This window comes from Roseovarius atlanticus (genome assembly GCF_001441615.1).
In the GTDB taxonomy this organism is placed as follows: Bacteria; Pseudomonadota; Alphaproteobacteria; order Rhodobacterales; family Rhodobacteraceae; genus Roseovarius; species Roseovarius atlanticus.
This window is the reverse complement of record NZ_LAXJ01000016.1, coordinates 1-57,073: the sequence shown is the minus strand read 5'-3', so window position 1 is coordinate 57,073 and position 57,073 is coordinate 1. Positions and strand designations below refer to the sequence as shown.

The window sequence follows — 57,073 nt, the reverse complement described above, 5'->3', positions numbered from 1 at the left end:
AAGCGGCGCTTGCTTCATCGCCAGACAGCCGCGTAGCCTAAACCATGAAAGAGCCAGAGCCTCCGCTAACCGTCAGGCCAACGTGTTCCAAATCATCTGACGACGGACATGTGATCGTCCGAGACCTTACAGGTAGGTTCAGCAACCTTTCGGCAAGAACTCGCCGGGCGCACCGGCGAAACCAGAAAATCCGCCATTTGTTCCGTCCGAAGCCGTATTCTATCTTGAGTAGAGCCGATTTTTTTTGAATGCCCTCTGATTGTTATTCTCTTTATGGCTTCGGCTCCTCCTAAGTTTCTGTAACATATATATTTTCGAACATAGCGGGTGTTTTTATGACGCGATATTCAGTCTCTGGGCAGGTTTTGGACTCATCCGGCGCGCCGGCGCCCGAAGGTACATCGATTGTTCTTTACCGGCGCGAGTTACGCCGGCGAAGAGTTTTGGCTTCGGACGCGATCGATGAGTTCGGTGAGTTCACGTTGGCGTATGAGGTGCCGGCGGACCGGCCGCCGCATCTGGAACTTCGGGCGTTCGATCAGGGCAGAGGGCTGAAAGCGGTTTCCGAGACATACTTTTGCCCTCCGGAAAATCTTGCTGATGTGACGTTGCAGTTGTTACCAGCAGCCCGGCGAACCGAGGCGAAAAGCGAATTTGAGCTTTTGCGGGCGGCCTTGGCGCGGGCGGTGGGAACCTCGCGTGTCCGCAAGCTCAGCGACGAAGAAAAACAGTTTGCGGCCCGGGCGCTTTGCCGTGTGCAGCGGTTTGACGCGGAAGACGAACTGGCGTTGATATCGCGCCTTGCCGCCGCGGAGCAGTGGGAGCTTGATACAGGTATCGGACTGGCAGCCGCATACGGGCTACTTTCGTACTGCACGGATCCTTCCGGATTCGACCTATTCGCTCTCACCGCGGACGACATCGCACGCTTGCTTCGACAAGCCATTGCAGACAACATTGTTCCTGCGGATGTAAAAAGTGCCGAGACCATCGCGGCGCTGCTGTCTTCGAGACGGCCGGCGGAGGACCGACGACCGGCGCAGCGCGTCCGTCTGCAAATTCTCGATGATCGCAACGGTCGTCCAATTGCGAATTCCGCGCTTTCGTTGTCGGACGAGCGCGCCGCGATTGCTCTGACCGGTTTGCGGACGGATCGTGCCGGGCGGGTGGCGTTCATGTTGGCCTTTGACCAGGGCGCTTCGCGAAGTTTGAACCTCGCCCTGTTTGACCTGACTGGACAGCAGATAGCGGATGCATCTGTCTCTCTTGCGCCAGATCAAAGCGAAATTGAGGTTCGCGTAGCGCTGTCACCGGAGGCCCGACCGGGCGACATCGGTCTGAGCGACATCTCCGACGATCCGGCCGTGACACTGTTGGCAGACCGCGGAATTCGCACCGTCGCTGAGATATTGCGCGCTGACGGTGGGGTCGAAGGGGTAGATCCCGACGATTTCACGCGCGTGCATCGAACCGCACGGTGGCATGCGGCCGGTATTGAACCCGGTATCGCCAGAGCGCTGGAAGAGACCGGGTTCGACGGACCGCTTGGTATCGCCCGTATCGATCGGGCGCGGTTTCTCGAGATTGTCGGCGACGGTCTGGGCGGGTCAGAGCGCGCCGCCGCGTTTCACGCGGGCGCTCGGATCTACGAAGCGCATGTGGCCCGCCTCGTCGGCGATGCGTGGCTCACTTTTGGCGAAGAGAACGACGAGGGGGATGACGAAGATGTCGACGGGGCACCCGAAGCAGCCGATTTCGAGGATATCTTCAACGATATCGCGGAATGCGGATGCAGCGATTGCAATTCGGCGCTGAGCCCTGGTGCTTATCTGGCGCACCTTCTGGACTGGATGACCGTCAATGTCGTGTCCGCCGGAGTGCCAATCACGCTGGACCAATTGGAAGAGGGATTTCACCAACCTTTCAGCGATCTGACGACCGAATGCGACGGCGTAAATGAAAAGTTTCGTCATATACGTCTGGCGATCGAAGTCCTTTGGTCGTTTACCGGCGGAGCTGCGAACCCTGGTGAAACTGTCTTCAATGGGCGCTATGCCGACTACAGACGAACTGTCTATGCTGCGCTCTTGTCTGCCTACAGTGTCACGCTCAGCGATTTGTTGGTAGCGCAGGCGCTCGATCCGTCGCTTGACGGCTTGCGCAATCAGCTGGCCCAGCGGCTTAAAGTGGCAGTGGGCGATCTGCCTGAGATCGTTCTGGCAGACGCGCCTGACGAAGCATCACTGCAAGAGCTCTTTGGCCTGCGCCGCACCGACATTCCCCATACCGCCGATGTGCCAATGGCTCTGGTCTTGCGGTTGCAATTGGCAGAGATAGGGCGCCGATGGCTGGCCGAAGATGGTGACAACGACCCATGGGGGCCAGACCAAGTACGGCCGGCCATTGATCCTAGGATCATAGACGATACCGTAATCCGCTTGCCGCGGGACGCCACGAATCCCGTTTTTGTCCTTTACACTGAACGTCGCGACGCACTGGACGCAGAGCGCACCGCAATCACGACCTCTGCCGGCGCTGCTGGCCTACTGGGCGAGATCACTAACCGGCTGGGGCGGAGCCTCGCTGAGTTGCAGGCCCTGCGGGACACGCTGACCGGCGCCGTTCCTGCGAGCCCCGAAGCTTTGGCGGATGCGCAAGCGGAAACCCAGGACCAACTCCTGCTGGATGTGAGCGCCATTGTTCGCGCCGTCGAAATTGCAGAGATGCTGGATGCCGAGGGCGATCCGGCGCTGAGCGATCCGGAAATCCTGGAGGATGCCGCAAATATTCTCGTGGGCCGGCATGCGCGCAGCCTGTGGCCCGATTGGATCGCCGCCGAGATCGATGAGAACATCGGATTGTCCTCTGCGTTGTTCCACCAGCCCGACCTTCCCGACATGCCGCGGCCATCGCTGCTTGTCGCGAACGATCTGGTGTCGGGATGGCGCGCGGCCCTGCAGCGTCGCAGCGGGGATCCTGTGATCGACCCAGCCCACCTGACGCCCGCGGAAATCGTGCAGTTCCTGGAGCCCGGATACGAGCCCTTTGCGCACGAGATTAACCGTGATGCTGCCTTGGGTCTTCTCTCTTCGCGACAGGCATGGGCCGATGGACGCCGTTCTGCCTTTGCCATAGCACGCAGCGGTGCGGGCGGCGTCGCAGCGCAGTTTGAAGCGGTACTGGCGGAGTCGGTTGTGCCTGATCTGCAGGACCGCATCGATGCGCTCGTGGAACGTGAGGCTGCGGGTCACGATATCGAGCGGGCGATCCAGCAACTTGCCTTCGACCCGCCGGCGTTCCGCGCAGTTGTGGCGTTCGGGCATCGCGCGGCTGCGGGACTGCAGTTGCTGGCCGATCAGTGGGCTCTCATCGGCGCCATTCTGATCGACGTCGAAAAACGGCTGCGCGCGACGGAATGGCGGGCGGAGGAGCGCGATGGCGGGATTGCCTTGCATCCTCGGTTATTCAAACAGGTCGATCAGGGCCGTGTGCCGTTCGATGTCACTGGTCGCGCGGCCTTTGCGCGCCGATGGTCGCGCCGTTGGCGTGTCAGGGACGACGCGGTGAACGTGGCATTCGCCACGCTCGAACGTGTCGTTTCAGATGCCGAAGAGTTATCTTTGCACATCCTCCGGGATGCCCTGATCCGGCGCGGTCCGTTGACCGGACAGACCCTGGCCGAGCGGGCCTCGGACCTGGACACGCGTTTGCTTGTGGCCATGGATGCCGGTGGCTGCCAATGCACTACGCGGGTCGCCTTCGCGATCGAGACGCTGCAGCGGCTTCTGCGCGGTGTGCTCGACGGAACGCTGACCGATGCGCTCGACAATGTCGCCATCGATGCCGAGAACATTGTCGCTGCCAGGAGCCTACTCAGCTACCAGGAATGGCGTGCCGCCTTGTTCGCCTTCCTGTGGCCGGAGAACCTCACCAGCCGCGTGCTTCCCGGCGGGGCCTCGCACGGGCTCGAGCGTTTGGTCGCCAACATGCCGAACCAGCTTACCCCGCCGAAGGCCTGCGAACTGGCAACGGCCTATGCTGCGTATTTCGATGATATCAGCGGGCTCGAGGTGTCCGCCACTTGCCTTGCCCCGACCTTCCTGCCGCCAGATGACGCATGCGATCCGGGCGGTGCGACTGTGGTTGATCGGCTTTTCCTGTTTGGTCATGCGGATTCCGGCCTGGTTTACTGGGCCATGCTCGACCCTGCCGATGATGCCGGAGACACACGCACGACGTGGCGTCCGCTGGGCCGCCTGGGAAACGTCACGCGGCTCTTGGGCGCTACTCTGCATGGTGGGCAGGGCGAGGCTTCCATTGTCCTTCTTGCGGAAGACAGCAACGCTGGCGCCGCCACGCTGCTCCTGTGCCGCTTCGAGCTTGAGACCGGCAAATGGCGCGGCCCTCGCAACCTTTCCGTGCCGCAAGAGGCGCGGGAGAAAGGCTTCGACGCATCCGTTCTGAGGAAGTATGTCCCGGATGGCAGCGGTTTCGATCTGGCGCTCGCAAGCACGCCAACTCTTGTGGCGGTCCATACCGAAGGCGGTGGCCTCTACATCCGCCGCATGAAGCAGGATCTCAGGGGCTGGACGGATGAGTGGCGTCCCATTCAGGGCCCGTCGGCCAGCGGCCGGCTTCTCGATTTCGTCCAGATCCGAGACGATGAAGCCGCCTTGATCATCGGCGGCGACGGAGGAAACGATTTCCGAACCGTGTCGCTGGTCGAGCCCTTCCAGAACGACGACTTCGACCGGATTTCTATCGGCTCAGGGTTTGCGGAATTTGCCGGTGCGATCGGATGGCCGGACCGCAACGAGCTTATTTCCTTCGTGAACCCGCCTGGAGCGTCGCGGTACACGGTCGCGGACATCGCCGCGACGCGCGTTGGGATACCGGACGACGATCTGCGTTTCGAAGAGCTGTTCATTGAGAACATTGAAGAACGATTTCGCAACGAGCTTGGCGTAAGTCTCGATGACCCGCAATTGTTCAGTTTCTCAGGATTCCAGCCCTACCTGGTCGTGATCCCGCTCGCGAATGTGCCTCAGGGCAGCACGTCCAGCCTCAACCCGCTCAATTTTCCGAATACTGACGAGAAGTTCGGTGATCAGCTTCCGCATCCTGAACTCGCACCCTTCAATGGTACGCTCTACGAACTGCTGACCATGACGAGTTTCCAATTCAATGCGATCCACGAAGACTGGGTCGACAACGAAGCCGCCTACATCGCAGACGAGAATGAGCGAAACTTCTACCTGATTCAGTACAAGAACTTCGCAATCGATGTTTTCATCGAAGCATTGGACGAATTGACCCAGACCAACCCGTTTGCCAGCCCTGCCTATTGGTGGACGTTTCTCGACGATCAGGTTCGTCGCCTGACCGAAAACCGCCATGGCATCCGGTCGCTGATACGTCAGACCTTCCTCAACAGCATCTCCGAACCAATGATCGAGTTTGGTTGGGACCCAAATTTCGACGATGAGGAAGATGGCAGCGTCAAACCGATCCAGTTTGTACAGCGCACGTCGTCTGTCAGCGTGTCGGCTTCGTTTTCCGGAGGCATCCGAGAGCAAAGAATCGCAGGCACTTCCGGCTACGACCATTTGCCGGGTCTGGAGAACCGAAAGCCTGTCGCGCTTTGGAAGGAGTTCTTGCCCAACGATACCGGGAGTGGCGCTTTCTGGACGGTCGTGCGCCGCTCGGGCGGGGGCATCAGCGCTATCGGCGATCAGCGGATCACGCTCAACACGTCGGCCGAACCGCAGATCTTGCCACCCGAAGATCCAGGCGAATTACTCGACAGGCGGGATGGCAGCGAGAACCTTTACACCAAGAATGAAGACGGCCCGCCCTCGATCCAGGCGCTGCTGCGGGAGCGGTCTGTTCTTGTGCCGATCATGCTCGGAGACGCACTCTGCGCCGCGGGACACCACGCCGAAGCGCAAGAATGGTATCGCACCGTATACGACGAAGGTGCCGATGCTGGATCTCGGAAGATTTCCTACGGGCTGATCGAGGAGGAAGACAGGCCGCTTTCGTTCAACGCCATCGACACATGGTTGCGCGATCCCGACGACGTGCACGCGGTTGCGCTGACCCGCCGTGAAAGCGATACGCGCAGGGTTATGCTGAGTATCATCGCGTGTCTTGTCGCAGAGGCAGACGCCAACTTTGCACGCGATCTGCCCGAAACCATTTCGAAGGCACGCGACCTCTATCGCCGGGCGCTGGAGCTTTTGGCGCGATTGCGCGGCCTGACCGGTGTGGACCGTTGCGCCGATATCATCGGAAGGCTGCGGTTCGAACTGGAGGATCAGCCCGACCTGCCAATTGACGATTTCACGCTTGTCTTAGGCGAACTGCCGTCTCCTGGCATCGTGCGGGAAACGGTCGACGATCTGATCGCGATTGCGCGCGATCCATCTGTTCCACAGGGCGAAACGGTCGCGCGCATGCGTGAACGGCTTGGCGAAGTCCGGCCGCGCAGACCGCGACGGCGTCCTGTCTCTGCACGGATTGAAACGCGCGCACGCATCATGACGCGCGCAGAGTCGCGCCTGCTTGCGACGAACCACGACCGGGCGCTTCTCAGCCAAACGTTTCGGGTTGGCGAGCGAAGACGCGCCGATCTGATCGCGCGCATCGACTCAGCACGGGCGGAGCTTGATGTTGCTGGCACATGGCTGACGACGCGCGACCTCGATCCGCCGATTCTCGATCCGCGCGACCGCCGCACACCAGAAAGATCGACGATAGACACTAGGCTGTTGCGCGCCTACCACCTTCGTGCCGCATCGCCACTGGCGGCAATCAGTCTGGCCGGCCTGAGCTTGACAGACCGCGTCACCGGAACGGTCTTGAGCTTCTGCATTCCGCAAAATCCTGAATTGGAGGCGCTGCGGCGCCGGGCCGAGACGGCTCTGGATCGAATTCGCACGTGCCGCAACGTTGCCGGCTATGAACGTGTCTATGACCCATACGGCGGGCCGATCGGGATTGGCCGAACCGGACTTGCCCCAGGTGCGCCAGCGCAAGTCGACGTTCCACCTGTTCCCGTGCGCTATGGAACGCTTTTGCCGCAAGCGCGCATGCTTGCCAACGTCGCCGCACAGATCGAAGCGCGCTATCTCGCGGCGCTGGAAGGTGAAGACAGAGAGCGGCTGAATCTGTTGCAGGTCGAACAGAGTCTTCAGGTGGCTGAAGCCCGAGTGACGCGCAGCGCGCTGGCAGTCGGAGCGGGTGAGGCCAATGTCGAACTTGCGCGTCGCCAGCGTGAGCATGCGATCATTGGCGCGGAGCATTACAACGCGCTTATCGAGGCGGGGAATAACAAACACGAAGACAACGTGATCAAGAGTTATCTGAAGACGGGCGAATCGAACCCATTGAAACAGCTGTTCAAGTTTCTCGGGTCGCTCGGTAGCCTTGGCGCAAGCTTCACGGGCTTCACGAACCCCTTCTCCAGCATAACCGACCTCGTCAGCCTCACGCGTGAGTTGTCGGAGCTTGAATTGCCTGAAAATCCAATCGACGCAATCGACCAGATCGAGGATCCCGGCCCGGGCGGTGTGGCAAGCGGCGTGGATACTGCCGCCAAGGGGTTGGACAAGCTGATCACGTTCTTGCTGAAGGAAGAGGGCGGCGGCAAGAAGATCAATATCGCCGCGCTCGAAGGGTTCCGCGGGGATCTCAAGCGTCGGTCGGAAGACTGGAAGATCAAGCGTGATCTGGCACGGCAGGATATCGAGATCGGGACCCAAGAAATCCTGACGGAGCAGTTCGCATTGGAATTGGCCAGAGCCGATCAAGCCATAGCCGAGTTGGAGCTGAGCCACGCCGCCGATATCCTTACTTTCCTGCAGATGAAGAACCTGCCCGCCGAGGCGTATCGATGGATGGCCTCGATTCTGGGCGAGGCGTACCGGGATGTCCTGCAGCGCGCCACGGCCATAGGACAGCTTGCCGAGCAAGCGCTGGCCTTCGAACGCTTCGCCCTTCCGGCCGGCATCGTCGCGGGGGACTATTGGCAGGTCGATCTCAACAGCCAGCCGAATGGAGATATTGATGCGGACCTGCGCGGATTGACGGGGTCGGCACGACTTCTGCGTGATCTTTCGCGCCTGGAATTTTATGCGACATCGTCCCTCACCCAGCGGGTACCGATCAAGATGGAGCTTGATCTGGCGCTGCTGGATAGTGAGAGTTTCCAACGCTTCCGCGAAACCGGGGTGTTGGAATTTGACACGACACGTCAGGCGTTCCAGCAGCAGCTGCCTGGCTTTTACGCCGCATCGATCTCTACGGTCTCGATCGGTCTGCAGGCGCTGTCGCTTTCGGGTGAAGGTCTTTCGATGACGCTCGAATCCCGTGGCATGTCGCGAGTGGTAGTGAGACCGGAAACGGCAGCGAGTACTTTGGTCCGCGGCCTCCCCGAGACACGCTTTTTGACCGGCATGCCCGAGGGCGACAGGCTTTTGTCGATGATACCGCGGTCCGAAGGTGTCCGAGGCGCTTTCGAAGGCACGGGTTTCGAACAGTCCTGGCGACTGGTGGCGGATCGCGGGGCGAATGCCCTGTTTGATTTCGATGCTATTGCGGGCATGACCTTTCGCATAGAAGGCACCGCACTTCACAGCCCACTATACGCCGATCAGGTCAGCAACGCTTTGGGCCGCGACCGCACAGGTGATCTGATCCTGAGCTTACGTGGCGACTATCCAAGCGCGTGGCAGACGCTGGGGGCCGCAGCGGACGAGGGTGATCCCCTGAGCATTGCCGTCGCCCTTGCGCGCGGACTTTATCCTGTCAATCTGGATAAACTGTCGCTCGATCACCTTCTGATCGCCGTGGTTTCGACCGATGGTGAAGAAACGGTCTTCGACGCCATCCTCTTCACGCCTTCGTCTGGCGCAGTCACTGTCGGCGGGGCGGTCGAAACGGTCGAGGGCAGGATCAGCACGCGGAACAGCACAGGTGCGGCACTGAATGATCTTCTGGACGGCCCTGTGACCGGGAGCCTGCGCCTGACCTTTGCAGAAGCGACGCGCGATCGCCTTCTGGCGGGTCACATCCGGGACGTTTTGATCGTCCCGAGTTATTCCGGCGGGATCACCTGACCTCGTCTCTCTTTCGGGCGAAGCGGCTCTTGATGAAGCAATTAGTCTGGCGCGGCGCTTGTATTCGTGACCACGTGTTGCGTCGTGTTCGACGACATCCTGCAAGAAACCCTTCTCGCGACGTATCGACTGTTCGTCTCAAGATGATTTGGAACACGAGCGTTTGAACTCGGACACAGGGCTTGGCAAGCTGAGGTTTCAGGACCAAGGTCCTGCGCGGTTACCTCTTCGCGTTCTTGGAATATGGCTTTGGACGGTTGGCTGGGGGCCCCGCTGTGAGGCTTGCCGAGGCTGTTGTGTCATCGCGCGCAGGGCGGCGACACGTTTCTCTGTCGCGGGGTGGGTCGCAAAAAGATTGTCATGCTTGTGTGCGTGCAATGGGTTGATGATGAACATGTGCGCAGTTGCTGGATTGCGCTCAGCCGCCTCGTTGTCGATCCTGGCCGAGCCGACAGCGATCTTTTCAAGGGCCGAAGCAAGCCACATCGGTTGCCCGCAAATTTCAGCACCGGCCTTATCGGCCGCGTATTCCCGTGTCCGGCTGATCGCCATCTGCACCAAAGCTGCGGCGAGCGGTGCGAGGATCATCAAGAGAAGCGTGCCGAGTAGACCAAGACGCTCTCTCGATCCGCCGAAAAAGAGTGCGAAGTTGGCGAGCATTGAAATCGCACCTGCGAATGTTGCGGTGACGGTCATGATCGCAGTGTCATGGTTACGGATATGTGCCAGTTCGTGAGCAATCACGCCGGCCAGTTCCTCGCGGCTCAGGTTTTGGACGAGGCCCGATGTCACAGCCACCGCGGCGTTGGAGGGGTTTCTGCCCGTTGCGAAGGCATTGGGCTGTGGCGTGTCAATCAGGTAAAGCTCAGGCTCGGGTAGGCCTGCATTGCGCGCAAGTTCCATCGTCATGGCGTGTAGCCCAAGCCGATCATCCCGCGTGACTGGTTGCGCGTTGTGCATGCGCAGAACCATTTTGTCGGAGTTCCACCAAGTGAAAACGTTCATGCCTGTGGCAACAGCCAGCGCGATCAAAGCGCCGCCGGATCCACCGAGCAAGTAGCCCACGCCCATAAAGAGCGCGGTCATAGCCGCCATCAGAATTGCCGTTTTCGTGTAACCCATCTTAGCCTCCTGGAGCTCAGGCCTTGGCGTACACAAAATATGGGTGGGTTCCCGTCGGGTACAAGCAGGTGGCGCGTTCATCATGCAGTCGGTGTGAAAAAGTCCGGAGTGCAGAGACATTGAACGATCATGAGCCGCTGGAGGAGGCCATGCAGAACTTTAAACGTACATGCTGTTGCTGGCTGGATATGGCGGATGATTGTAATCAGTCAGATCAGGCTTCCAATTTGCTTCATTTCGAAAAGACCCAAAATCTCACCGGTCCTGCGATCTAGGTAAGTGTGGAAAGCTCACATCGAGCAAGTAAGCAGTTTAGCCATCGTTCGTCGATCCGCTCCAGGCGCTGACCAGATCGGTAGTTTCATGCAGGGCGATCAAGTAACGCTCCTGTCCCAATCTGGGAATTTCGCAAAGATCCGTATTCGGGGTACTGACGGCCAACTTGAAGGCTGGGTTTTGAAGCACTGCATCCAGACCGGCCCGGACGATTAACCGGCACATTGCTATTTGGAGAGTGTGGACTGACTGTCATAAGCGGCAATCTTAGATTTCTAGCAAAAAATGACTGCTTGCGAAGGTATCAAGATCGTCAGATGTCCCCCATGCGGACAAAGCGGTCTTTCGATGACACGGCGTCAATGTCTGCCTTGATGATAGCGCAGATAGCAGGTTCCTTGGCTGTGATTTTCAGGGTAAAGCCATGCCATCAGTCGCGGGGTCGGCGCCGCCTTCGAGGCCAGTTTCCGCGATGCGGATGCCATGAACCCATGCGATCCCATAGCTTCGCGCGTCGCGAATTACCTCGTACCCCAGCGCCTCGACTTCTTCGGTAACCGATCTCGGAATACGATTGACAACGTCGATGGCGTTGCTCGTTGCCGAGAAACGCGGTCGCGTCACGGCTTCGGACATCGAGCAGTCGAAATCCAACACGTTCAAAACGGCTTGCAGGACACCCATCGCGATCTGCGTCGCGCCCGGAGCGCCGATGACGACATAAGGAGCCCCGTCCCGGAAGATGATTGATGGACATACCGAACTGAACCGTGCCTTCCCGGGCGCAATCGAACAAGCCAGACAAGGGCGCGGATCGAAGACGCCCATACATCCGTTGTACATGAAACCCAGGCCATCGGTAACGACGCCCGACGGCATCCCCAGGGAATGGGTCATCGAAACGCACATCCCGTCGCCATCGACGATCGAAATCTGCGTTGTGTCGCGGCACTGGCCGGCGGGGTCGAAACGCGGAACGTCGGCTTTTTCGCCGCTTTTGATCCGGTCGGCCAATTCTGCCGCATAGTCTTCTGACAAGATACGGTCAGCAGGTACGTCGACAAAGTCGGGGTCGCCGATGAAGCGGTCCTTATCGATCGTGGCATACTTCATCGCCTCGGCGACCGTTCTGACGTAGTCGGGGCTGTTGTGGCCCATGGACGCCAGGTCGAACTGGCCAAGGATATTAAGCATTTGCGCGAGCATCAGGCCGCCGCCCGGCGGCTGGTTGGTGGTGACAGTGAAGTCCCGGTAGCGGGAGGTCAGCGGCGGGTTGATCTTCGCTTCATAACCTTCGAGATCACGCGCTGACAGCAGTCCGCCATGCTCTTGCATGTCCTATGCGATGCAGGCCGCGATTTCGCCCTTGTAAAACGCATCTGCGCCCTCATCTGCGATTTGGCTGAGGGTCTGGGCGAGGTCGGGATTGACCACCTCGTCGCCAACCTGTTTCGGGCTGCCATCTTCCCGACAATAAAGCGCGCGGCTGGCGGACGTATGGGCAATGCGGTCGGAATTGGCCACCCGTCCCATGCGGGAAGGTTCCGACCAAAACTCGTGTACGTGCGGACGGACGGCCCAACCCTTTTGGTGTTCCGGATTTGCGTCTCATCTTCACTCCTTGACGGTTCAGATGAGCCAGAAATCCTCCGTTATGCAATCACGCCGATCTGTCCCATGGGCGCTGATCCCGGACACGAAGAGGCTCTGACCTCGGGGGCACCGATTATGGCGGCACTGGCCGTGGCGGCGTCGCATACGCGACTCAAGATCACCGGAGGGGCTATTGGGATCGGTCTGCCGCTTGCCGTAGGCGCAGCTGTGGCCTGTCCAGACCGAAAGGTTGTGGTGTTACAGGCGGACGGCTCGGGTATGTACACGCTGCAGGCGCTTTGGACTATGGCCCGCGAGCGTCTGGATATTGTCTCGATCATCCTGTCCAACCGGTCTTACGAGATCCTGAAAGGTGAGTTGCGCAACGTGGGCGTTTCGAAACCTGGAGAAAAGGCGCACGGGATGATGTCGTTGCGCGACCCGGATCTGAATTGGCGTGCCTTGGCGCGGGGCATGGGGGTCGCGGCCAAGCTAGCGACGACGGTAGAAGAATTCGATGCTTTGTTCGCTCAGTCGACGGAACAGGCTGGACCTGTCCTGATCGAAGCAGACCTGACGGCCGGATAGCTCATCATCGGATCCTATGCTGAAGCCGAATTCATAAGGGATTGTTTATTGAAAACTGAATGTGAGGCCATACCGCTTATTGAGGATACACTTGCTAGCGTCACCCGGTTCGATTTCAAACCGGGACAGGAGACCGGCTGGCACGTCCAAGAATTCAACTATGTGATCGTGGCTTTGACTGACTGCCAGATGGAGCTGATAGAGCCATGCGGAGATCGCCATCAGTTCATCGTTCCGGCGGGCACGGCCTATCGCCGAGACGCCGGGATCGAGCACAACGTGATCAATGCCGACTCGGAGCAGATGTCTTTCGTCGAGATAGAAATCAAGTGTGCCAATGAAAGCCGGTGGACTTCGCCAGATACGCAGGCCAATATAGGGCCGCACCGCGGTGCGGAGCGGCCCTTTGGTCGGTCATACTGGCTGAACGGTGGGGCGGAATAGGATCTCGTTCACGTCGACGTTTTCCGGTTGGGACACAGCGAAAGACACCATGTCGGCCATCGTGGTGGCCGGAACGGCGATCTGTTTGACGAAGTCGCGCACATTATCGCCGAGCTCGGGCTCGGTGATGTGTTGCTTCAGCTCGGTATCCACGGCACCCGGCGAGATCACGGTTACGCGCACGTTGTAATCCTTGACCTCCTGGCGCAGACCTTCGGAGAGTGAGCGCACAGCGTGCTTTGTGGCGCAATAGACCGCTCCTGAGGCCACGGTGATATGGCCGTAAACCGAGGACACGTTGATGACCTGCCCTGATTTCTGTTCTTTGAAGATCGGCAGAACGGCGGCGATGCCGTAGAGCGTGCCCTTCATGTTGACGTCGATCATCTGGTCCCACTCGTCGATCCGTAGGCTTTCGAGCGGCGACAGAGGCATGAGGCCCGCGTTGTTGAAGATGACGTCGACGCGGCCAAAGCTGTCCTTGGCCTTCGCGACGAGCGCCTGCACGTCCTCTAGCCTGGTCACGTCGGTTTCCACCGCGACAGCCTCACCGCCCGCGTCGGTGATGTTCTTGACGATGCTGTCGAGCCGATCCTTGCGGCGTGCGCCAAGGGCCAGTTTCGCGCCCTTGGCGGCCAGATCATGGGCCGTGGCCTCGCCCATGCCAGAGGAAGCGCCGGTGATGACGATGACTTTGCCTGTGATGTTGTCGGTCATGATGTGTCCTTTCGTTTGGATGCAGGTTTGGAACGGATAGAGCGTTCAAGCCCTGCGCGGTTTGGGTGGGTTAGGTTTGCGGTGGCCTAGTCCGCCACCTCGATGCGGACAGGGAAATCCCCGTTGCGGACAAGCATGTCGATCGGCCCGTCAAAGGCACCTAGCCGCACATGACCGCGCGAGCGCTGGAATGGCTTGTAGAAGATCGCCAGATTGCCCCAGGGCGCGTAAAGCGTGATGTCACCGGCCTTGGGCTCATAGCTGTCCGGTACGCCGCTGGTGTCCAGCTTGCGCGGCATGTCCGCGACTTTCTCAATCCCGTGGTAGTCGCTCAGCGTCAGGTCGAGAGGCAGAAGCGCCGCAAAATCCTGTGTCACCGGCGTCGTGTCGAGCGTGGCTGTCAGGGTCTTTTCCCCGAAGATCACTCTGATTTCGGTCATGGCGGCCTCCTTTCCTTGGTCGGTTGCCTCTGCGGCGGGGGCAAGGCTGATCGTCAGGGCCGCGATGGCTAGGCGATTAAGTGCTGTCTTCGGCGCGATCATGGTCAGCCCTCCTTGGTGATGAGGGAGATATACGCCGATGGCGGCGCGGGATAATCCCCGCTGAATCTCTACCTCTCATGAAGGCGCCTCATGAATGGGTGACATTGTTCGCCGAGTGATGAGGGCAATCATTCATGAACCCTCCTCATGTCCGCTTGCCGAATGCCGCCCATGATCCGGGCCATCACGCGCTTTAGGTAGCCGTTCATGTCGGGACGGTCGCGGTGACCGACCCATAAACGCAGCCAAAAGGAGATTTTTCGACATGACACGAATTCTGGGACCCACACTTGCTCTGGGGCTGGCCGCGCCCGGCGCCTTCGCGCAATCCATGGAAATCACTCGCGCGAGCGATCAAGAGGGCTTTATCGGCGATGCCGATCTCTTCACCGGCACCGCCTATATCGAACCGGTTTTCCCCGCCAACGAGCCCTTTGCCGTGAACGCGGGCAAAGTGACCTTCCTGCCCGGCGCACGGTCGGCCTGGCACACGCATCCGGCGGGCCAGATGCTCATCGTGACCGAGGGCACCGGCTGGGTACAGGAACGCGGTCAGGAGCGCCACGTCATGCAGGCCGGCGACGTGATCTGGTGTCCGCCGGAAGTCGAGCACTGGCATGGCGCGACGGACAGCACGGTTGTCACGCATATCGCGGTGCAGCAGTTCGCCGACGGTGAGAACGTCGTCTGGGGCGAGCATGTGACCGACGCCGAATACGGGGCCGAGTAGCGACTCTTGCCGCTCCGCCCATTCATTCGGCGGGGCGGCATAATTCTTCGACACATGAAAATTCGACATATATTCTGAGGGGCAACCGACGTGATCATCGATCCGCAGATCCAAGGCGCCCTCATGCTTCGAGAGAATATCCAGGACCTTATCGCGCTGGCCGCCGTGGCCGAAGAGCGCAGCTTTACCCGGGCCGCAGCACGGCTCAACGTGTCGCAATCTGCGCTCAGCCATACGATCAAGGGGCTGGAGCAGCGCCTTGGTCTGCGGCTTCTAACGCGCACGACGCGCTCTGTCGCGCCGACGCTGGAGGGCGAGGACCTGCTCGCCACTCTGAACCCTTGTCTGGAAAAGATCGAGGCGCGTCTTCATGCGCTAAACGCCTCTCAGGGCGCGCCGTCTGGGACGGTGCGGATCGTAGGGGTTGAGTATGCCATCGAGTCCCTGCTTTGGCCCAAGCTGTCTCCGGTGTTGAAGGAATACCCAGACGTGAAGGTCGAGTTCGTGATGGACTATGGCTATACCGATCTGGCCGAAAGCCAGTGCGATGCGGGCGTGCGGTACGGCGATCAGGTGAGCGATGGCATGATCGCGATGCGCATTGGCCCGGATGAACGAATGATCTGCGTCGGGGCACCCGCCTATTTTGACGTGGCGGGCACGCCCGAGGTGCCGCAAGACCTCACCGGGCACCAGTGCATCAACCTTCGCCTCACGAACCACGGCGCGCTTTACGCGTGGGAGTTCGAGGACAAGGATTGCACCGAGATCCGGGTCAAGGTGCAGGGACAGGCGGTGTTCAACACGATCAACCCGGTGCTGCGGGCCGCCAAGGACGGGCACGGGCTGGCGCTGGTGCCCGAGCGGCTGGCGCAGGGGCATCTAGACAGCGGGGCGCTGCGCCTGTGTCTTGAGGAGTATTGCCCCTATTTCCCCGGTTTCCACCTCTATTATCCCAGTCGCCAGCGGCCTTCATCGGCGTTTGGTGTCGTGCTGGATGCGCTCCGTGAAAAGAGCTGAGGGATTGATGAGAAGGGATCATGAATGGCTTGAGCATCCCGGCCATTAAGGCGAGCGGCGTTCACACCATATGAGGGGAACATCACAGCGAACCAAGGAGATTCCCCGATGAAGACCTTTCTCACCGCTTCCGCCCTCGGTCTGATGACCAGCGCCGCCGTGGCCCAGGACGCAACGCAAACACTGCCAGAGGCCGTGGGCAAGGTCGCCCCGGCGCTTGAGGCCTATTCCAACAACGCGCTCTTCAGCGAGGTCTGGACAGACGCCGCTATGTCGCCGCGCGACCGAGCGCTTGTCACGCTTGCGGCACTGATGACCCGGCACGAAACAGGCGCACTTGAGGTTCATTTCGCGTTGGCATTGGACGCGGGTGTGACCGCGGCAGAGATTTCCGAAACAATCACGCACCTCGCTTTCTATACAGGCTGGGGCAATGCGACCGCCGCCGCCAAAGCCGCCGCACCAGTTTTCGACGATCACGGCATCACCGCAGAAGAGCTGCCCGCGGTCGACCCCGAGCTGCTGCCATATGACGAGGAAGCTGAGGCAAACCGCCAGGAGTTCGTACAAGGAACTTATGGCAGCGTCAGCCAAGGCGTGGTCGATGATACTGAACAGCTTCTCTTCCTCGACCTCTGGCGTCGCCCCGCGCTCGAGCCGCGCGACCGCAGCTTGGTGACGGTCGCGGCGCTGATCGCAGCTGGCCAGCCGGAACAGATGACGTTCCACCTCAACCGGGCGATGGATAATGGCCTGACGCAAGAAGAGGCCGGCGAGATGCTGTCGCATCTGGCATTCTACGCGGGCTGGCCCAAAGTCTTTTCGGCAATGCCGGTTGCTAAAGACGTGTTCGAGAACCGCGCGGACTGAGTCAGGCGAAGAGAAGGAAAACGGCATGAAGATTGGTATTTTGGGCTCCGGCCTGATGGGGTCGCAACTGGGCCGGATCTGGGCGACTTGCGGGCATGACGTGCTGTTCTCCTACTCCCGCAGCACTTCAAAGCTGGACCGGCTCGCTCGCGAATGTGGCGGGCAGAGTGCGACGGTGTCAGAGGCAGTGCGCGATGCCGATGCGCTGCTTCTGGCTGTCCACTGGAGCCGTGTTCCGGATGTGCTCGAACAATCGGGCGCGCTCAAAGACCGAGTTGTGTTGAACTGCTGCGTTCCTCTGAACGATGCCAACTCGGAGCTCGTTCTGGGCACGACGACTTCGGGCGCGGAAGAGCTGGCGCGCCGTCTTCCCGATGCCCGTTGGGTTTCATGCTTCAACACCGTGCCATCAGAGGCCTTCGAGCCAGTTTTTGCCCGAAAAGGCGAAACACCGCCTCCGCAGGTCCTGATCTACGGCGAAAGTCTTTCTGCAAAGAAAGTTGCTCAAGACCTGATCCGGGACGCAGGATTCCAGCCACTGGAGGCGGGGGGGCTGCGCACTGGGCGTTTCGTGGAGCCCTTTGCTATGGTCACGGCGGAGTTGGCCTATGCACAGCCAGGCGGCCCGGCCCTGACCTATCATTTCACAAAATTTCGCTGACGGTACAGGAAAGTCGAATGATGAAGATCATCAGATCTGGAAGCGACACATCGGAAGTAGGTTCAGCGAATTGTTTCGCAAGCAACGTAAAACTTGAGTTGCTTTTCAGAGCCGAAGTGCTCGGACGCACTCCCGGCGCTCAACTAGACTGTAAGTCAGGTGGTTGGACAGATTGGCACAAGCTTCCCGCCTTTCAGTCGAAGGTTGTAATGTGCGAGCGCGGCCGGGGGCAGCGCAAAAGCGGGCTGATGGAAGAGAGACTGGTATGAAACGACGTGAATTCGTGAAGGCTAAACTGCTTTTTTCCGCCACACTTGCCAGCGGGTTGGTCACGGGTCGCGCAGCGAAGGCGCAGACCGCCGATAAGCCATACAACACGGACATCAAAACACTTTTGATCGCTTCACACCCCTATCCGGAACGATCCGTGTTTAACAAAGGGCTGCAACAGGCGGCCGAGAGTGTAAATGGGGTGACAGTACGAAATCTAGAAACAATCTACGGTTTCGATACGCGTGCCATTAACGCGCAAAACGAACGCGGAATCATTCGGCAGCATGACCGGATCGTGTTCATGTTCCCGACGCATTGGTTTAACATCACGCCAATGATGAAGGCGTATTTGAATGACGTCTGGGGCAGGGTTGGCCCCGGATTGTGGCGAGGCAAGGAGATGCTTCTTGTCACAACCGCAGCTGGCGGCAAATCCACGTATGGTAAGACAGGCAGAATTGGTGTCGATCTGGAAGACGTCTTCACCCCGATGGAGGCCAGCGCTTCGCACGCCGGGATGATCTATTTGCGCCCGCTTACGTTTAAGTCGATTTCAGTTTCGGAACTTCCCGAGTACAGGCAGCGGTTGATCGATCGGCTTCAAAGTTAAACCAGCCCCTCCTACAGCTTTGCCAGACCAAGCTTGTGAGGTGACTTTTTTGCAAGGGACAGAACTGGGGCACAAAGTGCGGTTTGATCTGTTCGCATGTGTCACTTCAAATCATGCAATAAGGCGCATAATGTTCATGTCCAAAAGGGCGGAGAGCCGACATTCGCTGCTTAGGTTGAGAACGTCCGCTTTGCGGGTTAAGCAACCGGGTTGCTTTAATCTTTAAGCTCAGAACGTATTGATCGAGATGCCAATGAAACTTTCCTCGGAATCGAACTTGTAGCCGGCACGGAAACTCGCCTTAGTATTCGGGATCCCGAATGCCACCGCCGCAACCTTGTCGCGGAAACCGTCGTCGTCCCCGAGATAGCTGAACTCGAACGTTACGTCCGGTTTGTCGAAGCCGATGGCGGCAAGGGCGAAGTAGCCGCGATCGATCGTTGTTGCCTCACCGAGCACAAAGATGCTGCCGAAACTTGTGGGCTGATAATGCTCGGCCACGAGCCGTATCCCACCCTTGACCGTCTCAAGCCCCTCAAGCTGGATTGCCGGTCCGGCGCGGAAGGTGACCGGCGTCCCAAGCGTGAATTTGTAACTGGCCGTCAGGTTCAGATCCTCCGGCCCGGTATAGTCGCTGAATACCATGCCGTATGACAGACGGTCGCGCTCGACCGATATCACGGCCGTCGTGGTGTCTTCGCCGAGATCCAGTTGATAGAACTCTCCGTCGGCCTGTGCCGCCGGGGCTGCGAACGCAAGCATCGCGGCGGCGTAGCGCATGGTTTTAGTCCCTGCGGTCAAGTGTTGTTCCTTTCCTGGCTGTCCTGTCCCGGCTGATGCGCGATATGCGCCGCGCCATGTCACCCAGCATGTTCCAAGTGTTCACGACGCTGATACCGGGTGTATTGTCTTCGGTATAGAACTTCATGAACAGGGCATCGCGCTGTTCTTCGTCGGGCATAAGTTCGACGCGCATTCCGTCGGCTGTCTGCGCCAGGACGAAAACTGGCAGCTCGCCAACGCCTGGAAGGTCGATCTTCCCATAGGTGCCGACGTCGAAATGCCCGCCCCGCACCCGTGCGGTGTCCTGGGTCAGGCTGGTCACCCACATGCGCTTTGATACTTCGCCCGAGGTGAAGGTGACGCGCTCTGGCGTGTCGGCAACATGGCGTTCGCGTCGGGGCAGTTCCACACAAGCGATGATCGTCAGCGTCAGCACGATCATGTTGTAAATCGTCCAAAAGAGTATGACCCATTTGCCTTCGCCCGCGTCGTTGAAGGCAAAACGGTCGGTGACGATACCCAGCAGAAGCCCGACAATAGTAAGACCAAGCAGGATGGCGAAAGGGGCCAGCATGTTCCATTGCACCACGATGCGGCTGCGGTCCCCACCCTTGGCCGTCACGCTGAAAGGGTGGCCCCTTGGCTGCACGAGCCCGGTGAACGCCGCGCGGGTGATCGGCAAGGCGCCCAGCAGCTGGCTGACATCGGTCAGGATCGGCACCACGTTGCCGCGCGACATCAGGTTTATGGCCATCAGGTTCCAGGCGAAGAAACAGCCGAAATAAGATATGACATCGGCCGGGCTGGCGTCCACGACGGTGATGTTCCCGTACCAGTAGAGCAATGGGAAAATCATGGCCGCGACGCGGAACGGAAACGTCGTGATCCAGTAGAGGCTGGCATCGATGACACTCCAGCGGTCGCGCAGACGCAGCCCGTTCTTGCGGAACGGTCCGACCCGGCTGCGCGCGATCTGCATCATGCCGAGGCACCAGCGCGAGCGTTGCGTGACGTATTCCTTCAACCCCTCCGGTGCGAGGCCCTCGGTCAACGGCTCGTTGAGGTATGCGGTGTGCCAGCCTGCATTCTGAAGGCACAGCGTGATCATGTAATCTTCGGTGATGCTGTCGGTGGGGAAGCCGCCGATATCCTTCAAGGCGTCCAGCCGCATGATCGAGGATGTCCCACAGCAGAAGGCGACGCCCCAGCCATCGCGCGAGGGCTGCATGTCGTCGAAGAAGAAGCGCTGCTCGTCGGGATAGGACCGGCTTATCCCGAGGTTGTGCTGTATAGGATCGGCGTTGAAGAAGTGCTGCGGGGTCTGGACAAGACCCACCGCCGGATCGTGAAAAAGGGCCAGCGTGCGTGAGAGAAATCCGCGATGCGGCACGAAATCGGCATCCAGAACGGCCACGTAATCCGGGGGCGTCTCCCGCGCCCAGAGAACCTGAAGCGTATGGTTGATGTTGCCGGCCTTTGCGTGCTTGTTGTCGGGGCGCCGTATGTAGGTGACGCCCTCTTTCTCGCAATAATCACGCAACCAGTCGCGACGTCCGTCATCGAGAACCATGACTTCCTTGGCAGGATGGCGCAGGGCCTTGGAACCAATGATGGTACGTTCAAGCACCTCCAGTTCCTCGTTATATGTCGCGATCAGGATCGCGACCTTCGGCGGCGTGTCCCCCCACCAACCGGCGTTGCGGTCGGCGTCGGGACTTCGGTCGCGGTGAAGCATAAGGATGAAGAACGCGCTGATCGAGCTTACGATTGCCATTAACTCCAGCCCCAGCAGCAGCCCACTTGCCAGAAAATCAATGGTCCAGCCCACCGGGGCGATCGTTTCGGTCGTGCGCCACCATGCGTACCTGATCGCGAAAATGATCGCGATCACGAACAGGAAGATACGGTGATGGGTGTCCTGACGGTCGATGACATACGGCAGAATCAGTGCCAAGCCGAGTATTGGAATCACGTGCATCAGGCTCGCGCCCATATCGCCGAGGTAAAGATTTGGCAGCATTACTCCCAGAACTTCCACAATATATCGAGTGGGCGGTCATCAAAGAACACGCGGCCCGTTCTGCCTATGCTGCAACCGTCCACCGGATCCGTCCTCAGTTCCGGAACGACGAGCGCTACATCGTAGCGTTGCAGGTGTTCTTCGCTCGGAGCCACCGCCATGCCTTCGTATACAGAGGCCGCGCCGGAGCCCGCGAGGCGGGCGACCGTCCCCTGCATCGCCTCGTCGCCGCCAAGCGGGCGAAACGTCGCGGTGTCGCCGGTGGAAAGCGAATTATAGATGGTTTCCGACACCGACAACGTGACCAGCACCGACGCGCAGTCGGCGATGTTCATGATAGGATCACCCCGTTGGACGTTCACGCCGTTTGCAGTCAATTCCTGCCACAGAACGCCGTTGACCGGCGAAGAAAGTGTATCTCCGCGCAGCTTGACGAGACGCGACAACTCCCGCTCTATGCGGGTTTCGTAAGCCGCCAGCTGTTCTTCGGCCCGGGCGATATTTGCCTCGACAAGTGTCAACGAGGTCTCTGCTTCGCGCTGTCTCAGTGCCATATTCCATGCCGCGCCTGCGGAGTCGTCAAGATATATCGCGCGCCGCGCTGCGAGCAGTTGCAGAGCCTCCAAACCGGCGAAGTCCTCGATGGCGCCATCCAGAAACGCGCCTGAAAGTTCGAGAAAGCGATCGGGGTCGTTTTCATCGGGCGCAAGCTTGTTCTCGTCGACGGTAAGGCTGCCAGATTCCGAGGGTGGCTGGTCCCGATTTGGCGAGGTGTCTGGATCAGACGGTGCTCCACCTGCGGTGATCTCAAGTTCCCGAGTTCGTGCAGCCGCGTACTTTCCGGCCGTCGATTCGATCCAGCGCAACGCTTCCCGTCGTGCATCGCGTTCGGCTTTGTAGCTTGTCAGATCCGCAGCCAGAAGGTCTCTTTCCAATTGCAGGTCGTTCAGGCGCACCTGGTCGGCCCTTGCATCTTCGACGGAGAAGAGTGTTGAGCCCTCTTTGATAAAAGCACCAGGCGCGCGATCCGGAAGATCAACGTCCCCGGCGACGGGAGCACGCGCGGTCAAGAGAGGCGCGTTAACAAATGCATTCGCGCTGGCCCCGGTCATCTGCTCCACGACAATGACGTAGAGCGCCCCAAACAGGAGAAAAAAACCAATACACAGGCGAAGATACCGCAATGTCGGCCCCTCTTGCAATTATAAGCATAGTTTAACCTTTATACGCACAACCAAATTAACGATACTATGGTGTAGGAAGATTTCGCTCGTCTGTGAGTTGTGTATGCAACTCCATCTTTGCTCCTGTTGTGGAACGAAAGTTGGAAAGTTGCACATACTGCTGCCAGAATTCGAAGTTATGCGGCTGTGAAAAGTATCGGGTGGTCGTCTTGGATGTCCGTGGTGAGAGGCAGAGCGCACCCCGTTCATGAGTAAAAGTAAGTGGAATTCGACAAATGGTTAAGCCTGATTTGACAAGTTCCGGCAGGGAAAACGTTCACGCTCCACGACTAGCAACATCTATCTTCGGCTTTGTCATGATTTGCGGCCTGCTGGGCATGGTTGCAATTTGGTGGCCTATACATCAGCACGCGCGAAGCTTCGAAACACGGGTCGAATCCGAGAATGCCATCCGCGGAGTGAAGGCACTTCGGCTCGCGGTTTCCCGGGCGGTTGAACGGGAATGGGAAAGCCTTCAAGCCGTCGCAGGACAGATCGCTCCAATGGAAAACGAAGAGATCCGCGCATTCACCGACGCTGTACTCGTCGCCGGTGGACGTGTCGCTTGGGCTGGGCTCGCCGATCTTTCCGGCACCATCAGAGTCGGCTCCAATGGGAGCCGCGTGGGCACCTCCGTATCAAGCACAGACTGGTATCGACAGGGTCTTCGCGGTCCGTTTTTTGGTGACATAACATCGTCCAACCCCACCGCGGCGCATGAGCAGAACGATGTGTTGAACATTGCCGTGCCAGTCAAATCCGCCGATGGAGATGTTACTGGAGTATATGTATACAGTCTGAAAGCAAGTTGGCTTCAGGATTACGTTCAGGCTGCTGCGGACGACCTTGGCTTGCTGGCTTATGTCGTCGACAAGCGCGGCCGCTCAATCTTTCCGACGCAACAGCAGACCAGCGTGGACCTTACACCAGCCAGTCTCAGTTCCCTTTCTCTCAATATCGAATCCGCACAGGTCGTCGAGGATGCAAACGGCGTGAGAAACATCTACGCCGTTGCGCCCGAGCTCACGGTCGGCAACGCGCCCCCCACTGGCCTCTCTCTGGTTGCGCGCGTTCCGCCAGCTTCTTTCGGTCAGGATGTATCGGACTTGTCCGTCGCAATGTGGATCAGTCTGCTGAGCTTGCTCGGTGTCTTGGGAGCGTTTTCGATCCTGTTCACACGGCATTTCGTGCGCCCTCTGGAGCGCCTGTCCGAGACCGCCCGAGAGATAGCAGATGGCAAGGAACCTTATCCGGAGGAGTTCAATTCCAGCCGCGAAAGTGAGCAGCTCTCGCATGCGCTCAGCCGTATTCAGAGCCGATACTACTAGAGAACTTCAATCGCTTGGCACCGGAAGCCGGTATCTTGTCAGGTGATCATTCTGATCGCCAAACCATCATTCGTTGCAACAGAGGCGAATGTCGGCTCTGGGCCGAAGCTAACCAGTTTAACGACAATACGGTTTTGAAGGTATGACCCGCGAAGCTTCAGTTTCGAATTTCCGATATTTACCGCCTGAGTATCGAGGGCAGTCTCTGGCATGTCCGGCAGCTATCACCGCAGCACCCAGATCCAAACCATCTTTGTCCCAGCAGACGCCTACCCAGCGGTCATAGGTCTTCTCACCGTTGAACTCGCAAGTGATCAAAGCATTGCTGTAGGCATTCTGCATCCAGCGCTTCCCGGCCTGCCCTCCTCGTTCGTTCAATTCGGGAGCATCGACACCATTGAGCCGCACGGCAATGCGTCCACGACTTGTTGCAATCTCGATGGTGTCTGCGTCCCGGACATGGACAAGCTTTCCGCTGAGGGTTGTTGCCTGGGCGTGTGAAGTAGCGCTGAGCACGCAAATCATTGCGAGGAGCGCGACGGAGGTTAGGGATTTTGTCCGGGATCAGCGCCCATGGGACAGATCAGCGTGATTGCATAACGGAGGATTTCTGGCTCATCTGAACCGTCAAGGAGTGAAGATGAGACACAAATCCGGAACACCAAAAGGGTCGGCCGAAAAGGTCGTCAAGGACATCCGCCGCAAGACACGGCGCCAGTTCAGCGCGGAGGAGAAGATCCGCATCGTGCTGGAAGGTCTGCGCGGCGAAATCAGTATCGCGGAACTCTGTCGTCGCGAGGGGATAAGCTGAACGTTCGCTATCTGGAAGCTGCGACGCAGCAAGTCACCAATCTCGGAACGGCAGCTCAGGGCCGTTTGCGGACGTTGCTCTTGACCCCGCCGAGTGCATGAAATACTCCTCTGAACTGTTGAGCGGGCGTTGTGTAATGGTAAGACCTCAGCCTTCCAAGCTGATGATACGGGTTCGATTCCCGTCGCCCGCTCCAGAAATTCATTTCCGACAGTTTGCCGACAAAAACTTTTAGTGCGTACGTTTTAGTATTTGAAATAATGATATAAATTCCCGTCTGCGCATCTGTCTTCCAAGCTGATGATATGGGTTCGATTCCCGTCGCCCGCTCCAGTATCCCCGCCCTTGCAGGCCCATAGGCTGCCGTGCCCGGTGATCGAGCGGATGTTACGCCCTTGACCCCGGCGGCGTGCCCCGCCATGACATGGGCCGGACGAAAATCTTGCGCGGGGATACATGGTAAGACGGGCCGAAAACGGCGCAGACATGATCGAGCGGGAGGGGTCGAAGCGCATGGGGGCGTTGTCGGAGCTCTGGCCGTTTCTGCAACCTTACCGACGTTTGCTGGCCTTGGCGGTTCTGGCACTTGTGCTGACGGCCTGTGTTTCGCTGGTGCTGCCGTTGGCGGTGCGGCGCGTGGTCGACAATTTCTCGGTCGAGGACGGGGCGATCCTGGACAAGTATTTCCTGGCCGCGGTCGGTATCGCGGGACTGCTCGCGATTGGCACGGGGCTGCGCTATGCGTTGGTGACGCGGCTGGGCGAACGGGTCGTGGCGGACATGCGCAAGGCGGTCTTCGACAAGGTTATCGGGCTGAGCCCGGCCTTTTACGAGCGCACCATGACGGGCGAGATCCTGAGCCGCGTGACAACGGATACGACGCTGATCCTTTCGGTGATCGGGTCGTCGATTTCCATCGCGCTGCGCAACCTGCTGATCTTCGTGGGCGGGCTGGTGCTGATGCTGTTTACCTCGGCCAAGCTGACCGGGATGGTGTTGCTGCTGGTGCCGCTGATCATCGTGCCGATCCTTACGCTGGGGCGCAGGTTGCGCAAGCTGAGCCGCGAGAACCAGGACTGGATTGCGGCCAGTTCCGGCAATGCCTCGGAGGCGCTATTGAACGTGCAGACGGTGCAGGCCTTCACCCATGAAGGGGCCAGCCGGGCGGCGTTCTCGGACGTCACCGAGCGCAGCTTTGACGTGGCGCGGCGGCGCATATGGGTGCGGGCGTTGATGACGGTTATCGTTATATTCCTGGTGTTTACGGGCATTGTTTGCGTGCTCTGGATCGGGGCACGGGACGTGCGCGCCGGTGAGATGACGGCGGGCACATTGGTGCAGTTCGTGATCTACTCGGTCATGGTGGCCGGTGGCGTTGCGGCCTTGTCGGAGATCTGGGGCGAATTGCAGCGGGCCGCCGGGGCGACGGAGCGGCTGGTGGAGCTGTTGCAGGCCGAGGACGAGGTGCAGGACCCGGCCCGGCCCGAGATGCTGCCGCGTCCGGTCAAGGGGCGTGTCGCCTTCGAGAATGTCAGCTTCACCTATCCCACACGGCCCGATGCACCGGCGCTGCATGAATTGAACCTGGTGATCGAACCGGGCGAGACGGTGGCGCTGGTGGGTCCGTCCGGGGCGGGCAAGACGACGATCATCCAGATGATCCAGCGGTTCTACGATCCGCAATCGGGTCAGGTAACGCTGGATGGTGTGCCGCTTGATCGGATGGCGCGGCCCGACTTTCGGGCGGAGCTGTCGCTGGTGCCGCAGGAGCCGGTGATCTTTGCCGCCTCGGCGCGGGACAACATCCGGTTCGGGCGGATCGACGCGGATGACGACGCGGTCGAAGCGGCAGCGCGGGCGGCGGCGGCGCATGAGTTCATCATGGCGTTGCCGGACGGGTATGACACCTATCTGGGTGAGCGCGGAGTGATGCTGTCGGGCGGGCAGAAACAGCGGGTGGCGATTGCGCGCGCAATTCTGCGCGATGCGCCCGTGCTTCTGTTGGACGAGGCGACCTCGGCACTGGATGCCGAGAGCGAGCGCGCGGTGCAACAGGCGGTCGACGGGCTGGCCAAGGACCGCACGACGGTGATCGTGGCGCATCGGCTGGCCACGGTGAAGAAGGCAGACCGGATCATCGTGATGGAACAGGGCCGCATCGTGGCGGAAGGGACGCATGACAGCCTGGTCGCCGAGGGGGGCCTTTACGCCCGGCTGGCGCGGTTACAGTTCACCGATGGGGCGGCGGCTTAGGGCGCGGCCAAAAGCTTTGGAAAAGCTTTTGGCAAATCCTTTTTGAAAGGATTTGCGGCGGTGCGTTGGTTTCCGAGGGTGCCTTGTGTAGTCTTTTCAAAACACGAGCGGGTGCCGCTGATGCGCGAGGATCCAGCCTACATTTCCCAGACCACCGGTGCGCCGATGCGTGTTGTCCTGTTGGGGGCAAGCGGCACGATCGGGGGGGCGGTTCTGGATGTGCTGCTGGCCGATGGCCATGAAGTGATTTGCCCGTTGCGCCGCGCTGACGCATCGGTGCCTGAGCAGGTGCAGCGCGTCATCGGGGACCTGTCGGCGCCCGATCTGCTGAAGGACGCGATGCGCGGGGCCGACGCCGTTGTCAGTTGCCTGGCCTCGCGGTCGGGCGCGCCCGGCGATGCCTGGGCGGTGGATCACGGGCTGAATATGACGACCCTGCGCGCGGCGGAGGCGCAGGGCGTCGGGCGGTTCGTCCTGTTGTCGGCGATCTGCGTGCAGAAACCGGTGCTGGCGTTCCAGAAGGCCAAGCTGGCCTTCGAGGCGGAGTTGCGCGCATCGGACCTGTGCCACGTGATCGTGCGGCCCACGGCGTTTTTCAAATCGCTGTCCGGGCAGATGGACAGGATACGGGCGGGCAAGCCTTACCTTGCATTCGGCGACGGTCGAATGACCGCCTGCAAGCCGATCAGCGATGGCGATCTGGCGCGGTTCATGGTGAACGCGCTGACCAATCCGGCCTGCGACAACCGAATTCTGCCGGTCGGCGGGCCCGGTCCGGCGCTGACGCCCGAGGATCAGGGCCGGTTGCTGGCCGATTCGCTGGGCGTGCCGTTCCGGATGAAACGCGTGCCGGTGGGTTTGCTTGACGCTATCATTGCCACACTGAGTGTTACCGGAAGGTTAAACAGGCGTGCCCGCGCCAAGGCAGAGCTGGCGCGGATCGGGCGCTATTACGCGACCGAGTCGATGCTGGTCTGGGACGAGACCCGGCAACGTTATGACGCGGACGCGACACCGGAATTCGGGCAGGACCGGCTGGAGGAGTTCTATGCCCGGCTTGCGGCGGGTGAGATCGCGCTGGAACGCGGCGACCATGCGGTGTTCTGAACTGGTCAAGCGCATACGGATCGGGTAGGGGAAGCCCTTATGACAAAAGGCTTTGCATCATGACCCAACGTGCCGGTTTCATCGCCCTGATCGGGGAGCCCAATGCGGGCAAGTCCACGCTGCTGAACCGAATGGTGGGCGCGAAGGTCAGCATCGTGACGCACAAGGTGCAGACCACGCGCGCGCGGATCCGTGGCGTGGCCATCGAGGGCGACGCGCAGCTTGTTTTCGTGGACACGCCTGGGCTGTTCGCGCCGCGCCGGCGGCTGGACCGGGCGATGGTGGCCGCGGCCTGGAGCGGGGCGGCGGATGCGGATGTGGTCGTGCTGTTGGTCGAGGCGCATCGGGGTGTCACGGAAGGGGTCGAGAAAATCCTGGACGGGCTGGACGCCTTGCCCAAGGGGCGGCGCGTGGCGCTGGCGATCAACAAGATCGACCGGGTGCAGTCCGAGGTGCTGCTGGGGCTGACCAAGGACCTGAACGAACGGCATGAATTTGTTGAGACTTTCATGATTTCCGCCGAGAAGGGGCATGGGGTCGAGGACCTGCGCACATGGCTGGCGGACGAGATGCCGGAGGGGCCGTGGCTGTACCCCGAGGACCAGATCGCCGACCTGCCGCTGCGGATGATCGCGGCCGAGATGACGCGCGAAAAGCTGACCCTGCGGCTGCACCAGGAATTGCCTTATCAGCTGACTGTCGAGACCGAGAACTGGGAGGAGCGCGAGGACGGATCTGCGCGGATCGACCAGGTGATCTATGTCATGCGGGACGGTCACAAGGGGATCGTTCTGGGCAAAAAAGGTGAGACGATCAAGGCGGTTAGCCAGGCGGCGCGCACCGAGCTTGAGGAGTTCCTGGGGCGGCGGGTGCACCTGTTCACGCAAGTGAAAGTGCGGCCCAACTGGCTGGAGGAAGCCGAGCGGTATTCCGAGATGGGCCTTGATTTCAAGGACGGGAACGGGTGAGCCGACTGACGGCGGAGTTCTGGGTGCAGGCGTACTTGGCGCGGCTGCGGTTGATGGAGATCCCGGCCTTTGTCGTGGCGCATGGCGATGACACCGGCGGCGCGGTGCTGGTGAAGCTGAACACGCTGGACGGGCAAGCGTCTGTTTTTCAACGCTCTTTTGACCTGATGAGTGGCGCGCGGACGTGGGTCACGCTGGCCGAAGGCGACGAGCGCGACGTCGATCAGGCCGTGGCGAGACAGCGGTCGTTCGACCCTGATTTGTGGGTTATCGAGGTGGAGGACCGGCAGGGGCGGCATTTATTGAATGAGCCGGGGTTGCGGGACTAGCGACGGGGGCGCGTGGGTTGTCACCCACCCTACGGAGCCGAACAAAGGTTAACGGCTTGAAGAACGCGAAAACCGCGTCGGTATCACGTCGGTATTTGAGCGGTATCGCGTCGGTGCCATTGGCCAACCCCCGGACTTAACGGGGCGTGCGCGGTAAAGGGGCGGTTAATGCCTTGGGCGTTGGACCGGGGGCGCGGGAGGTCCCGGATCAGGTCCGGGACGGCGATGTGATAGCGCGGCGGCGTGCTATGCCTCTTCCTGCCGGGCGATCCACCAGGTCGTGCCGCTGGTATCGCGGACGCCGCCGCGCAGGTCGCCGTCATCTTGGGACTGCATCGGCTGGACGATTTCGGCCCCCGCGGCCACGGCGCGGTCGAAGGCGGCTTCGGCGTCGGCGAGGTAGAGGTGCAGGTGGGCGTCCGGGCCGTCCGGCATTTCGCCCATCATCACGACGCTGTCGCCGATCCGGCATTCGGCGTGCAGGATGCCGCCGCCGTCGCGTGCGATCACGCGCAGGCGGTCGGCGTTGAAGGCGGCGGCGCAGAAGTCGAGCACCGCGGCCGCATCCGGCACGATCAGGTAGGCGGAGACATCCGGGTAGCCCTGGGGCTTGTGCATGGGCCTACTCCACGGTGATGACCTTGCGCGCGAGCACTTCCTGACCCGCAACGTCGAGGAAACGCAGTTCGTAGACGCCGGGTTCATTCGGCAGGTCGATTTGCACGCCGGTGGCGCCGTCGGTGATCTTGACCGCCTGAAGCCAGGTGAAGATCGCCTGGTTGCCGCGTGCCAGCGTGATGCGCTGGTCGGCGCTGCTGCTGTCCACCTGCCAGGAGACGTCGATGGTGCTGCCGGGGGCCGCGCTGTCGGGCGCGGTGAGGGCGGCGCCGGTGTTGAGGGCGGCGTCTTCGGCCAGTACTTCGACGGCGTGGCGGGCCAGCACGCGGGTGCCTTCGCGCAGGACGTAGCGGAGCTCGTAGAGGCCGGTTTCCGCCGGGGCCTTGAGCGTGGCGGTGGTGCCGTCACGGACGGTCAGGTAGGTGCCGAACTTGTCATCCGCCGCGCCCATCGGGACGAGGTTGATGTAGTCGTTGGTGGAGACCGTTCCGGTCCATTCGGCCGTGATTTCGTCGCCCGCGCGGATTTGTTCCGGGCCGGTGACCGTGACCTCGGGCGGGGTCAGTTCGATCATGGCGGTGGCCAGCACCTTGGGGCCTTCGCGCATGAGGTAGCGCAGCTCGTACATGCCCGGATCGGCGGGCATGGTCAGCGCCACTTCTGACGCGTCGCGCACGACCTGGTAGTTGCCGAACTCGTTTTCCGGCGCCCCGGCGGGGACGACCACGACGTAGTCCTGCGTGTTGACGGTGCCGGTCCACTCGACCGTCACGGAGGAGCCGGTCGCGGCGCTGTCGGGGCCGGAGATGGTGACCTGGGGTTCGGTGACCTCGATCATGGCGGTGGCCATGACCTTGGGGCCTTCGCGCAAAAGGTAGCGCAGTTCGTACATCCCGGTCTCGGAGGGCGCGGTGAGCGTGGTTTCCGCGTTGTCGCGGACGACCTGGTAGTTGCCGAACTCGTTCTCTGCGGCGCCGACGGGGACGATTGTGACGTAGTCCTGAGCATTCACGGTGCCGGTCCACGAGACGGTGAACTGCGCGCCGGTCGAGACGGTTTCGGGACCCGAGACGGTGACCTGAGGCTCGGTGACCTCGATCATGGCGGTGGCCATCACCTTGGTGCCCTCGCGCAGCAGGTAACGCAGTTCATACATGCCGGGATCGGAGGGCGCGACGAGGCGCGTTTCGGTGTCGTCGCGCACGGGCTGGTAGCTGCCGAACGTGTCGGGCTCGGCCCCCACGGGGACGATGGTCACGTAATCCTTGGGGTTGACCGCGCCGGTCCACGAGACGGTGAATTGCGCCCCGGTGCCGACGGTTTCGGGGCCAGAGACGGTGACCTCGGGATTGGCCACCTCGATGGGGGCAGTCGCCAGCACGCGCGGGCCTTCGCGCAGGACGTAGCGCAGTTCGTACATGCCGGGGTCAGAGGGCATGGTGAGCGTCACGGTGTCGTCGTCGCGCACCGGCTGGTAGCTGCCATAGGTGCCGGCATCCGAGCCCGTGGGGGCGATAGTAATGTAGTCCTTGGCATTGACCGTGCCGGTCCAGCTGACAGGGACCTGCGCGCCGGTGACGGCGGTGGCGGGGCCGCTGACCGTGACCTCGGGGGTCAGAAGCTCGATGGTGGCGCTGGCGAGGGTCTTGCCGCCTTCGCGCTGGATGTAGCGGATTTCATGCATTCCGGGATCGGCGGTGGCCAGAAGGCGGCCGGAGCTGTCGTCGCGGACGGGGAAGTAGTTGGTGTAGGTGCCTTCCTCGGCGCCCATGGGGACGATTGTGATGTAATCCTTGGCGTTGACCGTGCCCGCCCAGCTGACTGGGATTTCGGCGCCGGTAAGGGCGGTTTCGGGGGTTTGCAGCGTGACTTGGGGATCGGCCACCTCGAGCGGGCGGCTGGCGACGGTGCGGCTGTCGACGTTGAGGATGTAGCGGATCTCGTACATGCCGGGATCGGCGGGGGCGGTGAGGTCGAAGCTGTCGTGATCGTTGACCGCGCGGTAGTTTGCCAGGGTGCCGGCATCGGTACCGGCGGGCACGATGGCGATATAGTCGCGCGGGTTGATCGTGGGCGACCAGCTGATGGTGACCGGGCTGCCGGTCTGGACGGTGTCGGCGGCTTGCAGGGTGACCTGGGCTGGCGTGATCTCGATGGGGTCGGTGCCGAGGACGGTTTTGGTCTCGGTGCTGTAATAGCGGGCTTCATAGGCGCCGGGCTCGCCCGGCATGGCGAAGGTGACGGCAGTGTCCTTGCCGATGCGGGTGTATTGGCCCAGCTCGGTTTCGGGGGCACCGGCGGGGGCGACGGCGATATAGTCGGCCTCGCTCACGGTGGGGTCCCAGGTGATGGTGGTGGGGCTGCCGGCGACGGCGGTGTCCGGCGCGTCGACGGTGACTTCTGGCGCTTGCGGTTCTGGTTCCGGCTCTGGTGCTGCAACGGCGGTGGCCACGGCGGAGAGGGCCGCGCCAAGCTCGTCGGCGTTGGAGGCCTGGATGTACTGCCCGCCGGTTTCCTCGGCGATGCAGGCGAGCGACGCGGTGTCCTCGTCCGCGCCGAGGCCGAAGCCCACCACGTGGGCAGTAAAGCCGACGCCGCCCTTTTCCAGCGCGCGGGCCAGCTCGCACGGGTCACGCTCGCAGCTTTCCAGACCGTCGGAGATGAGGACCACGGTGGCGGGGCGGTCGGTATAGGAGAGCCGGGTGGCGGCCTGTTCCACGGCGTCGGTCAGAGGGGTCTTGCCGGTGGGGGTGATGGACTTGATCCGGTCCAGGATTTCGCTGCGCTGGGCCGCGCCGGGTTCGACGATGACCTCGATGTCCGTGCAGTCGCCGCGGGCGCGGTGGCCATAGGCCATGAGACCGACGCTGCGATCGTCGGCCCAGTCGCCCAGAAGGTTGTCGATGACGTTGCGGGCGATCTCGATCTTGGCGGTGCCATCGATCTGGCCCCACATCGAGTTGGAGCCGTCGAAGACCACCATCACGTTGTCATTGGCCATCGCCGCGGGGGCGGCCAGAAGTGCGGTGGTCAGCGCCAGGGCGCGGGTGGTGGTATATGTCATCGGGTCCCCCTCAATCAAAAAATCAATTCGGGGGCAGATAAGCATATCTGGCGTCCCCGGTCATGTCCGGATTTCCAGACCGTGGGTCGGGGCGGGCCTTGGCAGGGTTCATCTTTTGATGTCCTATGTCCGTTCGAAAGGTGGAGCGGTGTGATGGAGTGGCGCGACCAAGGCATAGTGCTGGCCAGCCGTCCGCATGGCGAGGCGGCCGCGATTTTGGAGGTGTTCACGCCTTTGAAGGGGCGGCACGCGGGCGTGGTGCGGGGCGGGGCGTCGCGCAAGATGGCGCCGGTGTTGCAGCCGGGCGGACAGGTGGACGTGACGTGGAAAGCGCGGCTGGAGGATCACCTGGGTGCCTTCACCGTGGAGCCTGTGCGGTCGCGCGCGGCGGCGTCGCTGGGGGACCGCGTGGCGCTGGCGGGGTTGAACGCGGTGACGGCCTTGTTGATCTTTTGCCTGCCGGAGCGGGAGACGCATCGACGGCTCTATGGCCAGACCGAGGCGTTGTTGGACCTGCTGGGGCAGGGGGATGTGTGGCCGCTGGCCTATCTGAAGTGGGAGATGGCGCTGCTCGATGAGATGGGTTTCGGACTGGACCTGAGCGAATGCGCGGTCAAGGGGCGGGCGGCGAACGACCTGAGCTTCATCTCGCCGCGCACGGGTCGGGCGGTGTCGCGGGCGGGCGCGGGGGAGTGGGCGGACAAGCTGTTGCCGCTGCCTGCGCCGCTGCTTGGCGAGGGGAAGTGCAGCGACGGTGAGATATTGGAGGGGCTGGGGGTGACGGGGTATTTCCTGATGCACCACCTGGCGCCGGAGATGGGACACAAGCCGCTGCCCGAGGCGCGGGCGCGGCTGATCCGGCGGCTGGAGCAGGTGGCGGAGGAGTGAGGGTGCGTTTTTCGGACTGCGGTTGGTCTTATACCGCGCGGAATCAAGGCCGTAGGCCGCCGCGCGATCGGCCGCTGACCGAAAGGCGATTGCCTGCAATCGCCGAAAGGTGGGCCGCCCGGACGGGCTGGCGATTGGGTGCCGTGCGCTCATTGATCGAAAGTTTTGCGGATTTGGCGAGCATAAAGTGCTCTGAAAGACAGTCGCATCGCCATCCCGCGGTCTGGCGATCGCGCGGCTTGGAAAGCTGGGCTTAGGCCGCGTCTGCCCTGGTCATGTCCTGCAAAATCTCGGCGGCGATGCGGAAGGAATTGACCCGTGCGGTGTGGTCGTGGATCTGGCCGGTGAGGATGATCTCGTCGGGTTGGTAGCGGTCCTTGAGAACGCCAAGCTGGGCGCGCACCGTGGCGGGCGACCCTGTCGCAGAGACGCTCAGGGCGTGGTTCACGTTGTCGGTCATCTGTGGGCCGATGGCAGTCTCGATATCCTGAACCGGCGCGGGCAGCTTGCCGGGCTGGCCGGTGCGCAGGCGGGCGAAGGCCTGTTGCATGGAGGTGCGCAGGTACGCGCCCTCGGCGTCCGTCTCGGCGGCGAAGACGTTGGCGGCGAGCATGAAATAGGGCCGGTCGAGCTGGGCCGAGGGCTGGAACCGGGTGCGGTAGATTTCCAGCGCCTGGTCGAGCGCGTCGGGCGCGAAATGCGAGGCGAAGGCGTATGGCAGGCCCAGATGCGCGGCCAGCTGCGCGCCGTAGAGGCTGGAGCCGAGGATCCAGACCGGGACGTGGGTGCCCTGGCCGGGATGGGCCGAGACGGGGGCGGCGGGATCGGCATCGGCGAAGAAGCCCATGAGTTCGACCACGTCGTCGGGGAAACGGTCGGCTTCGAGACCGCGGCGCAGGGCGCGGGCCACGGCCATGTCGCCGCCCGGGGCGCGCCCGAGGCCAAGGTCGATGCGGCCGGGATGGATGGTGGCCAGCGTGCCGAACTGCTCGGCGATGGCGAGCGGCGCGTGGTTGGGCAGCATGACGCCGCCCGCGCCGACGCGCATGGTCGTCGTGGCCTCGGCGATGTGGCAGATCAGCACCGCAGTTGCGGCGCTAGCGATGCCGGGCATGTTGTGATGCTCGGCCAGCCAGTAGCGGTGATAGCCCATCCGCTCGGCCGCGATGGCCAGATCGCGGCTGTTGGCGATGGCGGTCGCGGTGTCGTGGCCTTCGGGCACGGGGGCGAGGTCGAGAACGGAATAGCGCATGGCGGGGCCTTTCATCAGTTCCCTGTCATTTGGGGGCTGAGGGCTGCGAGAACAACCGTGCGGCGGGCCGGTGGCATTGCGCGTGGTGCTGCGTGCGGCCTAGGATTGGCCGACAGGACGGAGGGCAGGGCGATGGCGGCATACGTGATCGGGCAGATGGAGATCCACAGCCGGGACTGGATGGAGGCGTATTTCGCCAAGATCCCCGAGGTGGTGGCGGCGCATGAGGGCCGGTTCCTGGTGCGGGGCGGTGCGCCCGAGAGGATGGAGGGTGAGGGTGTGCTGCCCGACGCGGCCTTCGTTCTGGAGTTTCCCGACCGGGACCATGCGCGGGCGTTCTGGCACTCTGACGCGTTCCAGGAGTTGGCAGTGTTGCGGCGGTCGGGGTCGGAGCTGAATGCGATCCTGGTCGATGGGTTGGTGTAACCCGCGCGGCCGGATGGCTGTCCTTCGGCGCTCATGGCGGTGGCGGATGCCTCCTGCGGGGATATTTGAAGCCAAAGGAAGAGGGGGATGGCCCGGGGGTCGGAACTGCGTGCGTCTTGCCGTTGCGGGCTGCAGACCCCGGCGCGCCTTACTCGGCGGCGCGGAAGATCATCTCGCGGCCCTCGGGCGTGCTGAGGATCAGGGTGGTTTCGGTGACCTCGGCAAGAGACATGGCACCGAGCGCGTCGAGAAAGGCGGTTTCCTGCACCTGCTGGGGGCAGGTGCGGCGGGTGGTGCCGATCTCGGCGGCCTCGAACCACGGGTAGGGTTGCAGTTGCGCGGCGAAGTAGCGGTTGCAAGGCGCCTCGCCGACGATCTTGCCTTCTTCGGGAAAGGTGATGGTGGCGGTCGCGTCGAAAGCGGTGCCGTCGAGTTCCCCGAGCTGCCAGGTCTTGTCCGCCGCGCCGTGGCCCGAGAGGGTTTCATCGCCGCTGCAATTCAGCAGCGACACGACGAGGGGCACCGTCAGTAGGCCGCGCATCACCGCAGGGCCAGCACCAGGTCGACCAGTGAGCCGATGGCGCTGATATGGTCGGCGGGGCTGGCATTGCCGAGCGACGTCATGCCGATGGCAGACGCGTAAAGGATGCGGGCCATCTCGGGGTTGTCGATGCCGACCTCGGACAGCAGGTTCTGCAACGCGGCGAGGCGGGCATCGTCCACGTCGTTGACCGCGGCGCGGGCAAGGTCGTCGGAATTGGCCCAGGCGCGCAGGGCGGGTTCGGTGGCGTCGGGCGCGGCGAAGACCTGCGTCAGGTTGCGCAGGCGGGCCACGTCGGTGGCGCCGTCGCTGGCCAGCTCGGGCAGGCGGGCGATGCAATCGTCGCGCCATCCCGCCAGAAGCGCGGCGTGAAACGCCGGCACGTCACGGAAGTGCCAGTAGAACGAGCCTTTGGAGACACCGAGCCGTACTGCAAGAGGCTCGGCCTTGAGCGCGCGCGGGCCGGTTTCGGACAGCGCTTCGAGCCCGGCGGAAAGCCAGTCATTTGAGTTCAGGCGTGATGCCGCGCGTGCCATACCTTGGGGATACGCCTGCGCCGTTGGCAATGCAAGAGGTTCGCCGCGACGCAGCATGGGTGCGCGAAAAGACGTGCGTTGCCGACCGTTACAAAAGTTTTACCGCAGCGTCACAGAAGCTTCGGAAACCCCGCGTAGGTGTGCGCCGGAACGACCGGGGGACATGAGCGTGCTTGAAATTACCAAGCTGACGAAGGTTTTTGGCCAGCACAAGGCCGTGGATGCCATCACGTTCAGCGTGGAAAAGCCTGCCATGATCGGCATCATCGGCCGGTCGGGCGCGGGCAAGTCGACCTTGCTGCGGATGCTGAACCGGCTGACCGACGCGAGCGACGGCAGCATCGTGTTCGAGGGGCGTGACGTGACCGCGCTGCGTGGGGCCGAGAAGCGCGCGTGGCAGTCGGACTGCGCGATGATCTTTCAGCAGTTCAACCTGGTGCCGCGCATGGACGTGGTGAGCAACGTGCTGCACGGCACGCTCAATCGCCGCTCGACCTTTGCCACGATGTTCAATCTGTATCCGCAGGCCGACATCTATCGCGCCATCGCCATCCTGGACCGGCTGGGCATCGCCGAGCACGCGCCGAAGCGGGCCGAGGCGCTGTCGGGCGGGCAGCAGCAGCGCGTGGCCATCGCGCGGGCGCTGATGCAGGAGCCCAAGATCGTGCTGGCCGACGAGCCGATTGCCAGCCTTGACCCGATGAACGCGCAGCTGGTCATGGACGACCTGCGCCGCATCCACGAGGAAGACGGCCGCACCGTGGTGGCCAACCTGCACACGCTGGATACGGCCCGCAAATACTGTGACCGGGTGATCGGGATGCGTGACGGGCGGATGGTGTTCGACGGCACGCCCGAACAGCTGACCACCGGCGTGGCGCGCGACATCTATGGCGCCGACGCAGGCTTTTCCGAGGCTGCGACCTCGACCGCGATCGAGACGCCGGAGCGCGAGATCGCCTGACCCTACGACCCTGAAATTCATCTGCGCACCGGTCACGGGGGCCGGTGGCAACAAACCCAGACGGAGGATTAAGATGAAGAAACTGATCGCTGCCCTTGCGGCCACCACCGCCATGACCGCGCCGGTCATGGCCCAGGACATCGAAGAATTCCGCATCGGTATCCTGGGGGGCGAGAACGCCCAGGACCGCCTGAGCTCGCACGAGTGCCTGAAGACCTACACCGAGGAAGCGCTGGGCGTCGAAACCAAGCTGTTTGCGCCTGCTGACTATGCCGGTGTGATCCAGGGCCTGGTTGGCGGCACGCTGGACATGGCGTGGCTGGGTGCGTCGGGCTATGCCGCGACCTATCTGCAAGATCCCGAGGCGGTCGAGCCGGTGCTGGTCAAGATCAACCTCGACGGCTCTTACGGGTATCATTCCATCGGGTTTGCCCGCAAGGACAGCGGCATCACCAGCCTTGAGGACATGGAAGGCAAGGTGTTCGGCTTTGGCGACCCGAACTCGACCAGCGGGTACCTGATCCCGTCGATCGAGATCCCGCAGGCCGGCGAAGAGATCACCATGGAATCCGGTGATTACTTTGGCGAGGTGAAGTTCACCGGCGGCCACGAGCAGACCATCGTTGCGGTCAACAACGGCGACATCGACGCCGGCGTGACCTGGGCCGACGGCCAGGGCAACTGGGAAGACGGATACAACTCGGGCGCGCTGCGCAAGGCCGTGGATGCGGGCCTTGTCGACATGAACGACCTGGTGGAAATCTGGAAATCCAACCCGATCCCGGAAGGCCCGATCGTGCTGCGCAAGTCGCTGCCCGCGGACGTGAAAGAGACGATGGTGGCGCTGGTCGACGGCATGTACGAGAAAGACCCCGATTGCACCTACTCGATCTCGGCCGGCGAAAGCCTGGGCTTCGATCCGATCACGCATGACGCGTATCTGTCGATCATCGAGGCGCGCAAGTCCGCGTCGCAATAAATGACTGTAGACACAGGTGGCGGGCCCCATGACCGGGCCCGCCATTTGCATATTTCCCGAGAGGCTTCATGGCAGATGTGACCCAATCCGGCGGCGCGCCCCGGCTGAGCGACATGCAGGCGACCTACATGGCGCAGGTGTCGAAGCGGCGGCTTTATTCGGGGATCACGCTGCTGGTCTTCATCCTGCTGATGGTGTCGGGGTTCCGGCTGGCCGAGGAGCGCAATGGCGGGTCCTTCATTGGTGGGCTGGACAATTTCTTTGACTATCCCGGCGAGGTGGTGGCCGAAGCCGTGGAGAAGGCGGGCGAGTTGCCCGCGCATTTCGTGACATTCTTTCCCGCGCTGCTGGAGACGGTGAACATCGCTGCGGTCAGCACCCTAGTTGGTGCATTGGCGGCAGTCGTGCTGTCGCTGTTGTCGACGCGGGGGCTGGCGCGGTTTCCCCGGCTGGTACCGGTGTTCCGGCGGATCATGGACATCACCCGCGCGGTGCCCGAGATCGTGATCGCCCTGATCCTGATTTTCGTGCTGGGTGGCGGGCCGGTGCCGGCGATGATCGCGATTGCGTTCCATACGGCGGGCGCGCTGGGCAAGCTGTTTTCCGAGGTGAACGAGAACGCGTCGCTGAAGCCTTTGGAGGGACTGGAATCGGTGGGCGCCACGTGGAGCCAGCGGATGATGCTGGGCGTGGTGCCGCAGGTGGCGCCGAACTGGCTGAGCTATGCGCTGATGCGGTTCGAGATCAATATCCGGGCCTCGGCGATCCTGGGCTTTGTCGGCGCGGGGGGCCTTGGTTACGAGCTGAAGAACGCGATCAGTTGGGGGCAGGGGCGCTATGACGAGGCGGCGGCGATGTTCCTGATGCTGTTCGCCACGATCATCCTTTTCGACCAGCTGTCGAGCCATTTCCGGGACCGGCTGGTGCATGGACGCAAGGTGGAGATGCACCGATGAGCGCGACGTCGACGAACACCAAGATGACCGATACGGATGCGCTGATGGCGCAGACCGAGCGGCTGTTTCAGCGCAAGCGGATGGTGGCGTTCGGCGTGCCGGCGCTGATTTTGGCGTATCTGGTTTACGTATTTTTCGCCTTCGATGTTCCCGGGTTGATGCAGAGGGCCAGTGCCGAGAACGCGCGGGCTCTGGTGGCGGACACCTACAGCTACAAAGTGCATGTGACGCGGGACAATCGCGACGGGGCCGTCGAGGTGGCCATCGAGGGCGAGCGGAAAGGCGAATATCCCGAAGGCGAGGGTCCTGAGTGGGTAGAACTGGGCCGTGACACGGTGATCGATCTTGGCGGCGGTCACGTGGTGATCTTTGGACCCGAGACGATCAGCTATGATGTGCCGGGCTATGGCGTGATCCGGGCGACGCCGAGCCGCAGCCAGGGCGTGATGCAGGAGTTTCCCGAGGGGGATCTGCCGGAGTGGATCAACGCATCGAAGAACCGGCTGGCGATCACGACCGAGGCGGGCCGCCTGTCGGTCACGCGGAACCGGGCGGAGGTGTTTCGGTACTTCACCGGTTGGGAGCTGTTTTTCTTCACGCTGGACAGTCCCTATCACGGGATGAGCGTGGGGCAGGTTCTGGGCCGCGCTTTCAACGGCGAGGCGGGCGAGATCTGGGACGATTTCTGGCACAACGAGATGTGGCGGCACTCGGATGTGATGTGGGCCATATTCGAGACAATCCTGATGGCGTTCCTTGGCACCATGGGCGCGGCGATCGTGGCGCTGCCTATCGCATTCATGGCGGCGAAGAACTTTGCCCCGCTGAAGACGGTGCGGTTCGGGTTCCGGCGGCTGTTCGACTTCCTGCGCGGGGTCGATGCGCTGATCTGGACGATCATTCTGACGCGGGCGTTCGGGCTGGGGCCATTGACGGGCGCGCTGGCGATATTGCTGACCGACACGGGATCTTTCGGGAAGCTGTTTTCCGAAGCGCTGGAGAACGTGGACGAGAAGCAGATCGAGGGCGTGCAGTCGACGGGGGCGAAGCCGGTGCAGCGCTATCGCTTCGGCGTGCTGCCGCAGGTGACGCCGGTGCTGCTGAGCCAGGTGCTGTATTACCTTGAAAGCAACACGCGGTCGGCCACCATCATCGGCGCGATCACCGGCGGCGGAATCGGGCTGTTGCTGACGCAGGCGATCATCACCCAGAAGGATTGGGAAGAGGTGACCTATTACATCGTCCTGATCGTGCTGATGGTGATCTTCATGGACTGGGTGTCGGGGATGCTGCGGCGGCGGCTGATCCAGTCGGACGATGCGGGGCATTAGGGCGGAATGCCGAAGCTGAGGGCGGATGCGCCGCTGATCCATCCCGAGTGCGAGATTTCCGAGAGTTCCTTTGGGGCCTATTGCGAGGTCGGGCGGGGGAGCCGCGTGGCGCAGTCGGTGTTCGGGGATTATTCCTATTGCGACCGGATGTGCGATATCGCCAATGCGCAGGTGGGGAAGTTCTCCAACATCGCCAGTTTCGTGCGGGTGGGGGCGACGGATCATCCGCTGGACCGGGCGAGCCTGCATCATTTCATGTACCGGTCAGCGAGTTACTGGGACGATGCGGAGGATGATGCGGAGTGGTTCGGCAAGCGCCGCGCGCGGCGGGCGGTGATCGGGCATGACACGTGGCTGGGGCACAATGCGCAGGTGAAGCCGGAGGTGAGCGTGGGGCACGGAGCCGTCGTGGCCTCGGGCGCGGTGGTGACGCGGGACGTGGCGCCTTACACCATTGTGGCGGGCGTGCCGGCGGTGCCGGTGCGCGCACGGTTGGCGCCCGAGGTGGCGGAGCGGGTGATGGCGCTGGGCTGGTGGGATTGGGACCATGCGCGGCTGCGGACGGCGCTGGAGGATTTCCGGGGTCTGTCGGCGGAGGCGTTTTTGGAGAAGTACGACGGGTGAGCCAGGGTGGGATTGTGCGCGTTGCGTGCGTGCGCGTGGGTTTTCACCCACCCTACGCGAAAGTCGCGCGTGGGGTCTTCCCGACCCAAAAGGACGGCCCGTAGGCCGCCCGGTTTGGTCATCAAAAATGCTTGGGTTGTTCGGGGACAAGTGAACGCCGCCTTTATGGGCGAGTCGTGCAACAGGGATGTGTCGGTTGGGTGAAGGCTGGGTGACGCTTACTCGGCCGCCATCGCCAGTTCGGCGCCGGCGCCGAAGAACCGTGTGGCGGCCTCGCCCGCGAGATGCGTGATGCGGCCGGCGCAGATCGTGGCCTCGATCTGGCGGGTGGCTTCGTTCACCACGATGAGGTCGGCGCGGCGGCCATAGTCTATCACGCCCCGGTCGGGCAGGCGCATGATGCGCGCGGGGGCGCTGCTGATCAGCGCCCAGGCAGAGGGCAGCGTGCGCAAGCCCTTGTCCACGAGCGCAAAGGCGGCGCGGGCCAGCGACGGGTAGTGGTAGTCGGAGACCAGCGCGTCGCAATGGCCGGCCTCGATCAGGTCCTCGGCGGCGGCGTTGCCGGCCTGCGAGCCGCCGCGCACCACGTTGGGGGCGCCCATAAGGACCGGGTCTCCTACCGCCGTCGCCAGTCGCGCGGCGGCGCGCGTTACCGGGAATTCGCAGATCTTGGCGCCGATCATCGAGTAGGTCTCGCGCGTTTCGGCGTCGGGGTCGTCATGGCTGCCGTAAAGGACGCCGCGGCGATCGAAGCCTTCGGCGAGGCGGCAGAGGAAGCGGGGCACGAAGGTGGCGTTCTTCTTGGCGGCGCGCAGGGTGGCGAGGTGCTCTTGCGGCGAGCGGTGCGCCTCTTCCGCCCAGCGGGCCAGGGTGCCGGGCCGGGTTTGCGCGGTGTCGAGCGCGTCGTCGAGATGGTTGTTGAAGACGACGTAGTCGATGTCATGCGCGTCGATGAGCGCCAGCAGGCGGTCGGCGCTGTCGGTAAGATGCGTCTCGCAGCGGATCTGGAGGCGCAGGTCGGTCAGCATCCGGGGGCGGTAGGTGGCCAGCGCCGTGGCCAGCGCCTCGGCCTGGTCGGGGGCGCGGTGGCCGCCTTCCCAGGACCAGCTTTGGGCCAGCCAGGCGGTGGTGATGCCGTTCGAGGCGGCGTCGCGGTCGGTGGCGGCCAGACCGTCCACCAGCGGGAAGGGGGCCGAGGGGCGGGGGGCGATGTGGCGTTCGAACGCGTCGCCGTGCAGGTCGACGATGCCGGGCAGAATGAGATAGCCCGTGAGGTCGACCCGCGGCAGGGGGCCCTTGCCGATCATGCCGTCCTGCACCACCACCGAGCGGCGTTGCATTTCGCCGTCGCGCAGGACCTGGGCGCCCGTCAGGCGCATGTCGCAGGGTTTCGGGATCATCGGACTGCTCTCGATCGTTTCTCGCTAAAGTAGCGTGGATTTGTATCGTGGGAGTGACAAAGGGTTAATTATCCATGTCTTTTTCTGGTTCATTTTCGGGCAGGGCGTCGCCGAGGGTCAGCGTGACCTGGTCGCCGGAGAACCAGGTGCGGCCGTATTCCAGCGGCTGACCCTCCGGGTCGACGTTGAGCGAGACGGTGCGCAGGACCGGCGCGCCTTCGCGGATCTGCAGGTGGCCGGCCTGGGTGGGGCTGGCCAGACGGGCGGCCACCCGGGTCCAGGCGCGGGTGTAGTCGGGGATGCCGATGGCGCGCAGGCTGTCGGTGATGGATTGGTGCCGGCGCAGGGCGTCGGGCAGGCCGGGCAGGCGGGTTGCGGGAAAGACCGAGCGGAAGAGGGCCAGCGGCTGGTCGTCGGCCAGCGACAGGCCGTCATAGGAATGCACCAGGTCGCCGGGGGCGAGGGCCAGCGCCTCGGCCTCGGAGGCGTCGGCGGCGCGGGTTTCGATCAGGTGGGCGCGGCGCGACGGCAGACGCCCGGCGGCGCGCAGGTTGGTCTGGAAGCGGACGCGCTCGCCCAAGGGGTAATCGGTGGGTTTCTGAGCGACGTACACGCCCGCGCCGCGGCGAGGGAAGACGGTGCCCGCCTCGGCCATGTCCGCCAGCGCGCGGCGGACGGTGTGGCGGTTGACGCCGAAGCGGCGGGCGAGTTCCGCCTCGGTCGGCAGCTTGTCGCCGGGGGTGTAGCGACCGGCGGCGATGTCGTCGGTGAGCGTGCCCAGGATGGATTTCCAGACAGGCGTGCGTGTGGCGGTGTTGGTCGGCATGTCATGAAACCTTCACGGACAAGGTACTTGGCAACTCGGATGCTATGCGTTATAGATTTGTCTAGTTGTATAGTAAGTTAGACAACTTCGCAAGGTGTCTAGATGGCGGAAATGACCGAACCCTCCGAAAGACAGGCGTGGATGAGCACGCTGGCCAAGGCCCCCGCCGCCGACCTGGCGCGGCTGTGGGACGGGCTGGGGCTGGCCCCCGAGCACGAGATGCTGCGCGCGCCGGAGGTGGGCGCGGTGATGGTGCGCGGTCGGACCGGGGCCACGGGCGCGCCGTTCAACCTGGGCGAAATGACGGTGACGCGCTGTTCGCTGCGGCTGGGCTGTGGGGCCGTCGGGCATGGATACGTGCAGGGGCGCGACAAGGCCCATGCCACGACCGCCGCGCTGGTCGATGCGTTGATGCAGACCGATAAGGCCGACCGGGTGCGCGAGGGAGTCGTGACGCCGTTGACCGAGGCGCTGGCGGCGGCGCAGGCGACGCGGCGGGCCAAGGCGGCGGCGACCAGGGTGGAGTTCTTCACCATGCAGCGGGGAGAGGATTGATGCACACGGAAGCCCTGACAGGCGGGTTCGGCGATGCGCCGGTGGATGCGGCACGGGCCTTTCGCGGGGCGATGAACGCGATGGCGCGGCCCGGGCGAATCGAGGACTTGGCCGGGGCGGAGCCGCCTGCGCCGCTGTCGGTGGCGGCGGGGGTGCTGGTGCTGACGCTGTGCGATGCGGAGACGCCTGTGTACCTGGCGGGCGATCACGATGCGCCCGCCGTGCGGGAGTGGATCACGTTTCACACCGGCGCGCCGTTTGCCGGGCCGGAAGCGGCGATGTTCGCGCTTGGGTCTTGGGAGGCGCTGGGGCCGCTGGAGGCCTATCCGGTGGGCACGCCCGAATATCCGGACAGGTCGACGACTCTGATCGTCGAGGTGCCGGAACTGGTGGCCGACGGCGCGGTGCTGCGCGGGCCGGGGATCAAAGAGACGGCGCGATTGCGCCTGCCGGAGGTGGCGGCGTTTCAGCAAAATGCAAAGGCGTTTCCGCTGGGGCTGGATTTCTTTTTCACCTGCGGCAGGCAGGTCGCGGCGCTGCCGCGGACCACGAAAGTGGAGGGCTGAGCCATGTATGTTGCGGTGAAGGGCGGCGAGCGGGCCATTGAAAACGCCCATGCGTGGCTGGCCGAGGAACGGCGGGGCGACACGTCCGTGGCGGAGCTGTCGGTGGCGCAGATCCGTGAGCAGTTGAGCCTTGCCGTCAATCGCGTGATGGCGGAAGGCTCGCTATATGATCCCGACCTCGCGGCGCTGGCGATCAAGCAGGCGCGGGGGGACCTAATCGAGGCGATTTTCCTCATTCGCGCCTATCGCACGACGCTGCCACGGTTCGGCGCGTCCGCGCCGGTGGAGACGGGCGAGATGGTGTGCGACCGCAGGATCTCGGCCACGTTCAAGGATGCGCCGGGGGGGCAGGTTCTGGGGCCCACGTTCGATTACACGCACCGTCTGCTGGATTTCAAACTGGCCGCCGAGGGCGCGGTGCCGGAGGCGCCGGAGGGCGAGGCCAAGGACGGGCCGGTGCCGCATATCACCGGGTTTCTGAACCGCGAGGGGCTGATCCAGACCGAGGACGAGAGTGACGCCACGCCGCCCGACCTGACGCGCGAGCCGATGGAGTTGCCCGCCAGCCGGGCGCTGCGGCTGCAATCGTTGACGCGGGGCGATGAGGGGTTCGTGCTGGGCATGGCCTATTCGACCCAGCGGGGATATGCGCGCAACCACGCCTTTGTCGGAGAGTTGCGCATCGGCACGGTGGAGGTCGAGATGGACATCCCCGAACTGGGGTTCGCCATCGGGATCGGCGAAATCACCCTGACCGAATGCGAGACGGTGAACCAGTTCAAGGGATCCAAGACCGAGCCGCCGCAATTCACGCGGGGCTATGGGCTGGTGTTCGGGCAGACCGAGCGCAAGGCGATTTCCATGGCGCTGGTGGACCGGGCGCTGCGCTGGAAGGAGTTGGGCGAGGACGACGTGGGCGCGCCGGCGCAGGACGAGGAATTCGTGCTGATGCATTCCGACAACATTCAGGCGACAGGGTTTCTGGAGCATATCAAACTGCCGCATTACGTGGATTTCCAGAGCGAGCTGGAGCTGGTGCGGAAGTTGCGGCGCGAGGCAGAAGGCCAGGCGGCGCGCGAGGCGGCGGAATGAGATCCGGCCTGTCGCATATCACCTTTATCTGTACCGACCTGGACCGGATGCAGCGGGTCCTGGAGGAGGTGTTGGAGGCGCGCTGTGTCTATGCCAGCGGGGCCGAGCAATTCTCGCTGTCCGAGGAGCGGTTTTTCATGGTGGGCGACGTGTGGGTGGCAATCATGAAAGGCGCGCCGCTGGCGGAGCGGACGTACAACCACGTGGCGTTCAAGGTGGACGAGGCCGATATCGAGGCGCGCGTGGCGCGGATCGAGGCGCTGGGGCTGGAGATGCGGCCCGCACGGCCACGGGTCGAAGGCGAGGGGCGGTCGGTGTATTTTCATTCACCGGATGGGCATTTGCTGGAGCTGCATACCGGCACGCTGGAGCAGCGGCTGGCGCGGTATGCGCGTGGCCGCGAGGGCGTGGCATGAATATCGTCTTCGATATCGGCAACGTGCTGATCGCGTGGGATCCGCGCGCGGCGTTCCGGCACGGGTTCGCCAGCGACGCCGAGATCGACGCGTTTCTGGCGGAGGTGGAGTTCTACGCCTGGAACCTGGAGCAGGATCGCGGGCGCAGCCGGGCCGACGCGATTGCGGCGGCGCGGGAGGATCATGCGGCGTTGCTGGACGGGTATTTCGAGCGGTTTCACCTGACCATCCAGGACAAGATCTGTGAGACGTGGTCATTGATGGAGCGGTTGCGGGCGAAGGGCCACGGCATTTACGGGCTGACGAATTTCGCCGCAGACACTTGGCCCGTGGCCCTGAGGGTGCACCCGCAGTTGGGCGAGGCGTTCGAGGACGTGGTCGTGTCCGGGCATGAAGGCACGGTCAAGCCGGAGCGCGAGATCTATGACCTTCTGTGCCGGCGCAACGCGCTGAGCCCGAGCGACTGCCTGTTCATCGACGACAGCGCCGCGAATGCGGACGGTGCGCGCAAGGCGGGCTGGCAGGCGCATCATTTCACCACTCCCGACGCGCTGCGCCGGGACCTGACAGAGCGGGGGCTGCTGTGAACGAGTACAATTTCGCCTATCTGGACGAGCAGACCAAGCGGATGATCCGGCGGGCGATCCTGAAGGGGCTGGCCATTCCGGGCTACCAGGTGCCGTTCGCCAGCCGCGAAATGCCGATGCCCTATGGCTGGGGCACGGGCGGGGTGCAGGTGAGTGCGGCCACTTTGGTGCCCGAGGACCGGATGAAGGTGATCGACCAGGGGGCGGATGACACCACGAACGCGGTGTCGATACGCAAGTTTTTCGAGCGGACGGCGGGCGTGGAGACGACCGAGGAAACCGGCCGCGCGACGCTGATCCAGACGCGGCATAGGATTCCCCAGGCGGCGCTGACCGAGGACCAGATCCTGGTCTACCAGGTGCCGATCCCCGAGCCGTTGCGGTTCCTGGAGCCGCGCGAAACGGAGACGCGGAAGATGCATGCCCTGGAAGAATACGGGCTGATGCACGTGAAGCTCTATGAGGATATCAGCCAGCACGGGGCGATCGCCACCGCCTATGCCTATCCGGTGAAGGTGGAGGGGCGGTACGTGATGGACCCGTCGCCGATTCCGAAATTCGACAATCCGAAGATGGAGATGGCGGCGATCCAGCTGTTCGGCGCAGGCCGCGAGCAGCGGATCTATGCGCTGCCGCCGTGGTGCGAGGTGGTGAGCCTCGATTTCGAGGACCATCCGTTCGAGCCGAGCAAGGCGGAGCATGACTGTGACCTGTGCGGGGCCGGGGAGAGTTACCTCGACGAGGTGATCGTGGACGATGCGGGCGGGCGGATGTTTGTCTGTTCGGACACGGATTACTGTCGGGGGCGCCGGGCCGCGGGGCATGTGGGGGCGCAGGGCGTGCCTTTCGAGGAGGGTGCGGCGTGAGACACGGGGCGCGCAAAATTTTTTGGAAAAATTTTGGAGCGGATTTTTCGAAAAATCCGCGTGCGGGAGGGCTGACGTGATGACTCCGCTTTTGCAGGTGCGCGATGTGGCGAAGTTCTATGGTCCCCGGGTTGGATGCCGGGACGTGTCCTTCGACCTTTATCCGGGAGAAGTGATGGGAATCGTCGGGGAAAGCGGATCGGGTAAATCCACGCTACTGGGCTGCCTCGCCGGTCATCTGGCGCCGGATGCCGGCGAGGTGATTTTCGACACTGCCGTGGACGGCCCGCGCGACACGCTGATGATGTCCGAGCCCGAGCGGCGGATGCTGGGGCGGACCGACTGGGCCTTTGTGCATCAGCACGCCCGCGACGGGCTGCGCATGGGCGTGAGTGCGGGCGGCAATGTGGGCGAGCGGCTGATGGCCGTGGGTGCGCGGCATTACGGTGAGATCCGCAGTAGTGCGATCGACTGGCTGGGCCGGGTGGAGATCGCCGAGGACCGGGTGGATGACCGGCCCACGGCCTTTTCCGGCGGGATGCAGCAGCGGTTGCAGATCGCGCGGAACCTGGTGACCGGGCCGCGGCTGGTGTTCATGGACGAGCCGACGGGCGGTCTTGATGTGAGCGTGCAGGCGCGGTTGCTGGATTTGCTGCGCGGGCTGGTGCGGGAGATGGGGCTGAGTGCGATCATCGTGACGCATGACCTGGCGGTGGTGCGTCTTCTGGCGGATCGGCTGATGGTGATGAAGGACGGGCATGTGGTCGAGACGGGGTTGACCGACCAGGTGCTGGACGATCCGCAGCATGGGTATACGCAGCTGCTCGTCTCGAGCGTTTTGCAGGTGTGAGGCGGCGGGATTTGAGTATTTCGGGAACAGTGAAAGCCGGGGCGATGATCGAGATCGAGGACGTGTCGAAGAATTTCGTGCTGCACAACCAGGGTGGCGCGGTCATCCCGGTGATGGCGGGGGCGTCGCTGTCGGTGGGGCGCGGTGAGTGCGTGGCGCTGACGGGGGCCTCGGGCGCGGGCAAGTCGACGCTGATGCGGATGATCTATGGCAATTACCTGGCCGCCTCGGGCCGGATCGTGGTGGGGGGCGTGGATGTCGCGCGCGCCGAGCCGCGCGAGATATTGGCCCTAAGGCGCGAGACGCTGGGCTATGTGAGCCAGTTCCTGCGGGTGGTGCCGCGCGTGCCGACGCGGGAGGTGGTGGCCGAGCCGCTGTTGGCGGTGGGCGTAGAGAGGGGTATCGCCATGGCGCGGGCCGAGGAGTTGCTTGGACGGCTGAACATCCCCGAAGGGTTGTGGGGGTTGAGCCCGACCACCTTTTCGGGGGGCGAGCAGCAGAGAGTGAACATTGCGCGGGGCTTTGCGCATGGCTATCCGGCGATGCTGCTGGACGAGCCGACGGCGAGCCTGGATGCGGCCAATCGCGAGACGGTGCTGCGCCTGATCGAGGAGGCCAAGATGCGTGGCGCGGCCATCGTGGGAATCTTTCATGACGAGGCGGCGCGGGCCCGGGTGTGCGACCGGGAGATCGACGTGTCGGTCTTTACCCCGAAGGCGGCGTGATGCGCGCGCCGGTCCATAGCGGGCGGCTGATCGGCGTCGTGGGCCCGTCGGGCGTGGGCAAGGACAGCGTGATGCAGGCGCTGGCGGCGCGGCACGAGGGCGTGCGGCTGGTGCGGCGGGTGATCACGCGGGAGGCAGATTCGGGCGGCGAGGATTTCGAGGCGGTCAGTGAGGAGGTGTTCGCGGCGCGGGCGCGGGCCGGGGCGTTCGTCTTGCACTGGCGGGCGCACGGGTTGCGCTATGGCGTGCCGATGTCGGTGCACGAGGATCTGGCGGCGGGGCATCTGTGCCTGGTGAACCTGTCGCGGACGGTGTTGCGCGAGGCGCAAGCGATGTTTCCGGGCTTTGCCGTGGTGCATCTGACCGCGCCGGTGGAGGTTCTGGCAGAGCGGCTGGCGATGCGCGGGCGCGAAAGTGCCGAGGTGATCGCGGCGCGGCTGGAGCGGGCGGGGTTTGCCTTGCCCGGTGGATTGAGCCATGTGATCCGGGTCGAGAACACCGGGACGGTGAATGAGGCCGCGCAGGCAGTCTGGGCGCAGCTTCAGCCCGAAAGGGTGGCGCGATGAACGAGGTGGAACCGGCCCGCCGCATCCTCGCCGCAGAGGCTGAGCGTGTCGAGGACGAAGGGGTGTGGAAGCAGGGGCGTGAGCACGGGGTCGAGGGCCGCGCGAAGCTGGGTTGCCTGGGCCTTGGGCAATTTGCCCGAGAGGGTGTAGTGGCAGCGGAACTGGTCCATCACGTAAGGATAGCCCCATTGCAGCAGGAGCGCGTCCTGTTCAGGTGTGAGACCGGACGCGCGGCGGCGGGCGAGGTCGGCGTCTGTCGGTCGCGCGCGAAACGGGTCGAGCGTGCGGACGATGTCGGCAGCAAGGCGGTTGAGCGGCTTGGTGTCGCCGGTGGGCACGAGAGCCAGAAAGCGGCCGAGCTGCGCCAGTTCCAGACCGTCGAGCGTGACCGGCGCGGTGCGGGTGCAGTGCTTGGCAAAGGCGGTCAGGAGGTCCGTTTCCGTCTTGCCCTCCGCCAGACGGAAGGGGGGCTTGATCGTGGCGTGAAAGCCGTACTTGCGGGGTGTGCCGGTGATGTCGTCCCACGGGGCCGGAAGGCCCTCGATGTCTGGCGGGGTGGTCGGTCGGCCGGTTTCCAAGTCCCAGCCGAGCCAGTCGGCGCCGAACCGGCCCAGGGCGCCCTGCGGGGTGTGGTAGACAGCGTAACGTCGGAAGGCCATGTGCGCGGGTCTGTCCCTGTTTCAACTTCAAGACAAGTGATGGTTCCATGACAGAGACGTTTTGCCTTGCCAATGCGCAAGTAATCCTGCGCGACCGGGTGATGACCGGGGCCGTGGCCGTGGAGGAGGGCGTGATCGCCGGGATCGAGGAGGGCGACGCGGTGCCCGTCGGTGCGGTGGACTGTGGCGGCGGTTTCGTGGCACCGGGGCTGATCGAGTTGCACACCGACAACCTGGAGCGGCACATCCAGCCGCGGCCCAAGGTGGACTGGCCGCATAACGCGGCGATCCTGGCGCATGACGCGGAACTGGCCAGTACCGGGATCACCACGGTGTTCGATGCCATGCGTGTGGGCTCGATCCCCACGGGGCGCGGGCGGTACCTGGCCTATGCGCGGGGGCTGGCGAGCGAGCTGTGGGCGCTGCGCGAGGAAGACGCGCTCAAGATCAGCCATTTCCTGCATCTGCGGGCCGAGGTGTGTTCGGAAACGCTGGAAGAGGAGATGGCGGAGTTCGGACCCGAGGATCGGGTGGGCATCGTCAGCCTGATGGACCACACGCCGGGGCAGCGGCAGTTCCGGGATATCACCAAGCTGGCCGATTACATGAAGGGCAAGCACGCCCTGTCGGATGCGGAATTCGAAGAGCATGTGGCGCAATTGAAGGCGCTGCGCGATGCCAATGGCGAGCGGCACGAGGCGGCGGCGGTGCGCGAGGCGGCGCGCTATGGCGCGGTGCTGGCGAGCCATGATGATACGACCGAAGCACAGGTGGAGACCTCGAAAGGCTACGGCGTGGCGATGGCGGAGTTTCCGACCACGGTGGAAGCGGCGGAGGCGAGCTACGCGAGGGATATCGCGGTGATCATGGGCGCGCCGAACCTCATTCGCGGGGGGTCGCATTCGGGCAACGTGGCGGCGGGCGAGCTGGCCCGCGCGGGGCTTCTCGATATCCTGTCGTCGGATTACGTGCCCTCGGCGCTGCTTCTGGCGGCGGTGAAGCTGGGGCAGGACTGGGGCTGCATGGCGCGGGGGGTGTCGACGGTCACGGCGGCGCCGGCGCGCGCCGTGGGATTGCGGGACCGGGGCGAGATCGCGGTGGGCAAGCGGGCGGACCTGATCCGGTTCGACCTGCGCGGCGGCGTGCCTGCCTTGCGGGCGGTCTGGAGCCGGGGAAACCGGGTGGCGTGATCCGGGTTGTTGGCCGCGCGCAGGTGTTGTCCACCAAAGGTGGGTTTTGTTAACCAAAGGTGGGTTTCACCCACCCTACGGGCGCGGGCAATGCGCATGGGGCGGCAGCGAAGGCGTCGGGTCGATGTCCACCGGGTATCTGTTCGATCCCACCCCGGTCCATGCCCTGCCTGTCGAGGGGGAAGAAGCGGTCTGTCCGATCCGACGGGTGTTTTTCGTGGGACGGAACCATGCCGCCCAGGTCTATTGTATGGGTGGCGCGACCATCCCCTTGCCGCCCGAGACCAAGCAGTTGCCACTGTGAGATGATGTTCGCGGTGGCCCTGCGACATGGGCCAGAATTGCGGGACCGCTGCGATCCCGGGGCCTCTGACGCGGGCCGATGGCCTTGGCGGGATCGGCGACCTGGCCGGATCATGGCGGGGCTTTTGTGGTTCTGCCATTTGTCGCCGTGGGACTTGAATGTGCCCGGCACGCCTGCGGATGCGGAGCCGGGGAGGCCGGGCAGCCGTCTGCATGACGGGGTCGAGGGATTGCAGCCTGTGCAGGTAAGTTTCGCGGGCTGACGCGGCTGGCGAGATCCGGCGGTGGTGGATTTTCTTCGTAAGAAGAAAATGGGGGTGGAGGCGGACGTGTGACCCGGACAAGTGCGCGTGGCTTTTTACCCACCCTACATCGGTGATGCGTGGCGGGGTGAAACCCCGCCCTACGAATAGCCGAGAAGCCTTCTTGCAATGACCTGTGCCAGATTCTCGCGTGCCGGCGAGGCAGATCGTCCACTGGACGGTCTGCGACATCGTCAGCCGAGGAGCCTTCTTGCGATGACCTGTGCCTGAATCTCGCCGGCACCCTCGAAGATGTTGAGGATGCGGGCGTCGCAGAGCACGCGGCTGACCGGGTATTCCAGTGCAAAGCCGTTGCCGCCGTGGATTTGCAGTGCGTTGTCGGCGGCGGCCCAGGCGACGCGGGCCCCCAGCAGCTTGGCCATGCCGGCCTCGACGTCGCAGCGGCGGCCCTCGTCCTTTTCGAACGCGGAGTAATAGGTCAGCTGGCGGGCGATCATGATTTCCACGGCCATCATCGCCAGCTTGTTGGCGACGCGGGGAAACTCGATCAGCTCCTTGCCGAACTGCTTGCGGTCCTGGGCGTATTGCATCCCGAGGTCGAGCGCGTTCTGCGCCACGCCGATGGCGCGCGCGGCGGTCTGGATGCGGGCGCTCTCGAAGGTCTCCATAAGTTGCTTGAAGCCCTTGCCCTCTTCGCCGCCCAGAAGGTTCTCGCCCTTCACCTTGAAGTCGTCGAAATTGACCGTGTATTCCTTCATGCCGCGATAGCCCAGCACCTCGATCTCGCCGCCGGAAATGCCGGGGTCCTGAAACGGCTCTTCATCCGTGCCGGGGGTCTTTTCGGCGAGGAACATCGACAGGCCCTTGTAGTCGTCGGTGCCCGGCACGCTGCGGGCCAGCACCGTCATCACGTGGGTGCGCGCGGCGTGGGTGATCCAGGTCTTGTTGCCGTTGAGGATCCAGTCGCCGTTGTCGTCCTGCTTGGCGCGGGTTTTCAGCGACCCGAGGTCGGAGCCGGTGTTGGGTTCGGTGAAGACGGCGGTGGGCAGGATCTCGCCCGAGGCGAGGCCCGGGAGCCACTTTTCCTTTTGCGCGTCGGTGCCACCGGCGATGATGAGTTCGGCGGCGATTTCCGAGCGGGTGCCCAGCGAGCCGACGCCGATATAGCCGCGGCTGAGTTCCTCGGAGACGACGCACATCGACGCTTTCGACAGGCCGAGGCCGCCGAATTCCTCGGGGATGGTCAGGCCGAAGACGCCCATTTCCGACAGTTCCTCGATGATTTCCATCGGGATCAGTTCGTCCTTGAGGTGCCATTCATGCGCCTCGGGCAGGATCTTGTCTACGGCGTAGCGGCGGAACTGTTCGCGGATCATCTCGAGCTCTTCGTCGAGGCCGGTCACGCCCACGGTGATCTCGGCGACGCGTTCCTGCATCAATTCCACCAGCCTCAGGCGCGCGGCCTGGGTGTTGCCGGATTGGGTGAGCGTCTGGACCTCGGGCGTCATCAGGACGCGCATGTCGTCCTGGGAAAGGCCGATGTCCTGAAGGCGCAGGATCTCGCCCTGGTTCATCGGGATGCCGCCGTAAATTTGCCAGAGATACTCGCCGAAGGCGATCTGATGAATGAGCTGCTCGACCTCGCCGAACTTGCCCTCGTCCTTGAGGCGGGTGGCCCAGCCCTGCATCTGGCGCAGGGATTCGACATAGGTGGCGAGCCAGGCGAGGCCGTGGCTGGCCGTCTGGTGCTGTTCCACGGCGCGGGAGGAGACGCGGCCCTCGACGGTGACGAGGTCGCGCAGGGCGTCCCTGGCCTTGTCGAGGATCTGTTCGGCCGGGGCGACGGCCTTGCCGGTCAGATCCAGCAGGTCCTTCAGGAGGGTCTGGGTCGAAAGGTCAACGTCCTGTCCGTCATGCGCCATGGGAAAGCTCCTTCGGTTTTCGCCGCACCGGCATAGCCATTTCGCAGGTGCAGCGCAACTATTATGCTCACGCGGCGTGCGATTTGGTCGAATATTGCGCTGTCGTGTCGCGGGTCGCGGTGGGACCGTGTGGATTTAAGACTGTCGTGACGGTCATTTAGGCCGTGCGTGCCCTAGGAAAAGTGCTAGGACAGGCGCATGGACGCTTTGCTTGGCCCGGACTGGTTGCTGCTGATGGTGTTCGCCTGGGCGGTCGCGATCCTGGGCGGCCTGGTCAAGGGCGTGGTGGGATTCGCCATGCCGATGGTGGTGATCTCGGGGCTGAGCACGGTGATGCCGCCCGACGTGGCGCTGGCGGGGCTGATCCTGCCCACGTTGGTGTCGAACGTCTGGCAGGCGCTGCGGCAGGGCGTGCGGGCGGCGTTGGGCTCGCTGGCGAAGTACCGGGTGTTCCTGTTGTCGGGCATGGCGGTCCTGCTGGTCTCGGCGCAGGTCGTGCGGGTGATCCCCGAGGCGGTGATGCTGTTGCTGATCGGGGTGCCGGTGATGATCTATGCGGGCTTCGCGCTGGCCGGGCGGCCCTTGCGCCTGCCGCCCCATCCGGGCCGGCGGGTGGAGGCGGGGATCGGTGCCGTGGCGGGCTTTTTCGGCGGTATCTCTGGCGTCTGGGGGCCGCCGACGGTGGCGATGCTGACCGCGCTGGACACCGAGAAGACCGAGCAGATGCGGGTGCAGGGGGTGATCTACGGCATGGGGGCGGTGCTGCTGACCGGAGCGCATACGGCCTCGGGCGTGCTGAATCGCGCGACTCTGCCGTTGTCTCTGTCGCTGATCCTGCCGGCGCTGTTTGGGCTGTGGATCGGGTTCATGCTGCAGGACCGGATCGACCAGCGGCTGTTCCGGCGGCTGACGCTGGCGGTGCTGGTCATCGCGGGCCTGAACCTGGTGCGGCGCGGGATCATGAGCTTTTGAGGCGAATGAGCGGCTGCGCCGCACAGGATATCTCGTCGCCGCCCTTCGGGCGCTTCCTCGGGCGCGGGAGCCCCGGCGTGACGAGCGGACCCGGCGTTGCACATCCTGGCGGGCGGGGGCCTCCGGCGGGGATATTTGCGGCCAGAGGAAGCTGGGTGTCACGCTCTTCTTCCTCTGGCCGAAAATATCCCGGGGGGAGCGTCGAAACCCCGGTTTCGACGTGGGGGGCTGGCCCCCCCTTGCGGTGCCCTCTTTCAAGCGCGGGACATATCCGGTAAAGCGCCCGGGACGAGAGTGACCCCTGATGGATGAGAGACGATGAAATTCACCCTGTCCTGGCTGAAAGACCATCTTGAAACCACCGCCAGCGTGGCGGAGATCGCCGAGGCGTTGACCGATCTTGGCCTCGAGGTGGAGGAGATTTCCAATCCGGGCGAGCGGCTGGCGGATTTTACCATCGGCAAGGTGGTGAGCGCCGAGAAGCATCCCGATGCCGACCGGTTGCGCGTGTGCCAGGTGGAGACCGACGAGGGTGTGAAACAGATCATCTGTGGCGCGCCGAACGCGCGGGAGGGGATCACCGTGGTGGTGGCCAAGCCCGGTGTCTATGTGCCCGGGATCGACACCACGATCGGCGTGGGCAAGATCCGCGGGATCGAGAGTTTCGGCATGATGGCGTCGGAGCGCGAGATGGAACTGTCGGACGAGCATGACGGGATCATCGAACTGCCGTCGGGCGAAGTGGGCGAACGGTTCGTCGACTGGCTGGCCGAGAACGATCCGGCCAAGGTGGACCCCGTCATCGAGATCGCGATCACGCCGAACCGGCCCGACGCGCTGGGCGTGCGGGGGATCGCGCTGGATCTGGCGGCGCGGGGGCTGGGGACCATGAAGGAGGCGCCGCGCGCGCATGTGGAGGGGCAGTTTCCGTGCCCGATCACTGTCAGCATCGACGAGGATACCAGGACGGACGGTTGTTTCGTCTTTGCCGGGCGGCTGATCCGTGGCGTGACCAACGGGCCGAGCCCGCAGTGGTTGCAGGACCGGCTGCGGGCCATCGGGCTGCGGCCGATTTCGACGCTTGTGGATATCACCAACTTCTTCACTTATGACCGCAACCGGCCGCTGCACGTCTTCGATGCCGACAAGGTCGCGGGGAACCTGCGGGTGCATCGCGCCGCGGGGGGCGAGACGTTCACCGGGCTGGATGAGAAGGAATACACCTTTTCCAAGGGCCAGGTGGTGATTTCCGACGACAAGGGCATCGAGAGCATCGGCGGCATCATGGGCGGGCTGGAGACGGGCTGTACGCCCGAGACCACCAATGTGTTCCTGGAAGCCGCCGTGTGGGACCATATCCAGATCGCGCATACGGGCCGGGCGCTGAAGATCAATTCCGACGCGCGGTATCGCAACGAGCGGGGCATCGACCCGGCGTTCAACATGCAAGCGCATGACCTGGCGACGCAGATGATCCTGGATCTGTGCGGGGGCGAGGCGTCGAACCTGGTGGTGGCGGGCGAGGTGCCTGATGTGGCGCGGTCGTACCGCCTGGATGCCGCAAGGGTGCAGTCGCTGGTGGGCATGGAGATCCCGGAATCCGAGCAGCGCCAGACGCTGACGCGGCTGGGTTTTCGCATGGAGGGCAACACCGCCCACGTGCCGAGCTGGCGGCCCGATATCATGGGCGAGGCCGACTTGGTGGAGGAAGTGGCTCGGGTGGCGTCGCTGACCAAGTTGGAAGGCCGC

The 57,073-nt window shown here is 63.2% G+C and carries 50 protein-coding genes, 1 tRNA gene and 2 pseudogenes; 37 read left to right on the top strand and 16 right to left on the bottom strand.

Annotation, left to right across the window (positions count from 1 at the left end):
- Window positions 1–443: 443 nt before the first annotated feature.
- Entirely contained in the window at window positions 444–9,119 is an 8,676-nt protein-coding gene (locus XM53_RS13990) for a Tc toxin subunit A-related protein (protein ID WP_057794346.1), read from the top strand.
- Window positions 9,120–9,317: 198 nt separating this feature from the next.
- Here the strand turns inward: XM53_RS13990 and htpX are convergent, their stop codons facing one another.
- On the bottom strand, window positions 9,318–10,241 hold the full coding sequence (htpX, locus tag XM53_RS13985) for a zinc metalloprotease HtpX (protein WP_057794344.1): 924 nt from the start codon (window positions 10,239–10,241) through the stop codon (window positions 9,318–9,320).
- A 279-nt stretch (window positions 10,242–10,520) separates the two neighbouring features.
- Here htpX and XM53_RS24050 point away from each other — a divergent pair, with 279 nt between their 5' ends.
- A complete protein-coding gene (locus tag XM53_RS24050) occupies window positions 10,521–10,733 on the top strand; it encodes an SH3 domain-containing protein (RefSeq protein ID WP_408006070.1) in 213 nt (70 codons plus the stop codon).
- Window positions 10,734–10,928: 195 nt separating this feature from the next.
- Here XM53_RS24050 and XM53_RS13980 read toward each other — a convergent pair.
- Window positions 10,929–12,095, bottom strand: a pseudogene (locus tag XM53_RS13980) (gamma-glutamyltransferase family protein); the annotation flags it as partial.
- Window positions 12,096–12,245: 150 nt separating this feature from the next.
- Here XM53_RS13980 and XM53_RS13970 point away from each other — a divergent pair.
- Both XM53_RS13970 and XM53_RS13965 read left to right on the top strand, forming a co-directional pair.
- Window positions 12,246–12,698 (top strand): thiamine pyrophosphate-dependent enzyme, encoded by a 453-nt coding sequence (locus tag XM53_RS13970; RefSeq protein WP_057794338.1) that lies wholly within the window; start codon window positions 12,246–12,248, stop codon window positions 12,696–12,698.
- Window positions 12,699–12,746: 48 nt separating this feature from the next.
- Window positions 12,747–13,142, top strand: a complete 396-nt coding sequence (locus XM53_RS13965) for a cupin domain-containing protein (RefSeq protein WP_328586678.1) — start codon at window positions 12,747–12,749, stop codon at window positions 13,140–13,142.
- On the opposite strand, the gene XM53_RS13960 is transcribed toward XM53_RS13965, so the two are convergent.
- Entirely contained in the window at window positions 13,113–13,859 is a 747-nt protein-coding gene (locus XM53_RS13960; RefSeq protein WP_057794336.1) for an SDR family oxidoreductase, read from the bottom strand. The two genes, XM53_RS13965 and XM53_RS13960, sit on opposite strands and share 30 nt — an antisense overlap.
- Window positions 13,860–13,945: 86 nt before the next feature.
- Window positions 13,946–14,401 (bottom strand): cyclophilin-like fold protein, encoded by a 456-nt coding sequence (locus XM53_RS13955; RefSeq protein WP_236544501.1) that lies wholly within the window; start codon window positions 14,399–14,401, stop codon window positions 13,946–13,948.
- A 265-nt stretch (window positions 14,402–14,666) separates the two neighbouring features.
- Between XM53_RS13955 and XM53_RS13950 the strand changes: the two genes are divergently transcribed.
- From XM53_RS13950 to XM53_RS13930, 5 genes are all read left to right on the top strand, one after another.
- Entirely contained in the window at window positions 14,667–15,131 is a 465-nt protein-coding gene (locus XM53_RS13950) for a (R)-mandelonitrile lyase (protein ID WP_057794334.1), read from the top strand.
- 123 nt (window positions 15,132–15,254) lie between these two features.
- Window positions 15,255–16,151, top strand: coding sequence for a LysR family transcriptional regulator (locus tag XM53_RS13945; RefSeq protein ID WP_057794559.1), 897 nt, complete (start codon window positions 15,255–15,257; stop codon window positions 16,149–16,151).
- A gap of 108 nt (window positions 16,152–16,259) precedes the next feature.
- Complete coding sequence (locus tag XM53_RS13940; RefSeq protein ID WP_057794333.1) at window positions 16,260–17,021, top strand: carboxymuconolactone decarboxylase family protein; 762 nt, start codon at window positions 16,260–16,262, stop codon at window positions 17,019–17,021.
- Between the two features lie 25 nt (window positions 17,022–17,046).
- The gene (locus XM53_RS13935) at window positions 17,047–17,682 is read left to right on the top strand and encodes an NADPH-dependent F420 reductase (RefSeq protein ID WP_057794331.1); all 636 of its coding nucleotides are present in this window, start codon (window positions 17,047–17,049) and stop codon (window positions 17,680–17,682) included.
- A gap of 265 nt (window positions 17,683–17,947) precedes the next feature.
- Window positions 17,948–18,565, top strand: coding sequence for an NAD(P)H-dependent oxidoreductase (locus XM53_RS13930; protein ID WP_057794329.1), 618 nt, complete (start codon window positions 17,948–17,950; stop codon window positions 18,563–18,565).
- A 228-nt stretch (window positions 18,566–18,793) separates the two neighbouring features.
- Here the strand turns inward: XM53_RS13930 and XM53_RS13925 are convergent, their stop codons facing one another.
- From XM53_RS13925 to XM53_RS13915, 3 genes are read right to left on the bottom strand one after another with little or no spacing between them, the layout of a single operon-like run.
- The gene (locus tag XM53_RS13925) at window positions 18,794–19,345 is read right to left on the bottom strand and encodes a hypothetical protein (protein WP_057794327.1); all 552 of its coding nucleotides are present in this window, start codon (window positions 19,343–19,345) and stop codon (window positions 18,794–18,796) included.
- 4 nt (window positions 19,346–19,349) lie between these two features.
- Window positions 19,350–21,368, bottom strand: coding sequence for a glycosyltransferase (locus XM53_RS13920; RefSeq protein WP_057794325.1), 2,019 nt, complete (start codon window positions 21,366–21,368; stop codon window positions 19,350–19,352).
- Window positions 21,368–22,552: an HlyD family efflux transporter periplasmic adaptor subunit gene (locus XM53_RS13915; RefSeq protein WP_057794323.1), complete on the bottom strand. Its 1,185-nt coding sequence runs from the start codon at window positions 22,550–22,552 to the stop codon at window positions 21,368–21,370. Before XM53_RS13915 ends, XM53_RS13920 begins: the two co-directional genes overlap by 1 nt.
- A gap of 275 nt (window positions 22,553–22,827) precedes the next feature.
- On the opposite strand from XM53_RS13915, the gene XM53_RS13910 reads away from it, so the two are divergent.
- From XM53_RS13910 to XM53_RS13880, 8 genes and pseudogenes are all read left to right on the top strand, one after another.
- Entirely contained in the window at window positions 22,828–23,919 is a 1,092-nt protein-coding gene (locus XM53_RS13910) for a HAMP domain-containing protein (protein WP_082631019.1), read from the top strand.
- Between the two features lie 210 nt (window positions 23,920–24,129).
- Entirely contained in the window at window positions 24,130–24,420 is a 291-nt protein-coding gene (locus XM53_RS23735; RefSeq protein WP_236544500.1) for a hypothetical protein, read from the top strand.
- A 139-nt stretch (window positions 24,421–24,559) separates the two neighbouring features.
- Window positions 24,560–24,727, top strand: a pseudogene (locus XM53_RS13905) (transposase); the annotation flags it as partial.
- 125 nt (window positions 24,728–24,852) lie between these two features.
- Window positions 24,853–24,926, top strand: a tRNA-Gly gene (locus tag XM53_RS13900).
- 290 nt (window positions 24,927–25,216) lie between these two features.
- Window positions 25,217–26,983 (top strand): ABC transporter transmembrane domain-containing protein, encoded by a 1,767-nt coding sequence (locus XM53_RS13895; protein WP_408006069.1) that lies wholly within the window; start codon window positions 25,217–25,219, stop codon window positions 26,981–26,983.
- Window positions 26,984–27,103: 120 nt separating this feature from the next.
- Window positions 27,104–28,090 carry an NAD(P)H-binding protein gene (locus XM53_RS13890; protein WP_144435541.1) on the top strand — a complete coding sequence of 329 codons (987 nt, stop codon included), beginning with the start codon at window positions 27,104–27,106 and terminating at the stop codon, window positions 28,088–28,090.
- Between the two features lie 59 nt (window positions 28,091–28,149).
- On the top strand, window positions 28,150–29,058 hold the full coding sequence (gene era / locus XM53_RS13885; protein WP_057794317.1) for a GTPase Era: 909 nt from the start codon (window positions 28,150–28,152) through the stop codon (window positions 29,056–29,058).
- Entirely contained in the window at window positions 29,055–29,387 is a 333-nt protein-coding gene (locus XM53_RS13880) for a DUF1491 family protein (RefSeq protein WP_057794315.1), read from the top strand. The genes era and XM53_RS13880 overlap by 4 nt, the downstream gene beginning before the upstream one ends.
- 246 nt (window positions 29,388–29,633) lie before the next feature.
- Here the strand turns inward: XM53_RS13880 and XM53_RS13875 are convergent, their stop codons facing one another.
- Both XM53_RS13875 and XM53_RS13870 read right to left on the bottom strand, forming a co-directional pair.
- Entirely contained in the window at window positions 29,634–30,005 is a 372-nt protein-coding gene (locus tag XM53_RS13875) for a VOC family protein (RefSeq protein WP_057794313.1), read from the bottom strand.
- Window positions 30,006–30,009: 4 nt separating this feature from the next.
- The gene (locus XM53_RS13870; RefSeq protein WP_160321392.1) at window positions 30,010–33,069 is read right to left on the bottom strand and encodes a VWA domain-containing protein; all 3,060 of its coding nucleotides are present in this window, start codon (window positions 33,067–33,069) and stop codon (window positions 30,010–30,012) included.
- A 153-nt stretch (window positions 33,070–33,222) separates the two neighbouring features.
- Between XM53_RS13870 and recO the strand changes: the two genes are divergently transcribed.
- Window positions 33,223–33,957, top strand: coding sequence for a DNA repair protein RecO (gene recO / locus XM53_RS13865; RefSeq protein ID WP_057794309.1), 735 nt, complete (start codon window positions 33,223–33,225; stop codon window positions 33,955–33,957).
- Between the two features lie 253 nt (window positions 33,958–34,210).
- Here the strand turns inward: recO and XM53_RS13860 are convergent, their stop codons facing one another.
- Entirely contained in the window at window positions 34,211–35,209 is a 999-nt protein-coding gene (locus XM53_RS13860) for an LLM class flavin-dependent oxidoreductase (RefSeq protein ID WP_057794555.1), read from the bottom strand.
- A 132-nt stretch (window positions 35,210–35,341) separates the two neighbouring features.
- Between XM53_RS13860 and XM53_RS13855 the strand changes: the two genes are divergently transcribed.
- A complete protein-coding gene (locus XM53_RS13855) occupies window positions 35,342–35,635 on the top strand; it encodes a DUF1330 domain-containing protein (RefSeq protein WP_057794307.1) in 294 nt (97 codons plus the stop codon).
- A gap of 148 nt (window positions 35,636–35,783) precedes the next feature.
- Here XM53_RS13855 and XM53_RS13850 read toward each other — a convergent pair whose 3' ends face one another.
- Window positions 35,784–36,176, bottom strand: coding sequence for an META domain-containing protein (locus tag XM53_RS13850; protein WP_057794304.1), 393 nt, complete (start codon window positions 36,174–36,176; stop codon window positions 35,784–35,786).
- The gene (locus tag XM53_RS13845; RefSeq protein ID WP_236544499.1) at window positions 36,176–36,712 is read right to left on the bottom strand and encodes a TetR/AcrR family transcriptional regulator; all 537 of its coding nucleotides are present in this window, start codon (window positions 36,710–36,712) and stop codon (window positions 36,176–36,178) included. Before XM53_RS13845 ends, XM53_RS13850 begins: the two co-directional genes overlap by 1 nt.
- Window positions 36,713–36,881: 169 nt before the next feature.
- Here XM53_RS13845 and phnC point away from each other — a divergent pair, with 169 nt between their 5' ends.
- The 5 genes from phnC to XM53_RS13820 all read left to right on the top strand — a co-directional run bounded on the left by phnC (window position 36,882) and on the right by XM53_RS13820 (window position 41,566).
- The gene (phnC, locus tag XM53_RS13840) at window positions 36,882–37,676 is read left to right on the top strand and encodes a phosphonate ABC transporter ATP-binding protein (protein WP_057794553.1); all 795 of its coding nucleotides are present in this window, start codon (window positions 36,882–36,884) and stop codon (window positions 37,674–37,676) included.
- 73 nt (window positions 37,677–37,749) lie between these two features.
- Window positions 37,750–38,655 carry a phosphonate ABC transporter substrate-binding protein gene (gene phnD, locus XM53_RS13835; RefSeq protein ID WP_057794300.1) on the top strand — a complete coding sequence of 302 codons (906 nt, stop codon included), beginning with the start codon at window positions 37,750–37,752 and terminating at the stop codon, window positions 38,653–38,655.
- Between the two features lie 68 nt (window positions 38,656–38,723).
- Window positions 38,724–39,611, top strand: coding sequence for a phosphonate ABC transporter, permease protein PhnE (gene phnE / locus XM53_RS13830; protein ID WP_057794298.1), 888 nt, complete (start codon window positions 38,724–38,726; stop codon window positions 39,609–39,611).
- Complete coding sequence (gene phnE, locus XM53_RS13825; RefSeq protein ID WP_082631017.1) at window positions 39,608–40,942, top strand: phosphonate ABC transporter, permease protein PhnE; 1,335 nt, start codon at window positions 39,608–39,610, stop codon at window positions 40,940–40,942. Before phnE (XM53_RS13830) ends, phnE (XM53_RS13825) begins: the two co-directional genes overlap by 4 nt.
- 6 nt (window positions 40,943–40,948) lie before the next feature.
- The gene (locus XM53_RS13820) at window positions 40,949–41,566 is read left to right on the top strand and encodes an LbetaH domain-containing protein (protein ID WP_057794297.1); all 618 of its coding nucleotides are present in this window, start codon (window positions 40,949–40,951) and stop codon (window positions 41,564–41,566) included.
- A gap of 218 nt (window positions 41,567–41,784) precedes the next feature.
- On the opposite strand, the gene XM53_RS13815 is transcribed toward XM53_RS13820, so the two are convergent.
- Together XM53_RS13815 and phnF are read right to left on the bottom strand one after the other, a co-directional pair.
- Complete coding sequence (locus XM53_RS13815; protein ID WP_057794295.1) at window positions 41,785–42,966, bottom strand: alpha-D-ribose 1-methylphosphonate 5-triphosphate diphosphatase; 1,182 nt, start codon at window positions 42,964–42,966, stop codon at window positions 41,785–41,787.
- Between the two features lie 64 nt (window positions 42,967–43,030).
- Window positions 43,031–43,792: a phosphonate metabolism transcriptional regulator PhnF gene (phnF, locus tag XM53_RS13810; protein WP_057794293.1), complete on the bottom strand. Its 762-nt coding sequence runs from the start codon at window positions 43,790–43,792 to the stop codon at window positions 43,031–43,033.
- A 111-nt stretch (window positions 43,793–43,903) separates the two neighbouring features.
- Here phnF and phnG point away from each other — a divergent pair, with 111 nt between their 5' ends.
- From phnG to phnN, 9 genes are all read left to right on the top strand, one after another.
- A complete protein-coding gene (gene phnG, locus XM53_RS13805; protein ID WP_057794550.1) occupies window positions 43,904–44,347 on the top strand; it encodes a phosphonate C-P lyase system protein PhnG in 444 nt (147 codons plus the stop codon).
- Window positions 44,347–44,913, top strand: coding sequence for a phosphonate C-P lyase system protein PhnH (gene phnH, locus XM53_RS13800; RefSeq protein ID WP_057794291.1), 567 nt, complete (start codon window positions 44,347–44,349; stop codon window positions 44,911–44,913). The genes phnG and phnH overlap by 1 nt, the downstream gene beginning before the upstream one ends.
- Window positions 44,914–44,916: 3 nt before the next feature.
- Window positions 44,917–46,005, top strand: a complete 1,089-nt coding sequence (locus tag XM53_RS13795) for a carbon-phosphorus lyase complex subunit PhnI (protein ID WP_057794289.1) — start codon at window positions 44,917–44,919, stop codon at window positions 46,003–46,005.
- Complete coding sequence (gene fosX / locus XM53_RS13790; RefSeq protein ID WP_057794288.1) at window positions 46,002–46,421, top strand: FosX/FosE/FosI family fosfomycin resistance hydrolase; 420 nt, start codon at window positions 46,002–46,004, stop codon at window positions 46,419–46,421. The genes XM53_RS13795 and fosX overlap by 4 nt, the downstream gene beginning before the upstream one ends.
- Window positions 46,418–47,008: an HAD family hydrolase gene (locus XM53_RS13785; protein ID WP_057794286.1), complete on the top strand. Its 591-nt coding sequence runs from the start codon at window positions 46,418–46,420 to the stop codon at window positions 47,006–47,008. Before fosX ends, XM53_RS13785 begins: the two co-directional genes overlap by 4 nt.
- On the top strand, window positions 47,005–47,874 hold the full coding sequence (locus tag XM53_RS13780; RefSeq protein ID WP_057794284.1) for an alpha-D-ribose 1-methylphosphonate 5-phosphate C-P-lyase PhnJ: 870 nt from the start codon (window positions 47,005–47,007) through the stop codon (window positions 47,872–47,874). The genes XM53_RS13785 and XM53_RS13780 overlap by 4 nt, the downstream gene beginning before the upstream one ends.
- 79 nt (window positions 47,875–47,953) lie before the next feature.
- Window positions 47,954–48,724, top strand: coding sequence for a phosphonate C-P lyase system protein PhnK (gene phnK / locus XM53_RS13775; protein ID WP_057794282.1), 771 nt, complete (start codon window positions 47,954–47,956; stop codon window positions 48,722–48,724).
- Window positions 48,725–48,768: 44 nt separating this feature from the next.
- On the top strand, window positions 48,769–49,449 hold the full coding sequence (gene phnL, locus XM53_RS13770; RefSeq protein ID WP_057794280.1) for a phosphonate C-P lyase system protein PhnL: 681 nt from the start codon (window positions 48,769–48,771) through the stop codon (window positions 49,447–49,449).
- A complete protein-coding gene (phnN, locus tag XM53_RS13765) occupies window positions 49,449–50,015 on the top strand; it encodes a phosphonate metabolism protein/1,5-bisphosphokinase (PRPP-forming) PhnN (RefSeq protein WP_057794278.1) in 567 nt (188 codons plus the stop codon). The genes phnL and phnN overlap by 1 nt, the downstream gene beginning before the upstream one ends.
- Here the strand turns inward: phnN and XM53_RS13760 are convergent.
- Window positions 49,991–50,674, bottom strand: a complete 684-nt coding sequence (locus XM53_RS13760; RefSeq protein ID WP_057794276.1) for a DUF1045 domain-containing protein — start codon at window positions 50,672–50,674, stop codon at window positions 49,991–49,993. The genes phnN and XM53_RS13760 overlap by 25 nt on opposite strands.
- Window positions 50,675–50,721: 47 nt before the next feature.
- Between XM53_RS13760 and XM53_RS13755 the strand changes: the two genes are divergently transcribed.
- Together XM53_RS13755 and XM53_RS13750 are read left to right on the top strand one after the other, a co-directional pair.
- Window positions 50,722–51,864 (top strand): alpha-D-ribose 1-methylphosphonate 5-triphosphate diphosphatase, encoded by a 1,143-nt coding sequence (locus tag XM53_RS13755; RefSeq protein ID WP_057794274.1) that lies wholly within the window; start codon window positions 50,722–50,724, stop codon window positions 51,862–51,864.
- Between the two features lie 124 nt (window positions 51,865–51,988).
- Window positions 51,989–52,168, top strand: coding sequence for a hypothetical protein (locus XM53_RS13750; protein WP_057794272.1), 180 nt, complete (start codon window positions 51,989–51,991; stop codon window positions 52,166–52,168).
- Window positions 52,169–52,663: 495 nt separating this feature from the next.
- On the opposite strand, the gene XM53_RS13745 is transcribed toward XM53_RS13750, so the two are convergent.
- Complete coding sequence (locus tag XM53_RS13745) at window positions 52,664–54,352, bottom strand: acyl-CoA dehydrogenase family protein (RefSeq protein WP_057794270.1); 1,689 nt, start codon at window positions 54,350–54,352, stop codon at window positions 52,664–52,666.
- A 198-nt stretch (window positions 54,353–54,550) separates the two neighbouring features.
- Between XM53_RS13745 and XM53_RS13740 the strand changes: the two genes are divergently transcribed.
- On the top strand, window positions 54,551–55,324 hold the full coding sequence (locus XM53_RS13740) for a sulfite exporter TauE/SafE family protein (RefSeq protein ID WP_057794268.1): 774 nt from the start codon (window positions 54,551–54,553) through the stop codon (window positions 55,322–55,324).
- A 318-nt stretch (window positions 55,325–55,642) separates the two neighbouring features.
- Window positions 55,643–57,073, top strand: a 1,431-nt coding sequence (gene pheT, locus XM53_RS13735; protein WP_082631014.1) for a phenylalanine--tRNA ligase subunit beta, incomplete at its 3' end; no start/stop codon positions are given.

Excerpts from the sequence above, each read along its gene's own strand:
- XM53_RS13795 (WP_057794289.1), top strand. The coding sequence starts at position 44,917 with ATGTATGTTGCGGTGAAGGGCGGCGAGCGGGCCATTGAAAACGCCCAT.
- XM53_RS13870 (WP_160321392.1), bottom strand. The coding sequence starts at position 33,069 with ATGACATATACCACCACCCGCGCCCTGGCGCTGACCACCGCACTTCTG.
- XM53_RS13740 (WP_057794268.1), top strand. The coding sequence starts at position 54,551 with ATGGACGCTTTGCTTGGCCCGGACTGGTTGCTGCTGATGGTGTTCGCC.
- XM53_RS13745 (WP_057794270.1), bottom strand. The coding sequence starts at position 54,352 with ATGGCGCATGACGGACAGGACGTTGACCTTTCGACCCAGACCCTCCTG.
- XM53_RS13755 (WP_057794274.1), top strand. The coding sequence starts at position 50,722 with ATGACAGAGACGTTTTGCCTTGCCAATGCGCAAGTAATCCTGCGCGAC.
- XM53_RS13850 (WP_057794304.1), bottom strand. The coding sequence starts at position 36,176 with ATGCGCGGCCTACTGACGGTGCCCCTCGTCGTGTCGCTGCTGAATTGC.
- XM53_RS13855 (WP_057794307.1), top strand. The coding sequence starts at position 35,342 with ATGGCGGCATACGTGATCGGGCAGATGGAGATCCACAGCCGGGACTGG.
- phnD (WP_057794300.1), top strand. The coding sequence starts at position 37,750 with ATGAAGAAACTGATCGCTGCCCTTGCGGCCACCACCGCCATGACCGCG.
- fosX (WP_057794288.1), top strand. The coding sequence starts at position 46,002 with ATGAGATCCGGCCTGTCGCATATCACCTTTATCTGTACCGACCTGGAC.
- XM53_RS13940 (WP_057794333.1), top strand. The coding sequence starts at position 16,260 with ATGAAGACCTTTCTCACCGCTTCCGCCCTCGGTCTGATGACCAGCGCC.
- XM53_RS13785 (WP_057794286.1), top strand. The coding sequence starts at position 46,418 with ATGAATATCGTCTTCGATATCGGCAACGTGCTGATCGCGTGGGATCCG.
- phnK (WP_057794282.1), top strand. The coding sequence starts at position 47,954 with ATGACTCCGCTTTTGCAGGTGCGCGATGTGGCGAAGTTCTATGGTCCC.
- XM53_RS13955 (WP_236544501.1), bottom strand. The coding sequence starts at position 14,401 with ATGATCGCGCCGAAGACAGCACTTAATCGCCTAGCCATCGCGGCCCTG.
- phnE (WP_057794298.1), top strand. The coding sequence starts at position 38,724 with ATGGCAGATGTGACCCAATCCGGCGGCGCGCCCCGGCTGAGCGACATG.
- XM53_RS13875 (WP_057794313.1), bottom strand. The coding sequence starts at position 30,005 with ATGCACAAGCCCCAGGGCTACCCGGATGTCTCCGCCTACCTGATCGTG.
- phnF (WP_057794293.1), bottom strand. The coding sequence starts at position 43,792 with ATGCCGACCAACACCGCCACACGCACGCCTGTCTGGAAATCCATCCTG.
- phnH (WP_057794291.1), top strand. The coding sequence starts at position 44,347 with ATGCACACGGAAGCCCTGACAGGCGGGTTCGGCGATGCGCCGGTGGAT.
- era (WP_057794317.1), top strand. The coding sequence starts at position 28,150 with ATGACCCAACGTGCCGGTTTCATCGCCCTGATCGGGGAGCCCAATGCG.
- htpX (WP_057794344.1), bottom strand. The coding sequence starts at position 10,241 with ATGGGTTACACGAAAACGGCAATTCTGATGGCGGCTATGACCGCGCTC.
- XM53_RS13910 (WP_082631019.1), top strand. The coding sequence starts at position 22,828 with ATGGTTAAGCCTGATTTGACAAGTTCCGGCAGGGAAAACGTTCACGCT.
- XM53_RS13930 (WP_057794329.1), top strand. The coding sequence starts at position 17,948 with ATGAAACGACGTGAATTCGTGAAGGCTAAACTGCTTTTTTCCGCCACA.
- phnE (WP_082631017.1), top strand. The coding sequence starts at position 39,608 with ATGAGCGCGACGTCGACGAACACCAAGATGACCGATACGGATGCGCTG.
- phnN (WP_057794278.1), top strand. The coding sequence starts at position 49,449 with ATGCGCGCGCCGGTCCATAGCGGGCGGCTGATCGGCGTCGTGGGCCCG.
- recO (WP_057794309.1), top strand. The coding sequence starts at position 33,223 with ATGGAGTGGCGCGACCAAGGCATAGTGCTGGCCAGCCGTCCGCATGGC.
- XM53_RS13945 (WP_057794559.1), top strand. The coding sequence starts at position 15,255 with ATGCTTCGAGAGAATATCCAGGACCTTATCGCGCTGGCCGCCGTGGCC.
- XM53_RS13935 (WP_057794331.1), top strand. The coding sequence starts at position 17,047 with ATGAAGATTGGTATTTTGGGCTCCGGCCTGATGGGGTCGCAACTGGGC.
- XM53_RS13815 (WP_057794295.1), bottom strand. The coding sequence starts at position 42,966 with ATGATCCCGAAACCCTGCGACATGCGCCTGACGGGCGCCCAGGTCCTG.
- XM53_RS23735 (WP_236544500.1), top strand. The coding sequence starts at position 24,130 with ATGTCCGGCAGCTATCACCGCAGCACCCAGATCCAAACCATCTTTGTC.
- XM53_RS13890 (WP_144435541.1), top strand. The coding sequence starts at position 27,104 with ATGCGCGAGGATCCAGCCTACATTTCCCAGACCACCGGTGCGCCGATG.
- XM53_RS13760 (WP_057794276.1), bottom strand. The coding sequence starts at position 50,674 with ATGGCCTTCCGACGTTACGCTGTCTACCACACCCCGCAGGGCGCCCTG.
- phnG (WP_057794550.1), top strand. The coding sequence starts at position 43,904 with ATGACCGAACCCTCCGAAAGACAGGCGTGGATGAGCACGCTGGCCAAG.
- XM53_RS13970 (WP_057794338.1), top strand. The coding sequence starts at position 12,246 with ATGGCGGCACTGGCCGTGGCGGCGTCGCATACGCGACTCAAGATCACC.
- XM53_RS13820 (WP_057794297.1), top strand. The coding sequence starts at position 40,949 with ATGCCGAAGCTGAGGGCGGATGCGCCGCTGATCCATCCCGAGTGCGAG.
- XM53_RS13860 (WP_057794555.1), bottom strand. The coding sequence starts at position 35,209 with ATGCGCTATTCCGTTCTCGACCTCGCCCCCGTGCCCGAAGGCCACGAC.
- XM53_RS13895 (WP_408006069.1), top strand. The coding sequence starts at position 25,217 with ATGATCGAGCGGGAGGGGTCGAAGCGCATGGGGGCGTTGTCGGAGCTC.
- XM53_RS13845 (WP_236544499.1), bottom strand. The coding sequence starts at position 36,712 with ATGGCACGCGCGGCATCACGCCTGAACTCAAATGACTGGCTTTCCGCC.
- XM53_RS13925 (WP_057794327.1), bottom strand. The coding sequence starts at position 19,345 with ATGCGCTACGCCGCCGCGATGCTTGCGTTCGCAGCCCCGGCGGCACAG.
- XM53_RS13960 (WP_057794336.1), bottom strand. The coding sequence starts at position 13,859 with ATGACCGACAACATCACAGGCAAAGTCATCGTCATCACCGGCGCTTCC.
- phnL (WP_057794280.1), top strand. The coding sequence starts at position 48,769 with ATGATCGAGATCGAGGACGTGTCGAAGAATTTCGTGCTGCACAACCAG.
- XM53_RS13920 (WP_057794325.1), bottom strand. The coding sequence starts at position 21,368 with ATGCTGCCAAATCTTTACCTCGGCGATATGGGCGCGAGCCTGATGCAC.
- XM53_RS13950 (WP_057794334.1), top strand. The coding sequence starts at position 14,667 with ATGACACGAATTCTGGGACCCACACTTGCTCTGGGGCTGGCCGCGCCC.
- XM53_RS13750 (WP_057794272.1), top strand. The coding sequence starts at position 51,989 with ATGTCCACCGGGTATCTGTTCGATCCCACCCCGGTCCATGCCCTGCCT.